This window comes from Streptomyces sp. NPDC046203 (assembly GCF_040646255.1).
Taxonomy (GTDB): Bacteria; Actinomycetota; Actinomycetes; order Streptomycetales; family Streptomycetaceae; genus Streptomyces.
On the sequence record NZ_JBEYZX010000003.1, the window covers coordinates 1 to 57,482 of the forward strand.

Consider the following 57,482-nt stretch of genomic DNA (forward strand, 5'->3'; position numbering starts at 1 on the left):
CCGGCTTCACGAGCAGTCTGCGCCGGACCTCGTGGCTGTAGCCGGCGACCTCCTCGGGAAGCGGGGGCCGTGGTCCGATCAGGGACGCACCACGCTCCGGGGCGCGCTCCAACGCGGCGCTCGGCTACGCGCGTCACGCGGCGGGCAAGCTGGCCGGCGCGGCCGTGTCGCTGCTCGCCGTCCTCGTCACCAGCTTCTTCCTGTTCCGGATCCTGCCGGGCGACCCGGTACGGACGATGACCCGCGGCAAGGCGACGACGCCCGAGCAACTGGCCACTCTTCGGCACCAGTTCGGGCTCGACAAGCCGATGTGGCAGCAGTTCGCCGACTATTGCGGCCAGGCGCTCCACGGCGACCTCGGCACCTCCTTCCAGTTCCACGCCCCGGTCGGCGAGTTGATCGCGCAGAAGGTGCCGGCGACGCTGCTGCTGACCGGCACCGCCGTGGTCCTGTACTCGGCGCTCGGTCTGTGGCTCGGCACCCGCTCCGCGTGGCGGCACGGCAGCCTCGGCGACCGGCTGAACACCGGGGTGGCGCTGACGCTGTGGTCGGTGCCGTCGTTCTGGCTCGGGCTGCTGCTGATCATCGTGTTCTCGGTCGGCATCGGCCCGATCCCGGGGCTGTTCCCGACCGGCGGCATGGAGTCCGGCACCGGCGAGACCGGATTCGGGTACGTGCTCGACGTGGCGCACCACATGGTGCTGCCGGTGCTCACGCTGATCGCGGTCGGGTACGCGCAGACGCTGCTCGTCATGCGGTCCTCGCTGCTCGACGAGATGGGCGGCGACTACCTGACCACGGCGCGGGCCAAGGGGCTGCGCGACGACATGGTGCGCCGCCGGCACGCCGTCCCGAACGCGCTGCTGCCGACGGTGACGATGGTCTTCATCAACCTCGGCCATGTGGCGGCCGGTTCGATCCTGGTGGAGACGGTGTTCTCCTGGCCGGGTCTGGGCGGGCTGTTCTACCAGGCGCTCAGCGTGCCCGATCTGCCGCTGGTGCAGGGCCTGTTCGTGGCCTTCGCCGGAGCGATGATCGTGATGAACCTGATCGCCGATCTGCTCTATCCGCTGCTCGACCCCCGGGTGGGCCGATGACCTCTCCCAATCCTTCTCCTTCTTCTCCTTCTTCCCCTCCTTCCCCTCCTTCTTCCTCTCCTTCCACGTCGCCTTCCCCCTCCCCCGCGGCCTTGGCCGCCACGGCGCCCTCCGCCTCCGCACTGGCCTGGCAGCGGCGCCGCGACAGCCTCGGCCGCTTCTGGAAGCAGTACCGGAGCCGGCGGGCCGGCCTGTGGGGCCTGGCCGGACTCGCCCTGATCGCGGTCGTGGCACTCACCGCGCCGCTCCTGGTCGGCTCCGGGGTGCAGTCCGTGACGAACGCGCCCGGCACCGCCCTGGAACCGCCGAGCGCCGCGTTCTGGCTCGGCACCGACCAGTTCGGCCGCTCGCTGCTCGGCCTGCTGATCTGGGGATCGCGGATCTCGCTGCTCGTGGGGCTGCTCGCGGCGGTGCTGTCGGTCGCGATCGGCACCCTGGTGGGCATCGTCGCCGGGCACTACGGCGGCTGGTTCGCCACCGTCGTCATGCGGATCACCGACTGGTTCCTGGTGATGCCGACCCTCGTCCTGGCCATCGTGCTCGCCACCGTCATGTCCCGCTCCGTGTGGACGGTGATCCTCGCGATCGGCGTGACGACCTGGCCGACCACGGCCCGGCTGGTGCGGGCGCAGACCATCGCGGTCGAGTCCCGCCCGTACATCGAACGGGCCACCGCGCTCGGCGGCGGGGACGCGCACGTCATGACCCGGCACGTGCTGCCGAACGTCCTGCCGCTGGTGCTCGCCCAGACCACGCTCGGCATCTCCTCCGCCATCCTCACCGAGGCGACCCTGGCCTTCCTGGGACTCGGCGATCCGACCGTGGTCTCCTGGGGCGGCATGCTCCAGGACGCGCGCGAGGCGGGCGCGGTCTCCTCCGGGCACTGGTGGTACCTGGCCCCGCCCGGGATCGCGATCGCGCTGGTCGCGCTCGCCTTCACCCTGTGCGGGCGGGCCGTCGAGTCCGTCCTCAACCCGAAGCTGGGGGTGGGACGTTGAGCACGGAAGCGCTCCTCGAGATACGGAATCTGAGCGTGACGTACGGCTCCGGGGCGAGCGCCGTTCCGGCCGTACGCGGAGTGGACCTCACCCTGCCCGCCGGGCAGAAGCTCGGCGTCGCGGGCGAGTCCGGCTGCGGCAAGTCGACGATGGCGCTCGCGCTGCTGCGGCTGCTGCCGCCCTCGGCGCGGCTGACCGGCGAGATCCGGCTGGACGGCGAGGACGTGCTCGCCATGAAGTGGGGCCGGCTGCGGGCGGTGCGCTGGGCGGGGGCGTCGATCGTCTTCCAGGGCGCGATGCACTCGCTGAACGCGGTACGGCGGATCGGCGACCAGATCGCGGAGCCGCTGCTCGTACACGGCCGGGCCACTCCGGCGGCGGCCCGGACCCGGGTGGGCGAGCTGCTCGAACACGTGGGGCTGCCGGCCGCGCGGGCGGCGGCCTACCCGCACGAACTGTCCGGCGGACAGCGGCAGCGGGTGATGATCGCGATGGCGCTGGCCTGCGATCCTCGGCTGATCGTGGCGGACGAGCCGACGACCGCGCTCGACGTGATGATCCAGGCGCAGATCCTCCGGCTGATCGAACGCCTGGTGGCCGAGCAGGACATCGGGCTGCTGATGATCAGCCACGACCTCGCGGTGCTCGCCGACACCTGCGACCGGCTGGCCGTGATGTACGCGGGGCGGGTGGTCGAGGAGGGGCCGGCGAAGGCGGTGTACGAGTCCGCCGCGCACCCCTACGGGCGGGCGCTGTCCTCGGCGTTCCCGAGGATCGGCGACCCCGCGTCGCGGCGGGCCCCGCGCGGGCTGCCGGGCGACCCGCCGGACCCGGCGGCGCTGCCGGGCGGCTGCGCGTTCCATCCGCGCTGCCCGGTGGCGGTGGAGCGGTGTGCCGGGGAGGACCAGGAGCTGCGGGACGCGGGCGCGGGGCGCCGGGCGGCCTGCGTACACGTAGGGAGCGCGGCATGAGCCCGGAGACGTCCCCCGGGACCTCCCCGAAGTCCACGGCCCGGTCCACTGCCGGGGTCACCGCAGAGTCCGCGACGGATTCGGCTTCGGCCGGGTCCGCGCGGGAGCCGGGGCCGGGATCGGGGCCGGGACCGCTGCTGTCCGCCGAAGGGCTGCGGGTGGTGTTCCCGGGGCGGCGCGGCGCGCCGCCGGCACGGGCGGTGGACGGGGTCGATCTGGACGTCGGCGCGGGCGAGATCGTCGCCCTGGTCGGCGAGTCCGGCTGCGGCAAGACGACGCTGGCCCGCTCGCTGCTCGGGCTGGTCCGGCCGACCGGGGGCACGGTGCGCTTCGCGGGCGCGCCACTGGCGTACACGGGCAAGGCGCTCAAGGCGTACCGCAAGCGCGCCCAGCTGGTGCTCCAGGACCCGAGCGGTTCGCTGAACCCCCGGCACACGGTGTACGACGCGGTGGCCGAGGGGCTGCGGATCCACGGGTACGCGGGGGACGAGCGGGCGGCGGTCGCCGAGGCGCTGTCGCGGGCCGGGCTGCGGCCACCGGAGCGGTTCTTCCTGCGGTATCCGCACGAGCTGTCCGGCGGGCAGCGGCAGCGCGTGGTGATCGCGGGCGCGCTGGTCCTCCAGCCCGAACTCATCGTCGCGGACGAGCCGGTGGCCTCGCTGGACGCCTCGGTGCGCGGCGAGATCCTCGCGCTGCTGCTGCGGCTGCGCGACGAACTGGGCCTGTCGGCGCTGGTGGTGACGCACGACCTCGGGCTCGCGTGGAACATCGCGGACCGGGTGGCGGTGATGTATCTGGGCCGGATCGTGGAGACGGGGCCGGTCGAATCCGTACTGACGAATCCGCAACACCCTTACACCAAGGCCCTGTTGTCGGTACTGCCGGAATCGGAGGGCGATCCGGTCGTGCTGTCCGGCGAGCCGCCGGACCCGGCGCGGATCCCGTCGGGATGCCGTTTCCACGTCCGCTGCCAGGTGCTGGCCTCGGGGGCGGCGGACGCGGTGGCGGACCGCTGCCGCACCGAGGACCTGCCGGTCCTCGGCGGCGGCGGACGGGCCGAGGCGGCCTGCCACTGGGTGCGGCAGGGCTGAGCCCGGACAGGGGGCGCGGGGTTCCGGTACCGCGTTCCGGTACCGGGCTCCGACACCGGCACCGGCGTCGCTCAGGCGGCGCCGGAACGGGCCGGGGCGGCCTGCCGGGGCGCGTAGCCGACGATCCGGCGGTCGCCGCCCAGCTCACGAGGGTCCTCGGAGGCGTCCGTCGTCCAGCGACCCAGGCACATCTCGGCGGTGATGCCGGGCCCGAAGCCGGCCACGATACCCCGGGCGCCCTCCGTGAGCCCGCCCTCCTCGAAGAGCCGGCGGACCGCGTCGAGCACGACGGCGCTGGCGATGTTGCCGTACTCCGTGAGGGTGGCCCGGCTGAACCGGAAGTCCTCCGGCGGGACTTCGAGGAAGTGGCTGAGGTCGTCGAGGATGCGCGGGCCGCCCGCGTGGATGATGTAGAAGTCCAGCTTCCCGGCGTCCCAGCCGTGGTCGCCCGCGAGTTCGCGCAGCGCGGGCGCGAGGGGCTCCATCGTCCCGGGCACCCGCTTGTCGAGAAGGAAGTGGAAACCGGTGGCACGCACGCTGTACGCGATCCAGTCCTCGGTGTCGGGCACCAGATAGGCGCTGTTGCGCTCCAGGGTGATGCCGGTGCCGCCGCGGCCGCGGACCACGGCTGCGGCCACCGCGTCGCCGAACAGACCGTTGGAGAGCAGGGATCCGACGCCGAGGTCGGTGGGCTGGTAGCACAGCGAGCAGAACTCGCAGGCGACGATGAGGACATTGGCGTCCGGGTAGGCGGTGCAGAAGTCGTGCGCGCGGTTCACGGCGGCGCCGCCCGCGGCGCAGCCGAGCTGTGCGATCGGGACCTGCCGGGTGTGCCCGGGGAAGCCCATGGTGTTGATCAGCCAGGCGGTGAGCGAAGGCATCATGAAGCCCGTGCAGGACACATAGATGATCATGTCGATGTCGGCGGGGCGCAATCCCGCGTGGGCCAGGGCCTCGTCGACGACGGCGGGGACACGGGCCTTCGCCTCGGCCTCGTAGAGCTCGTTGCGCTGCTGGAAGCCCGGGTGCTTGAGGGTCTCCTCGATGGGTTGCACGATGTGCCGGCGGGTGACTCCGGTGTTGCCGATCAGTCGCAGCGCGAGCCCGAGCTGGGGGTGATCGGCATGGCGTTCGCGGGCGAGGTCGAGGGTCTCCTCCATCGTGATCACGTATTCGGGCACGGACACCGCGGGCTTGCACAGAGTCGCCACGACGCGCGCTCCTTTGTCTCGTTCGCGTTGAACTGTCCTTCAGATTCACCCGGTCACCGGCGGCCCGCAACCGCGAGCGCGGCCCTTCTGCCACCCAGGGTGACGCGCGTTGCGTCCACGGAAAGCGGCGCTTACGCCGAACGGGGGTGCTGTCGGCATGCGGCGCATCGCGGCCGCGCGGGCCCGGGAACACGCTTCCCCGGGCCGGGGACGAGCCGCCTGGGCCGGCTCCCGCACCGAGGGCGGGGGCGGGGGCGGGCATAGCGCTGGAGGACGTGGAGATCGGCGGGGCGACGATCCGGGAGGTGATGCGGTCGGCCCTGCTCACCCGCTACCCGGGGCTGTGTCTCGCGGGCCGCCGCGAGGACGTGGACGAGGACGTGGACGAGAACGAGGACGTGCCGTTCCGGTCCAAGGGCCTGATCCGGGGACCCAGGGAGCTGTGCGTCACCTGGTACGGCGGACCGTACGGGCGGCGCCGCGTCCCCCAGCGGCCCCAGCGATCCCGGCACCCCCGGTCACACGGGCCGTCGCCGATCACCGAGGACTCCGATGACGGCCGGTCCCCGGGGGTTGTCGCGCGGACGGAACGTCACACGGCGTGCGCGCTGTCGTACGTCCCGGTCAGCTCACGGCACCGCTCGACGTCGGCGGCCATCGCCACGAGCAGATCGTCGAGGGTCTCGAACTTCAGCATCCCTCGGACGTACGCGAGGAAGTCCACGGTCACGTGGAGGCCGTACAGGTCCAGGCCCTCGCGGTCGATCGCGTACGCCTCGACGGTCCGCTCGGTGGCGTCGAACTGCGGGTTGGTGCCCACCGAGATCGCCGCCGGCATCCGCTCCCCGTCCGCCGTCAGCCAGCCCGCGTAGACGCCGTCGGCCGGGATCGCGGTGTGCGGCAGCGTCTCGACGTTGGCCGTCGGGAAGCCCAGCTCGCGGCCGCGCTGCGCGCCGCGCACCACGATGCCCTCGACGCGGTGCGGGCGGCCCAGGATCTCGGCGGCGCCCGCCATCTCGCCGGCGGCCACCAGCCGCCGGGTGAGGGTGGAGGAGAACGGCTCGCCGCCGCCGGCCTCGCCGCTCACCCGCAGGTCGATGACCTCGACGTCGTAGTCGTAGGTGGCGCCCAGCTCGGTGAGGTAGGCGACGTTCCCGGCGGCCTTGTGGCCGAAGCGGAAGTTGGGGCCCTCGATGACCCGCCGCGCGTGCAGCTTGTCGACGAGCACCTTCACGATGAACTCGGCCGGGGACAGCTGCGAGAACTCGGCGGTGAAGGGCAGGACGAGGACCGCGTCCACCCCCAGCTCGGCCATCAGCTCGGCGCGCCGGTGGTGCGGGGCGAGCAGCGGCGGGTGGCTGCCGGGCCGGACGACCTCGGAGGGGTGCGGGTCGAAGGTGACGACGACGGAGGGAATGCCCAGCTCACGGGCGCTCTCGACGGCCCGCCCGATGATCAGCTGGTGTCCGCGGTGCACCCCGTCGTAGGAGCCGATGGTGACGACGCTGCGCCCCCAGTCCTGGGGGATGTCCTCCAAGCCTCGCCAGCGCTGCACTGTGACCGCTCCTCGTCCGCGTCTGCCCATGTCGCGCCTGCCCGGCGCAGGTCTAAGACTGCCATGAGCATGCGGCCGCGTCGGCATCGGCATGGTGTTCCGTACGTCTCGGGGCATGGCGGGGCGAGGGCGGTACGGCCCGCGGGGCCGGGTCGTCCGGCCCCTCCTGGCCCCGCCCGGTGTCCGTACGCGCGTCCCGGCCGGCTCCGACGCCGGTGTCCGCGCCGGAATCGGGGCCGCTGCCGGCGGCCGGATCCGAGCCGCCGGCGGGACGGCTGTGCCTCCCCGTACCCGTCCTCGTTCCCGTCCTCGTACCCGTCCTCGCGCCCGTCCTCGCGCCCGCACCCGTATCCGTATCCGTATCCGTACGCGGACCGGTGCCGGGACCTCCGCCGTCTCCCGCGTCCCTGACGGCTCGCAGCTCCACGCGCAAAAAGCGGGACGCCCCGGTGCCGGGAGCTTCGAGGACCGGCGCGAGGGCGGCGCGCGGGGCGGGCAGCGCCAGCAGACCGACGACCAGGGGGTGCAGGACGCAGCGCGCTTCCGGCCCCGCCTCCAGCCGCCGGTCGACGAACGCGGCGACCAGCTCCGCGCCCTCGGGATGCCGCTCGGCGTACCCGGCGACGAGAGCGGCGGCCTGCCGGGCGATCCTGGGCGTGTCCACGGCGGCGAGGGCCCGCAGCACGGCGCCGGGATCGGGGCCCTCCAGCCGGACGCGGAGCGCGTCGAGGACGGGCCCGGGTTCGGGGTGGGTGGCGAGCGCCGCCGCGAGGGCGTCGGCGGGGACGCCGGGGTGGGCGAGCGCGCGCGGCAGATACCGGTCGCGGCAGCCGGGGTCCTGGACGAGCAGGCCGAGCGCGGGACCGTGCAGCGCGCGGTCGCCGGGCCGGGCGAGCAGGGCGAGGGCCGCGTAGCGCAGGGTGGCCCGCTCGGCCTCGCCCGTCGCGTACGGGGCGACCATGCGGCCGTACGTGACGGCTGCCTGGCGCCGTGCGGGGCGGCCGTCGTCGTGCGCCCACCGTTCCACGGCCCGGGCGAGGGCCGTCGGCTCGTCCTCGGCGAGCGCGGCGAGCAGCCCTTCGGCGAGCGGGTGGACGGTGGCGACGAGGGCCTCGCACAGATCGTCGACGGCCAGGCCCCGGTGGGTGTGCAGCAGGGCCTGCGCCGCGTCGCCGACGGTGGCGCCGGGCGCCCCGGCGAGCTCGCGGTCGTCGGCGAACCAGCGGCACAGCAGCGGCTGCACCCCGCGCGGGTCGGCGTTCAGACGCGTGGCCACGACGTCGAGGAACCGAGCCGGGCCGCCCGGTCCGCCCGGGCCGACAAGGCCGGGCGGCGGGTCGGCGACCACGAGACGCCGCAGCAGGTCCAGCCGCTCGCCCTCCGGGACGGCGAGCTCCGCCCAGAACTCCGGGCCGAAGACCGCGTACCCGGCGAAGGTCTCCCGGGCCTCCGGCCGCCGCCCGATGTGGTCCGCGAGGCGGCGCAGCACCGGCAGCCGGGGCCGTGCGTCGGTCAGCGGGGCCAGTACGCCGGAGAGCAGCCTCGACGCCCACCAGACGCCTTCCGCGCCGCCCGCCCCGGGCGTCCACGGTCCCGCTTCCGCGGCGCTGCCCGTGGCGTCGGCGAGGTCGGCGCAGTCCGCGAGGGTGTCGGCGAGCCGGCGGAGCCGGGGCCCGAGCCCGTCGGCGCCGTGGTCGCGGTGGAGCCGGCGCAGCGCCTGGAGGACCGGACCGATGCGGTGGCGGGGTACCGGGAGGGCGGCCGGGTGGTGGACCAGGGTCTCCAGGGCGCGGTCCAGGTCGAGGTGGGCGCCCTGGAGCCAGTCGGCGACCTCCTCGTGGGCGAAGCGGTAGCCGCCGCCCGCCGGGACGAGCAGGGCCTCCGTGAGCACGGCCGAGGCCCAGCCGGTACGCCAGGGGAACAGCTCCTCGAAGGACGCCCGGTCGAGTTCGCCCTGGCCGGGGCCGAGGCAGCGGCGGGCGGCCTCGTGGACGCTGCCGGCGACCCGCGCGGCGAGCCGGCGGACGGCCGCGCCGCGCGGGACCGGGCGCCGGGTGGCGGCGATCCGTACCGCGACTCGCAGACACATCAGGTCGAGGTGCGCGGCGAAGATCTCCTCTCGGCCCGGCCGGCCCGGCAGATCCCCTCGGGCGGCGGTGCGCAGCTCGCCGAGGAGCCTGAGCGCGAGCGGGTGCCGGGCGTCCGCCTCGGCGATGGCCCCGTCGGGGACCCCGTGCCGCCGCCGGGCCTCGGCCGCCTCGGGTTCGGTCAGGTCGCCGAGTGCGACGACGCCCGGCGCGCACGCGTACAGCGGAAGGGTCAGCTCCGCGTGCTCGGGGCGGCACGCGACGATCATGCGGGCGCCGTGCGCGGCCAGCCATTCCTCGGTGGCGGCCACCCAGGGCCCGAGGCGGGGCGCGAGCAGCGGCGGCATCTCCTCGGGCGAGTCGAGGAGGATCAGCAGCGGGCCGCGCGCGGCGGCCCGCTCCGGGGTGACGGCGCCCGGGTCGCCCAGCGCGCCGCCTGCGGCGACGATCCGCCCGGCGCGGCGCAGGACGCGGCCGACGGCGTCGGCCACCGAGGCGTCGCCGGCCAGCAGGTCCGCGCCGCGCAGCCGGACGGTGGGGGCGGGCGCCGGGCCGTGGGCGCGGCGGGCGGCGAGACCGGCGAGGGCGGTGCTGCGGCCGGTGCCGGGGGCGCCGACGACCAGCAGGACGAGCCGGTCGCCGGGGTCGCGGACCCGTTCGCCCCAGGTCCCGGTCTCGCCGGAGCGGCCCGTGGTGGTGGCGGCGAGTTCGAGCACCCCGGCCGTGTTGAGGTCGCGGCCGTAGGCGGGCACGGTGGCGGCGTTGCGGCGCAGCAGGACGGCGAGCGGGCCGAGCGGCGGGATGGGCAGGGCGCACGGCTCGGCGGGCCGGCCGTCCTGCCGGACGGCGCCGAGGATGGCGAGGACCGCGCCGGTGGCGGGATCGAGGACGGGGCCGCCGGTGGTCGGGCCGTTCTCCAGGAGGGCTTCGGCGCCCTCCGTGCCGATGGCGAGCGGGAGGCCGGGTCCGGCTCCGTCGACGGCGCCGAGCACCCGCGCCTCGCGCCAGCCGTAGGCGGCGATCCGTACGTAGGTGCCGGGCTCGATCTCCGTCCGGCGGGCGAGCGGCAGCGGCGGACAGGTCAGGCCCACGGTGCGGACGAGGGCGAGGCCGCAGCCGGGGAACAGGGTGATGTCGGTGAGGCCCGCCCGCCAGGTCTGCCCGCCGAAGGTGCGCAGACAGAGGGTGTCCTGCCCGGCGACGACCTCGTGGCCGGTGAGCAGGGTTCCGTGGTGATCGGCGAGAAATCCCGTGCCGAGCGGCCGCCCGGCCGGATCCTCGATCCTGACCAGTGCGGTCCGAGTCCTGCTCCCCATGATCAGAAGGTAAGCCGGTGATGATCTCCGGATAAAGCGGGAAAGCCGAACGCGCCCCCTCTCACCTCCGCTTTCGCCCCGAGCGCCTGCACGATGGGGTGAATTCCACGGGAAAACACCGATGGGGCGAGCACATACGTGCTCGCCCCATCGAACCGTCCGGCGGAGATCCGCGGACGAGGTGCTCAGCCGAAGACGGCCAGGCTCTTGGCCTTGCCCCGCTGGGACTCGACCAGCGCGAGCAGCCGCCCGTCCGGCCCGTAGACCCCGACCGGGCCCGCCGGGTAGTCCGGCATCTCCAGGCGTACGCCGTTGAGCAGCAGCCCGGCCCGCTTCTCGTCGACGTCCCAGCGCGGGAACGCCGCCGCGGCCGCGTCGGCGACCGGCATGACCGTCAGCTCCTCCTGGAGCTGGTCCAGGGTGCGGGCGCGGTCCAGCTTGTACGGGCCGACGCGGGTGCGGCGCAGCGCGGTCAGATGACCGCCCACGCCGAGCCCGGCGCCGAGATCCCGGGCGAGCGCCCGGATGTACGTACCGGAGGAGCAGACGACGGAGACGACCAGGTCGACGACCGGCGTCCCGTCCTCGGCCGTCGCCTCGCGCACGTCGTACACCTGGAAGGAGGAGACGGTGACCGGCCGGGCCGGGATCTCGAACTCCTCGCCGCCGCGCACGCGCGCGTAGGACCGCTTGCCGTCGATCTTGATGGCCGAGACCTTCGACGGCACCTGCATGATCGCGCCGGTCAGCTCGGCCACCCCCGCGTCGATCCGCTCGCGGGTGACCTTCGAAGCGTCGACCGACGCCGTGATCTCGCCCTCGGCGTCATCGGTGATGGTGGTCTGACCGAGGCGGATGGTGCCCAGGTACTCCTTCTCGGTCAGCGCGAGGTGACCGAGCAGCTTGGTCGCCCGCTCCACGCCGAGGACGAGCACGCCCGTGGCCATGGGGTCGAGCGTGCCCGCGTGGCCGACGCGGCGGGTCTTGGCGATCCCGCGCATCTTGGCCACGACGTCGTGCGAGGTGAACCCCGACGGCTTGTCGACGATGACAAGCCCGTCGGGAGTGCTTCCGTTGCTCATTCGGCGGCTTCGTCCTCGCCCGGCTTCTTGTAGGGGTCGGCCCCGCCGGCGAACTCGGCGCCCGAGGACGACTCGCGCACCTTGGCGTCCGAGGCACGCACCTGGTCCAGGAGGTCCTCGATGTTCTTCGCGGTCTCCGGCAGGGCGTCGGCCACGAAGGTCAGCGTCGGGGTGAACTTGGTGCCCGCGGCCTTGCCGACCGACGAGCGCAGGATGCCCTTGGCGCTCTCCAGGCCGGCGGCGGCGCTCGCGCGCTCCTCCTCGTCGCCGTAGACCGTGTAGAAGACCGTGGCCTCCCGCAGGTCGCCGGTGACGCGGGTGTCCGTGATGGTCACGTGCGTGCCCAGGCGCGGGTCCTTGATGCCGCGCTGCAGCTTCTCGGCGACCACCTCCCGGATGAGGTCCGCCAGTTTCTTCGCCCGCGCGTTGTCGGCCACTGGTCCTTCTCCTTCTTTGCCTTGCTCATTCAGTCTTCATCAGTGTGGAGCCTGCGTCGCACCGAGAGCAGCTCCACCTCGGGCCGGGCCGCCACCAGCCGCTCGCAGCGGTCCAGCACGTCCGACAGGTACCCCGCGTCCCCGGCCACCAGCGCGACCCCGACCTGGGCCCTTCGATGGAGGTCCTGGTCGCCCACCTCGGCAGCGCTCACGGAGAACTTGCGCTGGAGTTCGGCCACGATGGGCCGGACGACGGAGCGTTTCTCCTTCAGCGAGTGGACGTCGCCGAGGAGCAGATCGAAGGACAGTGTCCCCACGTACATGTGGTGCCGGATGTCCCGCCGGTTCGGGTTCGACGGCCCGCCGTGCCATCGCTCGGCGGGAACATCAGAACGGTACACGCAACGGCCGGGGCCGATCGACGGGATTACTCCCACCGACCGGCCCCGGACACGTCGTGCGTGGTTACGCCCGCGGCTTCTCGCGCATCTCGTAAGTGGCGATGACATCGTCGATCTTGATGTCGTTGTAGTTGCCGAGGTTGATACCGCCCTCGAAGCCCTCGCGGATCTCGGTGACGTCGTCCTTGAAGCGACGCAGACCCGAGATGGTGAGGTTCTCCGAGACGACCTTGCCGTCGCGGATGAGGCGCGCCTTGCTGTTGCGCTTGACCTCGCCCGAGCGGACCAGGACACCGGCGATGTTGCCCAGCTTGGACGAGCGGAAGACCTCGCGGATCTCCGCCGTACCGAGCTCGACCTCTTCGTACTCCGGCTTCAGCAGACCCTTCAGGGCCGCCTCGATCTCCTCGATCGCCTGGTAGATGACCGAGTAGTAACGGACCTCGACACCCTCGCGCTCGGCCATCTGCGACGCACGGCCGGCCGCGCGGACGTTGTAGCCGATGACGATCGCGTCGGAGCCCATCGCCAGGTTGATGTCCGACTCCGTGACCTCACCGACGCCGCGGTGGAGGACCCGGATGTCGACCTCTTCGCCGACGTCGAGCTGGAGCAGCGAGGACTCGAGAGCCTCGACCGCACCGGACGCGTCGCCCTTGATGATGAGGTTGAGCTGCTGGATCTCGCCGGCCTTGAGCACCTTGTCGAGGTCCTCGATGGACACCCGGCGGACGCGCTTGGCGAAGGCCGCGTTGCGCTCGCGCGCCGCGCGCTTCTCGGCGATCTGACGGGCCGTACGGTCCTCGTCGACGACCAGGAAGTTGTCGCCGGCACCCGGGACGTTGGTGAGACCCAGGACGAGGACGGGAGTCGACGGAGTCGCCTCCTCGACGTTGTTGCCCTTGTCGTCGAGCATGGCCCGGACACGGCCGTACGCGTCGCCGACGACCATCGTGTCGCCGATGCGCAGCGTTCCGCGCTGGACCAGGACCGTCGAGACCGCACCGCGACCGCGGTCGAGGTGGGACTCGATCGCGATGCCCTGCGCGTCCTGGTCGGGGTTGGCCCGCAGGTCGAGCGAGGCGTCCGCGGTCAGGACCACGGCCTCCAGCAGGGAGTCGATGTGCAGACCCTGCTTGGCGGAGATGTCGACGAACATCGTGTCGCCGCCGTACTCCTCGGCCACCAGACCAAACTCGGTCAGCTGGCCGCGGACCTTGACCGGGTCGGCACCCTCGACGTCGATCTTGTTGACCGCGACGACGATCGGGACACCGGCGGCCTTGGCGTGGTTGAGCGCCTCGACCGTCTGCGGCATGACACCGTCGTTGGCCGCGACCACGAGGATCGCGATGTCGGTCGACTTCGCACCACGGGCACGCATGGCGGTGAACGCCTCGTGACCCGGGGTGTCGATGAAGGTGATGCGGCGCTCTTCGCCGTTGACCTCGGTGGAGACCTGGTAGGCACCGATGTGCTGGGTGATGCCACCGGCCTCGCCCGCGACCACGTTGGTCTTGCGGATCGCGTCGAGGAGTCGGGTCTTACCGTGGTCGACGTGACCCATGACGGTCACGACCGGCGGACGGGAGACCAGGGCCTCTTCGCCGCCCTCGTCCTCGCCGAACTCGATGTCGAAGGACTCGAGCAGCTCGCGGTCCTCCTCCTCGGGGCTGACGATCTGAACGACGTAGTTCATCTCTTCGGCCAGCATGACGAGCGTGTCGTCGGAGACGGACTGCGTCGCCGTGACCATCTCGCCGAGGTTCATCATCACCGCGACGAGCGACGCCGGGTTGGCGCCGATCTTCTCGGCGAAGTCGGTGAGGGACGCACCGCGCGACAGACGAATGACTTCGCCGCCACCGCGGGGAAGCATCACGCCGCCCACGGACGGGGCCTGCATGGCCTCGTACTCCTGGCGCCTCTGACGCTTCGACTTGCGACCACGACGCGCGGGACCGCCGGGACGACCGAAGGCGCCCTGCGTGCCACCACGACCACCGGGGCCACCGGGACGGCCACCGAAGCCGGGACGACCGCCGAAGCCGCCGCCACCGCCGGGACCACCCGGACGACCGCCACCGCCGCCACCCGGACCACCGGGACGGCCGGCGAAGCCGCCGCCACCGCCGCCGGGACCGGCCGGACGACCGGCGAATCCGGGACGACCGCCGCCGCCACCACCGGGACGACCGCCGGGGCCACCCGGGCCACGGCCGCCGGGGCCCGGACGCGGGCCGGCAGCGGGACGCTGCGGCATCATGCCCGGGTTCGGACGGTTACCGCCGGGCGCGCCACCGGGACGCGGCGCCTGCGGGCGCGGCATGGAACCGGGGGTCGGACGGGCGCCGCCCTGACCCTGCGGACGCGGGGTGCCCGGGGCACCGCCCGGACCCTGCGGGCGCGGGGCGCCGGGGGCGCCGCCGGGACGCGGAGCGCCACCCTGCGGACGGGGCGCCTGCGGGCGCGCCATGCCGGTGGAGCCACCGGAGGTGAAGGGGTTGTTGCCCGGACGCGGGCCGGCCGGACGGCCGCCCGGACGGGCACCCTGCTGGCCGGGACGGCCACCCTGCTGGCCACCCTGACCCTGCGGACGCGGGGTCTGCTGGCCCGGACGGGCCGGGCGCGGGCCGGGGGTCGCACCGGAACGCGGACCGGCGGCCGGAGCCGACGGAGGCGCGGTGAACTCCGGGGTGGTCGGAGCCGGGGCGGCGGGCGCCGGCTTGGGCGCGGGAGCCGCGGGCTTCGGACCCGGGGTCGGACGGGGACCCGGCGCCGGAGCCGAAGGCTTCTCGGCGGCGGGCTTGGGGGCTGCCGGACGGGCGGCCTGCGCCGGAGCCGGCGCGGGGGCGCCGGGCTTCGGGGCGGCCGGACGGGCGGCCTGCGCCGGAGAGGGCGCGGGGGCCCCCGGCTTGGGGGCGGGCGCCGCCTTGCGGGGCGCACCAGGCTTGGCAGCGGACTTGCCGGCGGCGCCGGGTCCCTGCAAAGCGTCAGTCAGCTTGCGCACGACCGGCGCCTCGATCGTCGAGGACGCCGAACGGACGAATTCACCGAGTTCCTGGAGCTTGGCCATGACGACCTTGCTCTCTACACCGAACTCCTTGGCGAGTTCGTATACCCGGACCTTAGCCACATCGCTCCTTTTAGGTCCGGTTACCGCCGGACCGTCGCTACTTCATGGGCGTACTCATCGCGTACTCATCGAGTGCTCATCGCAATCTCGACCTACTTCCGACTCGCGAGGTACCTGACCGCACGGGATTCCGTGCCGTTCTGCTTTCACCGCGGTTCTTCACCGCGGCGCCGTCCGCTCGACTTGGAGGCGCAGCGCCTCCGTGTCGAGCGGCCCCTGGACCTTGAAGGCCCTCGGGAACGCCCGGCGGCGGACCGCCAGGTCGAGACAGTGCAAGGCGGGGTGCACGTAGGCACCCCGGCCGGGCAGCGTACCGCGATGATCGGGGACGCACTCGTCCTTATTCATCACGATCCGCAGCAGGTCGCTCTTGGCCGCTCGCTCCCGGCATCCCACACAGGTTCGCTCAGGGCACGCGCGGGCATGCGTCCGGCCAGACACGCTTAAGTCTACCTCCCCGTTCCGACCTCACCCGTTCGGGGCAAAAATCGAACAGTCGTTGGCTAAAAACGATCTCCGCCGAGTGGCGGAGACGCTTCAGCGCTCGTCGCCGGACGGCTCCGTGTCCGGACGGATGTCGATCCGCCAGCCGGTCAGACGGGCGGCCAGGCGGGCGTTCTGCCCCTCCTTGCCGATCGCCAGCGACAGCTGGTAGTCGGGCACGGTCACCCGGGCCGAACGGGCGGCCAGGTCGACGATCTCGACCTTCGACACCCGGGCCGGGGAGAGCGCGTTCGCCACCATCTCGGCCGGGTCGTCCGACCAGTCGACGATGTCGATCTTCTCGCCGAGCAGCTCGGCCATCACGTTGCGGACCCGGCCGCCCATGGGGCCGATGCAGGCGCCCTTGGCGTTCAGACCGGAACGGGTCGAACGGACCGCGATCTTGGTGCGGTGGCCGGCCTCGCGGGCGATCGCCGCGATCTCGACCGAGCCGTCGGCGATCTCCGGCACCTCGAGAGCGAAGAGCTTCTTCACCAGATTGGGGTGCGTACGGGACAGGGTGACGGACGGACCGCGCACACCCTTGGCCACCCGTACGACGTACGTACGAATCCGCAGACCGTGCGTGTACTCCTCGCCCGGCACCTGCTCCTGCACCGGCAGGATGGCCTCGAGCTTGTCGTCCAGCTTGACCAGGACGTTCTTCGGGTCCTTGCCCTGCTGCACCTGGCCCGCGACGATGTCGCCCTCACGGCGGGCGTACTCGCCGAAGGTGACGTCGTTCTCGGCGTCCCGCAGCCGCTGCTGGATGACCTGGCGGGCGGTGCTCGCCGCGATCCGGCCGAAGTCCGACGGGGTGTCCGCGAACTCCTTGGGCTGCTGGCCCTCTTCCAGGTCGGCGGGGTCTTCCTTCGCCCACACCGTCACGTGACCGGTCGCCCGGTTCACCTCCACGCGCGCGTGGCGGCGGGCGGAGGGGGTGTGGTGGTAGGCGATGAGGAGGGCCGACTCGATCGCCTCGACCAGCATCTCGAAGGAGATGTCCTTCTCCTGTGCCAAGCCCTTCAGGAGCTTCACGTCGATGTCCACGGCTACGCCTCCTCTTCCTTCTTGTCCTTGCGGTTGAACTCGATCTCGACACGCGCCTTGTCGATGTCCGCGAACTCCACCCGGCGGGCGGTCGCCTTGCGGCCCTTGACGCCCGGCACCTCGGTGTCGAGGCCGTCGTCGTCCACGGCGAGGATGCGGGTGACCAGGTCGCCGCCCTCCTTCAGCCGCAGCTTGACCAGGCGGCCGGTGGCGCGTACGTAGTGGCGGTGCTCGGTGAGCGGGCGGTCCGCGCCCGGGGAGCTGACTTCGAGGACGTACTCGCCCTCGCCCATCACGTCGGTCTCGTCGAGCTTCTCCGAGATGTCGCGGCTCAGCTCCGCGCAGACGTCCAGTTCGACGCCCTCGTCCGAGTCGACGACGACCCTCAGCAGTCCGCGGCGGCCGGCCCGGGACACCTCGATCTCCTCGAGATCCAGATCCTTCGCGTGCACGAGCGGCTCCAGAAGACCGCGCAGCCGTTCGTTCTGGGTGGTGCTCATCCGGGTGACTCCTCGGCCGCGTGTGCTGTTGTGGGTTCGTCGCGTGTCAGATCAAAGGGTATCCGGTTCCGGAGGGTGTTGCCGTCCACCGGGCCGCTCGCCCGCGGGTACGCTCGCCTGCGGCGATCCAGGCTGACTACACAGACAATCCGACCATCCGGCGGGCGGGACCTTCCCCGGGCGAGCCCGGGCACGCCGCGGTGGCGGCCGGTGAGGAAGTGGGCGTGACGACGGTGAACAGACGCGTGCTCCTGGCCGCGGGAGCGGCGGGCACAGCCGGCGCGGCGGCGACCCTGGCCGGCTGCGCCTCCGACGGCGGACGGGAACCGGGGAAGCCGGGCCCCGCCGAACGCGCGGCGCGCGCGGAGGCGGCCCTGCGGACCCGCTCGGCGGCGACCGGCCGGGCCCTCCTCGCCCGGTACGACGCGGTACTCGCCGCACATCCCGCGCTCACCGGCCGGCTCGCGCCGCTGCGCGCGGCGGTCGCGGCGCACGCGACGGCGCTCGGCGAGGGCACCACCACCCCGGCGCCGCCCCCGCACTCCTCGACTGCCCCGGGCTCCTCGGGCTCGCCCGCGCCGACACCAACGGGCTCCGCCACCGCCACCGCCACGACCGGCGCGCCCGCCGTGCCGGCCGATCCGGACGCGGCGCTGCGGGAGCTGGCCGCCGCCGTCCGGGCGACCGCCGACACCCATACGGCCGCACTCGACACCGCGCCTCCCGAATACGCCCGGCTGCTGGCCTCCGTCGCCGCCGCGGGCGCCGCCCAGACCTTCCTGCTCACCACCGAGACCGAAGGGGACCGCGGATGACCGCCCTCGCCGCCGCCCAGGCCGCGCTCGCCGCCGAACACGCCGCCCTGTACGGGTACGGGGTCGTCGGCGGCCGCCTCGGCGAGGCCCGGCGCACCGAGGCCACCGCCGCCCACACCGCCCACCGCGCCCGCCGCGACGCGCTGCGCCGCACCGTACGGGACCTCGGCGGCGAGCCGGTCGCCGCGGCGCCCGGCTACGAGCTGCCGTTCGCGGTGCCGGACCCGGCCTCGGCCGTCCGGCTCGCCGCCGTCCTGGAGGACCGGGTCGCGGGCGTGTACGCCGATCTCGTCCGCTCCGCCGAGGGCGCGCTGCGCCACGACGCGGCGGCGGCCCTGCGCGAGGCGGCGGTCCGCGCCGCCCGCTGGCGCGGTGGCGGCGTAACCTTTCCTGGGCTCGCCGAACGGGCCTGACGGCCCGGTCTCCGGCGCCCCGCCCGGAGCCACCCGGGGCTCCCCGCAGCTCGCCGGATCCTCCCGTGGCTCCCGGGGTCTCCCCTGGACATCGGCCCCGGACACCGCCTTGGACACCGCCCCGGACATCGAAGGAAGCACGCACCCATGGGTTTCGAACCGCCGCAGCGACTGGTGCGTGCTCTCGGCGAGACGTACGGGCAGGACGCCGCGGCCGGATGGCTCGACCGGCTCCCGGAGCTGGTCCCGGACGCCCTGGCACAGGCCGGGCTGACCGCCGAGCGGGTCGTGGCCCCCGGCGGACGCTCCAGCCTGGTCGTCCTCGTGCCCGGCGCGGCCCTGAAGCTGGCGCCCGCCGCCGCCCGGCCCGATCTGGAGCGGGACGCGCTCGCGCACTGGAACGGCTGGGGCACGGTCAAGCTGCTCGGCGAGGCCGGGGAGGGCGGGCTGCTCCTGGAGCGGCTGCACCCCGAGATGTCGCTGCGCTCGCTGCCAGAGGCGAAGGCCCTCCTGGAGGCCGCCGACACGATCCGCAAGCTGTGGGTGACACCGCCCGCCGGGCACGGTTTCGAGACGGTCGCCGTACGCACGGAGCGGCAGGCCGAGTCCATGGCCTCCTATCGGGCGGACGCGGAGGCGGGCGAACTGGTGACGGCGGCCCTCGCCGCCCGCGCGGAGCTGGTCGCGGAGGGTGCCGACGCGGGTGCGGACGCGGAGGTGGACGCGGGTGCGGCGGTGGACGCTGGGGCGGGCTCGGAGGCGGAGGCGGAGGCCGGCTCCGGCTCCGGCTCCGGTGAGACGTTTCTGCTGCACGGCGCCTTCCGCCAGGGCAAGGTCCTGGCCGGTGACCGTTCCCCCTGGCTCGCGGTCGGCCCCGAGCCGCTGGTCGGCGAGCGCGCCTACGACCTCGCCCGGCTGGTACGCGACCGGGTGGAGGACCTCGTGGGCGCGTCCGCCGGGGCCTCGGCGGCCCGCCGGCGGGTGAACAAGCTGGCCGACTCGCTGGAGGTGGACCGGGAGCGGCTGCGCGGCTGGACCCTGTTCCGCGCGGTGGAATCCGCGACCCGCGCGCGTACGGCCGGACGGCGGACGGACGCCGAGTTGCTGCTGGAGTTCGCGAGCTGGCTGTGAATCCCGCGCCCTGAGGGGAATACCCTTGCTGTAACCCTTCCCCAGGGGGCCGTGATGATCCAGGAGCTGTTGACGGCGGCCGCCGCGGCCGGAGCCGTGATCGTGGTCTACGCGGGAGCGGCGGCGCGCGTGGTGAAGCAGTACGAGCGGGGCGTGGTGTTCCGCTTCGGCCGGCTGGTCGACGAGGTGCGCCAGCCCGGCATCACGATGATCCTTCCGGGCGTCGACCGCATGCACAAAGTGAACATGCAGATCGTGACGATGCCGGTGCCGGCCCAGGAGGGCATCACCCGCGACAACGTGACCGTACGGGTGGACGCGGTGGTCTACTTCAAGGTCGTCGACGCGGCCGAGGCGCTGGTGCGCGTGGAGGACTACAAGTTCGCCGTCTCGCAGATGGCGCAGACCTCGCTGCGGTCGATCATCGGCAAGAGCGACCTGGACGATCTGCTGTCGAACCGGGAGCAGCTCAACCAGGGCCTGGAGCTGATGCTGGACTCCCCCGCGATCGGCTGGGGCGTGCAGATCGACCGGGTCGAGATCAAGGACGTATCGCTGCCGGAGACGATGAAACGGTCGATGGCCCGGCAGGCGGAGGCCGACCGTGAGCGGCGGGCGCGGCTGATCAACGCGGACGCGGAACTCCAGGCGTCGAAGAAGCTGGCGGAGGCCGCGCGGCAGATGGAGGACACCCCGTCCGCGCTCCAGCTGCGGCTGTTGCAGACCGTGATGGCCGTGGCGGCGGAGAAGAACTCGACGCTGGTGCTGCCGATCCCGGTGGAGCTGCTGCGCTTCCTGGAGCGCGGCGGCTCGGAGCCGTCGTCCCCCGGCAAAGCCGCCACGGCCCCGCACGTCTCTCCGGGCCCGCCGCCGGTGCCCCCGATCCTCCCGACCGAGGCGTATCTCGCGGGCCACGCGGCCGCCGCGGAGGCCATCGAGGACCTGACGGGCTCCTCGGTGGAGCCGGCCCCGCGCGACGTGGAGGAGCGCGGCTAGCGTCGCGAGCCGGTGAACCTTTCCGGTCGCAGCCACTGGATCCTGTGAGAGTGCGCTGGTCGGGCTCTCGTTCGAGTGCGAGGGCTGCGGTCGGCGCGGCCGCCGTACAGCGGGCGGCGGGTTCGCCGTACCGGGCGGCGAGGGCCCGGTGGCGTTCTGGGCCATTCGGGCCGCGCACGGCGCGGGACGGTCCGCCGAGAGTTTTTCGGACGGGGTCGCAACCTCGGGGTGTGCCGCACGTCTGGTGGGTTGAAGGGCGCCCTTCAACCCGGCTTCCGGACCGTGTGTCCGTCCGTCCTACTTCTTCGGGAGAATCCCATGTCCAGCCCTGTCCAGTGGAACCGTCGTCCCCGTCCCCGGGTCTTGGGCACCGTCTTCACGGGTGTCGCGCTGCTCCTCGGCGGCGGCTTCACCGTGCAAGCGGTCGCCGACTCCGGCGCACCCGCCTCCCCGGTCGCGCCGAAGGTCGTCACCGTTCCCGACGCGGCTTCGGATGCCGCCGCCTCGCGCCCCGCCCCGGTTCCCGCCCCGGTTCGGGCGCCGGCTCCGGCTGCGGTTCCGTCCACCAAGGCACCCCGCCCCGTCCCGGCCCCGGGCACGCCCTCCGCCCGTGTCGCGCCGAAGGTCCTCTCCGCCGGCGACACGGCCGCGGTGGCCGGGCCCTCGCGTCCCGCCCCCGCCCCGGCCCCGGCCCCGGCCCCGGCCGCCGGCGTCGGTAAGTAGTACCCCCGCGGCACCTCGGAACGGGCGGTCCGGACCCTCCACGGGTCCGGGCCGCCCGGTTCCACGCTCTCCCGATGGATCGAGGCTCATGCAGTACGCCCTACCCCCCGCCGCGGCAGGGGCGCCGCCCTGGTGGTCCCGTCTGCTCGCCCGCCTGTCCCGGGCCGGAAGCGGAGCCGGGGCCACGCCCGTCCGGGAACGCCGGCCGCGGGTGGTCGATCCGCCGCCGGGACCGTACGGAAGCGGCCCGGCGCCCACGCCCACACTCACGGAGCTGTACCGGGCGCGGCGGCTCGACATGGTGCGGCTCGCGCTCTTCCTGGTGGACGACCTGCCCACCGCCGAGGACGTCGTCCAGGACGCCTTCGCCGCCGTGTGCCGCGCCTACGGCACCTCGCTGGCCGGGCTCGCGGATCCGGGGGCGTACCTGCACACCGCCGTGGTCAACGCGGCCCGGTCCGTCCTGCGTCGACGCCGTACCGCCCGCGCCTACGTCCCGCCCCACCAGGGCGCCGGGGCGCCCGTGGACGAGGGGCTGCTGCTCGCCGAGGAGCACCGGCACGTGCTCGACGCGCTCGGGGAGCTGACCCGGCGCCAGCGCGAGGTGCTGGTCCTGCGCTACTGGTCGGAGCTGACCGAGGCGCAGATCGCGCACACGCTCGGGCTCTCGCGCGGCACCGTGAAGTCCACCGCAAGCCGCGCGCTGGACGCCCTGGAGAAGAAGCTGGAGGCGGTCCGATGACGCCGGACACCGAACACCGCCGGTCCGGGTCCGGGTCCGGGACCGAGGAACGGCTGCGGGCCGCCCTGGCCGCGCGAGCCGGCCTCGTCACGTACCGCGATCTGCGCCACGACGCGCCTCCGCGCGGGCGCTCCTGGGGGACGCACCGGATCCGGCGCGTGGCGGTCACGTTCACCGTGCTCGGGGCAGCCGTCGCGGCGGTGGCCGCGGGAGTCCTGGCCCTGTCGCCGGGCACCCCGCCGGCTCCCGCGCCGGTGCTGCCCGCGGGGACGCCGGGCACCGGCGAGCCCCCGGTGCCGACGCGCGGCCCGGTCGTCACGCCGGCTCCGGCCGCCCCGTCCCACGGGAGGTGACCGCCGGCGAACGGGCTCCGCTTCCGCGCCGGGCACCGGGGGCCCGCGCGGACGCCGAAGGGGTGCGGGTTCCTTGATGGAACCCGCACCCCTTCGGCGTACTACCGGCTCTACCGGCTACCGGCTACCGGCTCTACTGGCTACCGGCTACCGCTTACCGCTCGGCTTCGGTCAGGCGGAGAGGCGGGCGATCGCCTCGTCGACCGTCAGCTCCTCGCGCTCGCCCGTACGGCGGTCCTTCAGCTCGACGACGCCCTCGCCCGCGCGGCGGCCGGCGACGAGGATCTTCGGGACGCCGATCAGCTCGGAGTCGGTGAACTTGACGCCCGGGGAGACACCGGCGCGGTCGTCGACCAGGACGCGCAGACCGGCGGCGGCCAGCTTGTCGGAGACCTCCAGGGCCAGCTCGGTCTGGAGCGCCTTGCCGGCGGCGACGACGTGGACGTCGGCCGGGGCGACCTCGGCGGACCAGCACAGGCCCTTCTCGTCGGCGGTCTGCTCGGCGAGCGCGGCGACGGCACGCGAGACGCCGACGCCGTACGAGCCCATGGTGACGCGGACGGGCTTGCCGTTCTGGCCGAGGACGTCGAGCTTGAGCGCGTCGGCGTACTTGCGGCCCAGCTGGAAGATGTGGCCGATCTCGATGGCGCGGTCCAGCTTCAGGCCGGTGCCGCACTTGGGGCAGGGGTCGCCGTCCTGGACGACGACGACGTCCACGTACGCGTCCACCTCGAAGTCACGGCCCGCGACGACGTTCTTCGCGTGCGTGCCCTCCTTGTTGGCGCCGGTGATCCAGTCGGTGCCGGGGGCGATGCGCGGGTCGGCGACGTAGGTGACCTTCTCCAGGCCCTGCGGGCCGACGTAGCCGCGCACCAGGTCGGCGCGCTCGGCGAAGTCGGTCTCGGTGACCATCTCGACCGTGGCCGGGGCGAAGTGCGCCTCGACCTTGCCCATGTCGACCTCGCGGTCGCCGGGGACGCCGATGGCGACGATCTCGCCGTCGACCTTCACCAGCAGGTTCTTCAGGGTGGCGGAGGCCGGGACCCCGAGGGAGGCGGCGAGCGTCTCGATGGTCGGGGTGTCGGGGGTGGGGATCTCCTCGGCGGCCGGGACGGCGGAGCCGTCGACGGACGCGAGCGGGTAGGAGACCGCCTCGGTGTTCGCGGCGAAGTCGCAGTTCGGGCAGTCGGCGAAGGTGTCCTCGCCGGCCTCGGCCGGGGCCAGGAACTCCTCGGACTTCGAACCGCCCATGGCACCGGCGGTGGCGGCGCAGATGCGGTAGTCGAGGCCGAGGCGCTCGAAGATCCGCTGGTACGCCTGGCGGTGCAGCGCGTACGACTGGGCCAGGCCCTCGTCCTCCAGGTCGAAGGAGTACGAGTCCTTCATCAGGAACTCGCGACCGCGCAGGATGCCCGCGCGGGGCCGGGCCTCGTCGCGGAACTTGGTCTGGATCTGGTACAGAATCACCGGCAGGTCCTTGTAGGACGTGCACTGGTCCTTGACCAGGAGGGTGAAGATCTCCTCGTGGGTGGGGCCGAGGAGGTAGTCGCCGCCCTTGCGGTCCTGGAGGCGGAACAGCTCGGCGCCGTACTCCTCCCAGCGGCCGGTGGCCTCGTAGGGCTCACGGGGCAGCAGGGCGGGCAGCGAGACTTCCTGGGCGCCGATGGCGTCCATCTCCTCGCGGACGATCCGCTCCACGTTGGAGAGGACCTTCTTGCCGAGGGGCAGCCAGCTCCAGATGCCGGCGGCGGTGCGGCGGACGTATCCGGCGCGGACGAGCAGCTTGTGGCTGAGGACCTCGGCGTCCGCCGGGTCGTCGCGCAGCGTCTTCGCCATCAACTGGGACATGCGCTGGACCGGTGCGTTGGCCATGGTTCTCGTACTCCTGCCGGAAAAGGGTGATGGCCCCGAGGTTAGCCGGGCGCCCCCGGCTCGGAGAAATCAGTTCCCCTCGGCGCTCCCCCGGCGCAGCGGCAGCGGGGCGCCCATCACGGCGTACGGGCGCGGCGCGCTCGGGAAGTGGACCCTGCGGGCGAGGTCGGCGTAGCCGAGGGAACGGTAGAGCGCGCGGGCCGGACTCTCGGTGTCGATGGCGGAGAGGATGGAACGCGGCAGGTCGGACCCGTCGGTGATGCCGGTGATGAGCCGGCGGCCGACCCCCCGGCCCTGGTGGTCGGGGTGGACGTGGAGCTCGGTGATGACGAAGGAGTCGGTCAGCCAGCCCTCGCTGCCGGTGATGCGCAGATACGGCTCGACGACCGTGGACCACCAGTGGGAGCGGTCGTTGGGCATCCCGTACACGAAGCCGACGAGCCGCCCATCGGGGGTCGTCGCGCCGAGCGCGCGGGCGCCGGGGCAGAGGAGGTGGCGTACGACGATATGACGGCGTACGGCGACCTCCGCGTCGTCGAGGCCGAAGGCGAGGGCCTGCACGGCGAGGGCCTCGTCGACCCGGGCTGCCAGGTCGACCGGCGCGATCACGACCTCGGTGTCATCCATGCGCGGCACCCTATAGGCAGGGGCGAGGCCACGGGACCGGGGTATGGGGTTCGGGGTGGGGGCGGGGTTCGAGGTTCGGGGTGGGGGCCGGTGCGGGGGGCCTGGCTCTGGGACGGGGTCCGGGCCGGGGCCCGGGACGGGATTGCTTCGCCGGGTCAGAACAGCACGCTCATGAACGCGCCGACCTCCTGGAAGCCGACGCTGCGGTACGCGGCCCGGGCGGGGGTGTTGTAGTCGTTGACGTACAGGCTGACCACGGGCGCGACCTCGGCCAGCGCGTAGCCCAGGACGGCGGCCATGCCGGTCTTCGACAGGCCCTTGCCGCGATGTTCGGGAGCCACCCAGACTCCCTGGATCTGGCAGGCCTGGCGGGTGGCGGCACCGATCTCCGCCTTGAACACGACCTTGCCGTCGTCGATCCGCGCGAAGGCCCGCCCGGAACCGACCAGCTCGGCGACCCGCGCCTGGTACAGCAGCCCGCCGTCGCCGGCGAGCGGCGAGACGCCGACCTCCTCGGTGAACATGGCCACGCACGCGGGCATGATCACATCCATCTCGTCCCTGCGGACCCGCCGCACCCCCGGGTCGGGGTCGACGTCCGCCGACGGCTTCTCCGCGGCCATCAGCGGCTGCTGGGCACGAACGTCCCTGGCCGGGCCCCAGTGGGGTTCGAGCAGGCTCCACAGCAGGGCGGTCGGCTCGACGGGACCGACGATCGAGGAACAGCGCCGACCGACCCTGCGGGCCCGGTCGGCGAAGGCACGGACGGCCTCGGGGGTGGCACAGATGGGAACGAGGTTGGCCCCCGCGTAACACAGCGACCGCAGCCGGCCCTCGCTGTACCAGCCCCACATCTCCCCGCCCAGCCGCCACGGGTCGAGCCCGGCGGCCTGGACCCGCGCGGTGACGAAGGCGTTCTCGACGGGCGCGCTCTGCAGAACGGCGAGCGCCGCCCCGAGGTCGGCGGGCTCAAGGACCCGCGTCGATGCTTGCGTCAACACGCCGACCCTCACCTACATCCGTTGATGCTCGAACTGTACCTCGGGGCTTGCCGGGCGATTCCTGTGGCTGGAGGAGCGGCGGAGGGGGGTGGGGTGAGACGGAGGTGGGGTGGCCCACCTGGGGGCGGGGAGATGGGGGCTGGGTCTGTGGGAGGGGCGAGGCGGCGAGGGGCCGGCCCACACAGGGGCGAGGCCGCTGGGGTGGGGCCGCACGTAAGCGAGACGGTAGTGGCTGAGCCCGCAGGAGCGGGAGACGGCTGGTGCGCGGCCCACACGAGTACGGGACGGCAGGTGTGCGGCCCGCACGAGCACGAGACGAGAGGTGGGCAGCCCGCACGGAAGCGAGACGGTGAGGGCTCAGCCCGCACGGAAGTGAGGCGGCAAGGCGCGGGCCCGCACGGGGGCGAGGCCGCTGGCGGGCAGCCCGCACGGGAGCGAAACGGCAGGGGCCCGGCCCGCACGAGCGTAAGGCGGCAAGGGGCGAGCGCATGTGTGATTGAGCAACGTTGGCCTTTTTTGTGGCTCCTTCGCCTCCGGGTGCCTGGTGCGTGTGTCGACGGTCGACCGTGCTCGGCCCACTCGTTCCTCGCGGGCCTGTGCGCGCTCTCCCTTTCGACACCCGCGGCACCCTTCGGCTCACTCGCCCGTAAAGGGCACCCCGCAAGCCTTCGCAACGACAAGGGCGGGCGAACAGTCATGAGTACCCCAGGGGGTGGACCCCCGCCCCTGGGTTGCCGACAAGTGCGGGTCCCACCCTGCCGCCTCGCGCGCGTGCGGGCCGGCCTTGCCCCTGTGAGTGCGGGCCACACCCCTGCCGTTACGTCTTTGTGCGGGTCGCTGCGTACGGCCGAGTGAGCCGAAGGGGTGCGTCGGGGGAACAGTGCCGAACGCGCGCAGGCCCGCGAGGAACGAGTGGGCCGAGCACGATCGGTGCTGTGAGTCCGACTCCAGCACCCCGGAGGAGAACCGAGGCACAAAAAAGGGGCCCCGCCCGTGCCTCCTCGGCACGGACGGGCCCCACAATCAGCAACCCCGGGAATTACCCCGCGACCGAGACCGACGGCTCGCCGCTCGCGATGCCGTCCTTCTCCATCTGCTCGGCGATCTTCATGGCCTCTTCGATCAGCGTCTCGACGATCTTGGACTCGGGGACGGTCTTGATGACCTCGCCCTTCACGAAGATCTGGCCCTTGCCGTTGCCGGAGGCGACGCCCAGGTCGGCCTCGCGGGCCTCGCCGGGGCCGTTGACGACGCAGCCCATGACGGCGACGCGGAGCGGGACCTCCATGCCTTCGAGGCCGGCGGTGACCTCTTCGGCGAGCTTGTAGACGTCGACCTGGGCGCGGCCGCAGGACGGGCAGGAGACGATCTCCAGGCGGCGCGGGCGGAGGTTCAGGGACTCCAGGATCTGGTTGCCGACCTTGATCTCCTCGACCGGCGGCGCGGAGAGGGAGACGCGGATGGTGTCGCCGATGCCCTCGGACAGCAGCGCGCCGAAGGCGACGGCGGACTTGATGGTGCCCTGGAAGGCGGGGCCGGCCTCGGTGACGCCGAGGTGCAGCGGGTAGTCGCACTGGGCGGCGAGCTGGCGGTAGGCGTTGACCATGACGACCGGGTCGTTGTGCTTGACCGAGATCTTGATGTCGCGGAAGCCGTGCTCCTCGAAGAGGGACGCCTCCCAGAGGGCCGACTCGACGAGGGCCTCCGGGGTGGCCTTGCCGTACTTCTGGAGGAGGCGGCGGTCGAGGGAGCCCGCGTTCACGCCGATGCGGATCGGGACGCGCGCGTCGCCCGCCGCCTTGGCGATCTCCTTGACCTTGTCGTCGAACTGCTTGATGTTGCCGGGGTTGACGCGGACGGCGGCGCAGCCGGCGTCGATGGCGGCGAACACGTACTTGGGCTGGAAGTGGATGTCGGCGATGACCGGGATCTGCGACTTCCGCGCGATGGTGGAGAGAGCGTCGGCGTCGTCCTGGGTGGGGCAGGCCACGCGCACGATCTGGCAGCCGGAGGCGGTCAGCTCGGCGATCTGCTGGAGGGTGGCGCCGATGTCGGAGGTGCGGGTGGTGGTCATCGACTGCACGGACACCGGGGCGTCGCCGCCGACCGCCACCGATCCGACCTGGATCTGCCGGCTCTTGCGCCGCTCGGCGAGCTTGGTCGGAACGGTCGGGATACCGAGAGAGATCGCGGTCATCAGCTGTACAACCCCAAGGTGTGGTTCATCCGGCTCAGGTGGTTCGAGGTATTCGAGGTTACCGCCCTTACGGACGGTGGCCGGACACCCCACGGGTTCCGGCCACCGTCGTCACTCGGTCGTCAGGTGAGTTTCACCGGGTTGACGACGTCGGCGACGAGGACGAGCAGGGTGAAGCAGACGAAGACTCCGGCGACGACGTACGCGATGGGCATCAGCTTGGCGACGTCGAAGGGGCCCGGGTCGGGGCGCTTGAAGATCCGTGCGGCGTGGCGGCGGACCGATTCCCACAGGGCGCCGGCGATGTGGCCGCCGTCGAGCGGGAGCAGCGGGAGCATGTTGAACAGGAACAGCGACACGTTGAACATGACCAGCAGGTTCATGAACCAGACGAGGATCGTCTGGGGCGGCGCGTCCACGGTCATCAGTTCGCCGCTGATGCGGGCGGCGCCGACGACGCCGACGGGCGAGTCCTGCTTGCGTTCGCCGTCGCCGAAGGCGGCGTCCCACAGGGCGGGGATCTTGCCGGGCAGGGCGAGGACGGATTCGACGCCGGCCTGGAGCTGCTGGGACATCCGGTCGGCGGACTGGCCGAAAGTCAGCGGGACGACTTCGCGGCCGGATTCGAAGCCGAGGTAGCCGGCGGAGACGTACTGGAGGGGCTGGACGACGTTTCCGTCGGCGTCCTTCTTGAGGACCCGGTTCTCCAGGAGGGTCGCCTTGAGCGTCAGTTCCTTGCCGCCGCGCTCGACGGTGAGGCTGGCGGGGCCGGTGGTGGCGCGGATGCGGTCGGAGAGCGTGTTCCAGTCGGAGACGCGTTCGCCCTGGAAGGCGACGATCCGGTCGCCCTTGAGCAGGCCGGCCGCCTTCGCGGGCGAGGGGCGGTCGCCCGTCTTGCAGGCGTCGCGCTTCTCGCTCTGGTCGATGACGCAGTTGGTGACGCCGGCGACCTTGGTGGTCTGGGTCTCGAAGCCGATGGCCATGGCGCTGCCGAAGAACAGCACGACGGCGAGCACGAGGTTCATGAACGGCCCGGCGAACATGACGATGACGCGCTTCCACGGCTTGCGCGTGTAGAAGAGCCGGTCCTCGTCGCCGGGTTCGAGTTCCTCGAAGGACGCCTCGCGGGCGTCCTCGATCATGGAGCGCCAGGGCGAGGTCGAGCGGGCCTCGATCCGGCCGTCCTTGCCGGGCGGGAACATGCCGATCATGCGGATGTAGCCGCCGGCCGGGATGGCCTTGAAGCCGTACTCCGTCTCGCCCTTCTTCCGCGACCAGATGGTGGGCCCGAAGCCGACCATGTACTGCGGTACGCGGATGCCGAAGAGCTTGGCCGTGGAGAGGTGGCCCAGTTCGTGCCAGGCGATGGAGACGAGCAGGCCCAGCGCGAACAGCACCAGACCCAGCACGTACAGGAATACCGTCATGCGCGCGCCTCCGCGATTGCCTTCGCCGCGAGTTCCCGGGCCCGGGCCCGTGCCCAGGTCTCCGCTTCCAGGACGTCCGGCACGGTGAGGGAAGTTCCCCGGCCGGGGTCGCCGTGTTCGCCGACGACCGCGGTGACGGTGTCCATGATCGCGTGGAACGGCAGGTCGCCGTGGAGGAAGGCGTCCACGCACTCCTCGTTGGCGGCGTTGAAGACGGCGGGCGCGGTGCCGCCGAGCCCGCCGACGTGGCGGGCGAGGTTCACGGAGGGGAAGGCCTCGTTGTCGAGGGGGAAGAACTCCCAGGTGGAGGCGGTCGACCAGTCGAAGGCCGGGGCGGCGTCCGGGATCCGCTCGGGCCAGCCGATGCCGATGGCGATGGGGCCGCGCATGTCCGGCGGGGTGGCCTGGGCGAGCGTGGAGCCGTCGGTGAACTCGACCATGGAGTGCACGTACGACTGGGGGTGGACGACGACCTCGATGCGGTCGAAGGGGATGTCGTAGAGCAGGTGGGCCTCGATGACCTCCAGGCCCTTGTTCACGAGCGTCGCGCTGTTGATCGTGATGACGGGGCCCATCGCCCACGTCGGGTGGGCCAGCGCCTCCTCGCGGGTGACGCCCGCGAGCTGGTCGCGGGTCCGGCCGCGGAAGGGGCCGCCGGAGGCGGTGACGACGAGCTTGCGGACGTCGTGGCGGCTGCCGGCGGCGAGCGCCTGGAAGAGCGCGGCGTGCTCGGAGTCGACCGGGATGATCTGGCCGGGCTTGGCGAGCGCCTTGACCAGCGGGCCGCCGACGATCAGCGACTCCTTGTTGGCGAGCGCCAGGGTGCGGCCGGCCTCCAGGGCGGCGAGCGTGGGCGCGAGTCCGATGGAGCCGGTGATGCCGTTGAGCACGGTGTGGCAGGGCGACGCGGCGACCTGGGTGGCGGCGTCCGGGCCGGCCAGGATCTCGGGCAGCGGCTCGGAGCCGTACCGCGCCTTCAGGGCCGTACGCAGTTCCTCGACGGCCTCCTCCCGGGCGACCGCGACCGTGCCGGCCCGCAGCCGGTGCGCCTGCTCGGCGAGCAGCCCGATCCGGCTGCCGGAGGCGGCGAGGGCGGTGACCCGGAACCGGTCCGGGTTGCGCAGGACCAGGTCGACGGCCTGGGTGCCGACGGAACCGGTCGAGCCGAGCACGACGATGTCCCGGCGTCCTTCGGAGATGTCGAAGGCGGTGTGGGGGTCGGCGAGAGGAGAGGGGCGATCGCTCATGCCCCCCATTGTTGCCGCAAAGCCTGTGCCCTCTTCACAGGGTCCGCCGGATCGCGCCGAAAACGCCGGAGAAGCCCGGGAAGAACGGGAAGAGCGGGAAGAGCGGGAAGAGTGGGGAAGACCGGCTGGACACGGACGTACGTGGACGTACGCGGACGCACGCGGGCGGGGCCGTCGAACGTGCGGCCGGGGCGGCGAGGCCGGCAGGGGCGACCGGACCAGCCGGGGTGGCCGGACCAGCCGGGGCGAGGGCCACGCGCGCGTGGGCCCCGTACATCCACGGGCCTCGTACGCGCGCGTGGCGCGCGAGCGGCTCCTGTGCCGTGGGCGCACCGGCCGGCCGGCCGGCCGCGCCTCAGCCGATGGTGCGGTGGACGTCGGGCCGGGCCGACGGGCCGGGGGTGGTGTCGGCGATCCAGGGGCCGTCGTCGCTGGGGTCGAGGACGCCCTCCTCCAGCCAGGTGTACGCACCGGCCAGGACACCGTCGACGACCTTGCGGTCCAGGTCGTCGGTGTTGGCCCACAACCGTCCGAAGAGTTCGTCGGTACGCAGCCGGGCCTGGCGGCAGAAGACGTCCGCGAGCCGGTGCGCCGGGCGGCCGTGGTCGCCGGTGGTGCGCAGGAGTTCGGCCCGTACGCAGACGGCGCTCATCGCGAAGAGTTCGGCGCCGATGTCGACGATCCGGCCCAGGAAGGCTTGTTTGAGTTCCATCCGGCCCTGCCAGCGCGACATGGCGTAGAAGGTGGCTCGGGCGAGTTTGCGGGACGTGCGTTCGACGTACCGCAGATGGGTCGCGAGGTCGCCGAACTCCGCGTACGCCCCGGGGAGCTGTCCCTGCCCGGCGACGAGCTTCGGCAGCCAGCGGGCGTAGAAGCCGCCGGCCCGTACTCCCGCCCTCGCCTTGTCGGCGAGGGCCTTGTCGGGGTCGATGATGTCGCCGGCGACGGCGAGGTGGGCGTCGACGGCCTCGCGGGCGATCAGCAGGTGCATGATCTCGGTGGAGCCCTCGAAGATCCGGTTGATGCGCAGATCGCGCAGGAGCTGTTCGGCGGGGACGGCGCGTTCGCCGCGGGCGGCGAGCGAATCGGCGGTCTCGTAGCCCCGGCCGCCGCGGATCTGGACCAGTTCGTCGGCGATGCGCCAGGCCATCTCGGAGCCGTACAGCTTGGCGAGCGCCGCCTCGATCCGGATGTCGTTGCGGTCCTCGTCGGCCATTTGGGAGGCGAGGTCGACCACGGCCTCCAGGGCGAACGCGGTCGCCGCGATGAACGAGATCTTGGTGCCGACGGCCTCGTGGCGGGCGACGGGCTTGCCCCACTGCTCGCGTTCCGCCGCCCACTCGCGGGCGATCTTCAGACACCACTTCCCGGCGCCCGCGCAGGACGCGGGCAGCGAGAGCCGGCCGGTGTTGAGCGTGGTCAGCGCGATCTTGAGGCCGGAGCCCTCGGGGCCGATGCGGTGTGCGGCGGGGACGCGGACCCGGTGGAAGCGGGTGACGCCGTTCTCCAGACCGCGCAGGCCCATGAAGGCGTTGCGCTGTTCGACGGTGATGCCGGGCGAGTCCGCCTCGACGACGAACGCGGTGATGCCGCCGCGGTGGCCCTCGGAGGCGGGGACGCGGGCCATGACGACGAGGAGTTCGGCGATCACGCCGTTGGTGGTCCACAGCTTGACGCCGTCGAGGAGGTACGCGTCGTCGCCGTCGGGGACGGCGGTCGTCGCGAGCCGGGCCGGGTCCGAGCCGACGTCGGGCTCGGTGAGCAGGAACGCGGAGATCGCGCCGCGCGCCAGCCGGGGCAGGAAGGTGTCCTTCTGTTCCCGGCTGCCGAACAGTTTCAGCGGCTGCGGTACGCCGATCGACTGATGCGCGGAGAGCAGCGCGCCGAGCGCCGGGCTGAGCGAACCGACGAGGGCGAGGGCCCGGTTGTAGTACAGCTGGGTGAGGCCGAGGCCGCCGTACTTCGGGTCGATCTTCATCCCGAAGGCGCCGAGCGCGCGCAGTCCGTCGATCGTCTCGTCGGGGATCCGCGCCTCGCGTTCGATCCGCAGGCCGTCGACTCCGCCGCTCTCGCAGAAGGCCCGCAGCTTGGCCAGGAACGCCTCGCCGCGCCGGACGTCCTCGTCGGCGGGCAGCGGGTGCGGATGGATGAGGTCGAGGCGGAACCGGCCGAGGAAGAGTTCCTTGGCGAAGCTCGGCTTGTGCCAGTCCTGCTGGCGGGCCGCCTCGGCGACCTGCCGGGCCTCGCGTTCGGTGACCTTGGGCGACCGCTGGGTGGGTGCGGACATGAGGGGCTCACCTCGCCGCTCGTCGGGGCGTGGAGCCTGGTGGCTCCCTGTCCGTCGTACCCGAAATATCCGTTTCCGGAAAGCGGACAGCCGACGCTGGAACGGGCCTCGGGTCCGGACGCGGGTCCGGACGCGGGTCCGGACGCGGGTCCGGACGCGGGTCTGATCGCAGGTCTGGTCGCGGGTCTGGTCGCGGGTCTGGTCGCAGGTACGGAAACGGTCCGCCTGCCGCCGGCGGCGGCGCCGTCGTCGTTCGCCTACCGGGGCGTCCGCAGCCGGAAGATCGCACCGCCCTCGACCGCGCCCGGCGGGGGCGATTCCTGCATCAGCGGGCTCGGGGCGGTCGCGGGGACGAGCACCTCGGCCCAGAACACGTACCCCGCGACCACGTAGTCGTACGGATGGCCGGCGGAGAGCCTGAAGAGGCGGTCCCCCGGCGACCAGGCGCGCCCGATCCTCCGCCCCTCGGCACGCAGGGCGTCCGGGCCGGCGTCCGCCAGGCCGAGGCCGTCGCGGTAGTAGTCGGAGAGCGAGATCCGGGAGACGTCCTGGAAGAGCACGTCGAAGACGCGGGGCGGCCTCTCGTCGTCGCGGGCGAGGAACCCGCGCAGCAGGACCTTGCTGTGCCCGTACTCGACGGCCCAGGGGCTGAAGGTCCCTTCCAGCCGGGCGGGAAGGTGGTCCGTGACGACTATGCGGTAGGGCATGCGACCTGTCCGGGGGTGGGAGGGACGGCGAAGCGCGGGGAGGCGGCGCACCGGGTGCGGGCGTACCCGGTGCGGGCCCACCCGGTGCGGGCGTATCGACACCGTAGCGCCGTCGTTCCCACCGTCCACCGTCCGCCGTCCGCCGGATACGGCCGACGGCCGGAGCCCCCGCACAGTGGGCTCCGGCCGTCGTTCTCTCCCGCCCGTGCGGCGCGCGTGTCGCCGTACGGGAGTTCTTGGGGCGCGCGTCGCGCGGCGTGGACCGTGCGACGCGAGCGGGTGGCTCGCCTCTAGAGGGCGAGGCCCGTCATGACCAGCGAACGCTCGTACGTGTAGTCGTCCATCGCGTAACGGACGCCCTCACGGCCGACGCCGGAGCGCTTGGCGCCGCCGTACGGCATCTGGTCGGCGCGGTAGGAGGGGACGTCGCCGATGATCACACCGCCGACCTCGAGGGTGCGGTGGGCGCGGAAGGCGGCCTGGATGTCGTGCGTGAAGACGCCCGCCTGGAGGCCGAAGTCCGAGTCGTTGACCAGGGCGAACGCCTCGGCCTCGCCGTCGACCTTGGTGACGGTCAGGACCGGGCCGAAGACCTCGCAGCGGGCGAGGGTGACATCGGCCGGGAGGTCGGTGAGGACGGTCGGGGCGTACGTCGCGCCGTCGCGCTTGCCGCCGGTGAGCAGCGTCGCGCCGGCCGCGACGGCCTCGTCCACCCAGGACTCGACACGGCGGGCGGCGGCCTCGTCGACGAGCGGGCCGACATCGGTGGCGTCGTCCGCCGGGTCGCCGGTGACCTGGGCCTCGACGGCGGCGACGAGCTTCGGCAGCAGACGGTCGTGGACGGAGCCGTCCACGATCACGCGCTGCACGGAGATGCAGGACTGGCCGCCCTGGTAGTTGGAGAAGGTCGCCATGCGGGTGGCGGCCCAGTCCAGGTCGGCCTCGGAGGACCAGTCGGGCAGCACGACGGCGGCGGCGTTGCCGCCGAGCTCCAGCGTGCAGTGCTTGTGCGGCACGGACTGCTGGATGGCATAGCCGACCTTGTCCGAGCCGGTGAAGGAGATGACAGGCAGCCGCTCGTCCTGGACGAGGGCGGGCATCCGGTCGTTCGGCACGGTCAGGATCGACCAGGAGCCGGCCGGCAGGTCGGTCTCGGCCAGGATCTCGCCCAGGATCAGGGAGGAGATCGGGGTGGCCGGGGCCGGCTTGAGGACGATCGGCGCGCCGACGGCGATGGCCGGGGCGACCTTGTGCGCGGCGAGGTTCAGCGGGAAGTTGAACGGCGCGATGCCGAGGACGACACCCCGGGGGATACGGCGGACCAGCGCGAGCCGGCCGGCGCCGCTGGCCTCGGTGTCGAGGCGCTGGACCTCGCCGCCGTTCCAGCGGCGGGCCTCCTCGGAGGCGAACCGGAACACGGACACGGCACGGCCGATCTCGCCGCGCGCCCACTTGATCGGCTTGCCGTTCTCGGCGGAGATCAGCTGGGCCAGTTCCTCGGTGCGCTCGGCGAGCCGCTTGGCGACGTGGTCGAGGGCGGCGGAGCGGACGTGCGCCGGGGTGGCGGCGAACTCGTCGACGACGGCGTGCGCGGCGGCGACGGCTTCCTCGACCTGGGCCTCGGTGGGCACGGAGACGGTGCCGACCAGACGTCCGTCGTACGAGTTCGTGACGTCGAAGGTCGTCTCGCCGGTGGCCTCGCGGCCGGCGATCCAGAAGCCGTGGGTGGTCGTCATCGCGTCCCGGCCCTTTCCGTTGGGGGTGATGGGGTCGAGGAGCCCGCGCTCAGGCACGCGCGCACTCGCTCTCGTGACACGTTAGGACGAAGCAGGCTCATGAACGCTTGTCCGGTGTGGAGTGGTGGGTGCGGGGATCCTGGCCGCTTTGGCGGGAAGGAAGGGCGAGGGCCGGGATCGGCGGGACGGTCGGTCGATGGGGGCGGCGGCTCGTGCCGACGCTCGCTCGCCTTCGTACGTCCGTCGTACGCCCCGCGCCGCCCGCACCCGGACCCTCAGCCGCAGCCGCTCACCTCCGTCGTTCCGTCGAGACGATCAGGCACACCCCGGCCACGACGATCAGACCGCCGAGAACGATCGACCAGGTCAGGGCCTCGTCGAGGAGCAGCGCGCCGAGGGTGACGGCGACGATGGGGTTGACGTAGGCGTAGGTCGCGACGAGCGAGAGCGGTGCGGACTGGAGCAGCCAGGCGTACGCGGTGAAGGCGACGAGCGAGCCGAACACGATGAGGTAGGCGAGGCCCACCCAGGACCGGGTGGAGACGGCCGCGAGGTCCAGGCCGTGGTGTTCGCCGCGCAGCAGGCCGACGCCGAGGCCCGCGAGACCGCCGGCCAGCATCTCGTACACGCTGGCGGTGAAGGGGTTCGCGGGCATCGGGATCCGGGACGAAGCGAAGGAGCCGAGCGACCAGAGCAGGGTGCCCATGACGACCAGGGCGATGCCGCCGGCGTGCACCTCGCCGCTGAGACCGGGCAGGGTGAGCACCGCGAGTCCGGCGAGTCCGAGCAGGACGCCCGCGAGCGCTCCGAGGGTCGGCCGCTGCCCGGTGAGCGCTTTGAGCACGACGACCCAGGCGGGCACGATGGCGACGAGCAGCGCGGCGAGGCCGGAGGGCACGGAGGTCTCGGCGAGCACGATGAGCGCGTTGCCGCCGAGGAGCAGCATCAGGCCGACGACGGCCGCCGAGGCCAGTTCTCGCGGGCTCACCTTGAGGGCGGCGGGCCCCTGCCGCCAGGCGATGATCGCCGCGAGGATCAGACCCGCCACGACGAACCGCGCCCCGGCGGACAGGAACGGGGGCAGGGTCTCGACCACGACCCGGATCCCGAGGTACGTGGATCCCCACACCACGTAGACGATGCCGAGCGCCACCCAGACGGCGGCGGGGATCCGGCGGGCGGCCCCCGGTGCGGCAGCCGGTACGGCAGCCGGAACGGACCGCGGTTCGGCCCCCGGAAGGGTTCCCGGGGTGGGTCCCGGGGTGGGTCCCTGAGCCGATGGGGACTCGGCGGGCGGCGAGGAGGAGCGGGGGGAAACGGAGGGCGCGGGGTCGGAGGCAGGGCTTGTCATGCCCCGGAGGTTATGGAGCCAGGAGCCTCCTGACCAGGATTTCTGCCCGGGATCGGGCAGAAATACGCTACTCGCGACCGCCGTCGGTGGCCTTCAGAGCCAGCCACAGCTCCATCCGGACATCCGGATCGTCGAGCGAGCGGCCCAGGATCTCCTCCACGCGCCGCATCCGGTAGCGCAGGGTGTGCCGGTGGACGCCGAGATCGGCGGCGGCGGCGTCCCACTGACCGTGCCGGGACAGCCAGGCGCGCAGCGAGGCGACGAGGTCGCCCCGGCCGGTGGCGTCGTGCGCGTACAGCGCGCGCAGCAGTCCGTCCGCGAACGCGCGGACGGCCTCGTCGGCCAGCAGTGGCAGCACCGAGCCCGCCGCGACCTCCTCGTGTTCGACGAGCGTCCGGCCGCGCCGCCGGGCCACCGAGAGCGCCTGTTCGGCCTGCTTGTAGGCGGCGGCAGCCGTGGCGGCGCCGGCCGGGGCGGACAGTCCGAGGACCAGTCCGGTCTCCTCCGACTCGCGCCCCGCGTACCGTTCGCACGCCGTGACCACCGCTCCCCCGTCGCCCGCCAGGACCACCAGCCGGCCGGCGCCCGCCGGGCCCTCGGGCTCGGTCAGTACGGCCAGGACGGACTCGCCAGCCCGGGCGGCCGCGGATTCCAGGGCATCGCCGAGTTCGGCGAGCGGCGCCTCGCCGCTCGCGCGCACCACCGCCGGCCCCGTCGACACCCCGATCGCCCCGGTCCCGGTCCCTGTCCCGGTCGCTACGCCTGTCCCGATCCCCGCCCCGGTCGGCGTTCCTGCCACCGGGCCCGTCTCGGAGGCCGTCGCCGTCGCCGGTTCGGCGATGAGCAGCCGGTACGGCGCGTCGAGCAGCCCGCCGTACAGATCCCCGGCCGCCGTCGTGGCGTGGCCGGTCTGTCCGTCGAGCAGCATCCGCAGGACGGCCGCGCCCAGCCGGTGTTCGGCAGCCTGGAGGGAACGGGACCGCTCGGTCGTCAACGTCAGCAGGGCGATGGCGGAGTGCACCGCGTACCGCTCGGCCGTGCCCAGCGGGGCGCCCGTGCCGACCGCGAGCGCCCCGCGTACCCGGCGGCCGGTGCCCAGCGACTGGAGTTCGACCCGGTCCGTGCCCTCCTCCTCGTCCTCGCCGCCGCCGACGACGGTGCTGGCGGGCGCGGACCGTTCGCGGAACCGCTCGACGTCGGGGGCGAGCCGGGCCGCCCGGCGCGCGGCCCACTCGGGTGCGACGGCCAGGACGGTGCCGGAGGTGTCGTACAGCGCGACCCAGCCGTCGACATGCGCGGCGAGCCGGGCGACGACGCCGTCCGGGCCCTCGGCGAGCGCCGCCCGGGTCAGCTCGCGCTGCACCTCGAAGCCCGCCGTCACCGACCGGTACTGCTCGGCGGCGATGGCCGCCGAGACGGCCTTGCTGATGGCGAGGAAGGGGGTCGGCCGGGGCACCGCGAGCAGCGGCAGGTGCTCCTCGCGGGCCGCGTCGACCAGCGCCGCCGGAATGTCCTCGTAGGTGACGCCGACCGCGAAGCCGAGACCGACGACACCGGCGGCGAGCAGCCGCCGCACATAGCGCCGCATCGCCTCGGGGTCCTCGGCGTCGAGGGTGAGGGCGGTGGTGAGCAGCAGCTCGCCGCCCTCCATGTACGGGACGGGGTCGGTGAGCTCGCTGACGTGCGCCCAGCGCACGGGGGTGTCGAGGCGGTCCTCACCGGCGCGGACGGTGAGTTTGAGCGCCGGGTGCTGGACGAGCGAGGCGAGGGTGGGCGGCATCGTGAACCGTCGATCGTGGGACCGGGAGGGAGGGGTCGGAGCACGCCGCCGGGAAGGCCGGCGCGTCCCCCTCGATTGTGCCAGCCCGCGCCCGTTTCGTACGCATCGTCGCAGGTCGGCCGTGACGACGGGCGGTCCGGAGAACGGGGAGGGCGGGCGCTTCGGGAAAGGAAGGGGACGGGCGCCACGGAAGACGGGGTGGGCGCTTCGGAAACGGGGGCAGGGGCGGGGTCAGGCTCCGCCGCCCCGCCGGAGGTCGACGAGGAGCGGCGGGGTGTGTTCTCCCCGTACATCCGTGAGCGACAGGACGGCGTGGCCGGGCGGGACCGTGTGCGCGAGATCGGACGCGGACCAGCGCTCGCGCTCGACCTCGCGGACGGTGACCGCCTCGGTGGTGACCGCCTTGCCCGTCACCTTCTTGCGCAGGAAGTGGACGAAGCGGGTCATCGGCTGATCGGCGAAGACGGTGTGGTGGGCGACCTCGGTCTTCTCGAACCGTTCGGTGCCCCAGGTGTCGGCGAAGGCCCGGCCGTCCCAGGTGGGGATGCCGGCGAAGGCCATCCGGCAGCCGACCACCGCGAGCAGCGGCCCGCGCAGCGCCTCCGGCACCTCGGCGAGGGTGCGCAGGGCGAGCACGACACCGGCGTTCTGCGGGCGCAGCCGCTGAAGGGCCCGGACGGTCCCCTGGGTGAGCGCACCGGCCGCGTCGTCGAGCACGAGGCAGGCGAAGTGCCCGCGCCCCGCGCCCTGTCCCTGCCGGTCCCGGTCCCTGACGACGGACTGGAACTGGGCCAGGATCAGCCGGTTGAGCAGCCGTGACGCTTCCTCGTGGGCGCCTTCCGGCAGGCTGATCCGCACCCGGATGGGGTGGCGGACGACGGCGCGCAGCGAGAAGCCTCGCTCGTCACCCGCGCCCTTGCCGGTGCCGCTCCCCGTGCCCGAGCCGGTGCCGCCTCCGCCGCCGAAGAACTCGGCGAAGACGGGCCGGTCGAGGGTCGCGAGCCGGTCGGCGAGCACGGGACCGGGGTCCCCGGCGGTGCCGGCCTGCCGGAGCCGTGACTCCAGCTCGCGGCGCATGGCCGTGGCGCTCCGGTCCTGCGGCAGCAGATCGAGCAGGGTCTGAAGGGTTCCGGGGCCGGCTTCCAGCAGTTCGCGCAGCACCGGCACGGTGGGGAAGCGCCCGTACGCGGCCCGGTAGGGGCCGATGAGCTGGGCGAGCACGGTCGCGGCGCGCCGGGTCTCCAGTCCCTCCAGGTCGCCGACGAGTCCCTCGGCGAGCAGGACGGCGGCCTCGTCGGGGTCGGTGGCCCCGGCGTACAGGTCCAGGTCGTGCGGGGAGGCCGGGTCGCCGAGCCGGATGACGACGTCGTACGCGGCGTCCGGCCCGAGCGGCGCGCCCGCCTCGCCGACGGCGACGACGGCGCAGCCGCCGGTGAGCGCCTGGAGGGTGAGGGACTCGACGACCGGCGCGACGAGGGCGCGGGTCTTGCCGGAGCCGGAGGGGCCGACGGCGAGCAGCGAGGTACCGAGGAGCGCGGGGCCGAGGGCGAGTCCGGCACCCACGTACGGGGCGGGGGCGCGTTCGGCGGGTGCGTACCGGCCGATCCGGACCTGGCCCAGGAACAGATCGTGCTCGGCGGTACGGGCGGGCAGATCGCGGTCGCCGGAGGGGTGCGCGGCGGCCCCGGCCCCCTCGCGGAGCAGCGCGCCGACGAGCGCGGCCCGGCCCACCCCGTCCCGGGCGGTGCCGTTCCAGGCCCGGCGGACCCGTGCGACGTCGACGTCGTTCATCCGCCCGCCGGCCACCTCGGCGACGAGCCGGTCGGCCGCCGGGTACTCGCCCGCCTCCCGGAGCTCGGGCCACTGCGACGGCGGGGCCTTCGGGCCGGTGGGGACGGGGGCGGGCGGGTTCTGCCGGGCGCGGCGGGCCAGCCACAGGCCCTTCCAGTCGCCGACGCGGGCGAAGGGCCAGACGACGAGGGCGGTGATCAGCGCGTACAGGGTGTAGACGACGAACGGCGAGGAGAACACCTCGAATCCGCCGGTGAGGAGGGCGACGGCGGAGAGCACGGCGGCCGCGAGGGGCAGCGGATCCCAGCCGAGGCCGAGTGCCTCGGGCCAGACGAAGGCGAGGGCGACCAGGGCCATGCCGCCCGCGAGAAGCGCACGGACTGGCGAGCTGAACCGGTCGAGGTAGTGGCGGCTGATCTTGCCCCAGGACCCGAAGAAGCCGGCGGCGCACACGATCCCGACGAGAAACACACTGTCGTACAGGTTGCGGGCCGCGTTGCCGTGCCAGTTGCCGTCCACCGGGACCGTCGTGCCCGGGTACCACCAGTCCCTGGGGGTCAGCACCCACAGCAGCTGGATCTTGTACGGAAAGACCTCGTGCCGCCAGGCGGCCCACAGGAGCAGGGCGATCACCAGGGGGATCAGCATGCCGATGACCGTGACGGGGGGCACACGGTCACGCCCGGCCGCCTCCGGCGCCACGTACCGGAACCGCCACACCCCCGGCCCCACCGCCGGTCGCGGGGCGTCCATCCACTCGGCGACGGCCGAGCGGGGCGGGGCCGTGGTCGGGGGCGCGCCGGGCGGGGCGGGTACGGCCTTGGCCTCGCCGCCCGCAGCACCCGCGCCGCCCCCGAAACCCGCACCACCCGGGCCACCCGAGCCACCCGAGCCACCCGCACCGCCCGGGCCCCTCGCCCCGGCCACCCCGCCCCCGACACCCGGCGCGTACCCGGGCACGGGAGGCGCGGCCGCGGCCGGAACGGCGGGCGGGGCGGCCGGGGCCGTCGGCGGGAGGGCCGGGGCGGGGGGCACCCGGTCCGGCGGGGGCGGTGCCGACGGGCGCGGCAGCCCGGCCCCCCGGGTGTCGCTCGTCTCGTACGTGCCGTCGCTCTCCATGAACCCCTGCCCCCTGACCAGCCAGGTCTCCGCAACTGTGCCGGCGTCAAATCTAGTGGGCGCGGGCAGCTCCGGAAGGGTTTCGCCCACCCGTACGGCCGATCCCGCACCGATTCCCCGGCCGGCCCCGGACCCCGCTCCCCCGGCCGCCACCCGCCCCCGTCATGTCCACCACGGACAAGGAACCCCCCGCCACCACTCCCGATCGGCGCATGCCCCGCCCCCTCCCCCACGCCTAGCCTGCGGAGGAAACCCGCAAGTGCGTCCAGAACACCCCCAGGAGCCCCGCATGAACGCTGTCCCGCAGGAGCGGCGCGTCGTCACCGCCATCCCCGGCCCGAAGTCGCAGGAGCTTCAGGCCCGCCGCCTCGACACGGTCGCCGGTGGCGTGGGCTCCACGCTGCCGGTGTTCACCGCGCGGGCCGGTGGCGGCATCATCGAGGACGTCGACGGCAACCGTCTGATCGACTTCGGTTCCGGCATCGCCGTGACCTCCGTCGGCGCCTCCGCCGAGGCCGTCGTGCGCCGCGCCTCCGCGCAGCTCCAGGACTTCACGCACACCTGCTTCATGGTGACGCCGTACGAGAGCTACGTCGCGGTCTGCGAGGCGCTGGCCGAGCTGACGCCGGGTGACCACGCCAAGAAGTCGGCGCTGTTCAACTCGGGTGCCGAGGCCGTCGAGAACGCGGTCAAGATCGCCCGTTCGTACACCAAGCGCCAGGCCGTCGTCGTCTTCGACCACGGCTACCACGGCCGTACCAACCTCACCATGGCGCTGACGGCGAAGAACATGCCGTACAAGCAGGGCTTCGGCCCGTTCGCGCCCGAGGTCTACCGCGTGCCGGTGGCCTACGGCTACCGCTGGCCCACCGGGCCTGAGAACGCCGGCCCCGAGGCCGCCGCCCAGGCCATCGACCAGATCACCAAGCAGATCGGCGCCGACAACGTCGCCGCGATCATCATCGAGCCGGTCCTCGGCGAGGGTGGCTTCATCGAGCCGGCCAAGGGCTTCCTCCCGGCGATCGTGAAGTTCGCCAACGACAACGGCATCGTCTTCGTCGCGGACGAGATCCAGGCCGGCTTCTGCCGGACCGGCCAGTGGTTCGCCTGTGAGGACGAGGGCATCGTCCCGGACCTCATCACCACCGCCAAGGGCATCGCGGGCGGTCTGCCGCTCGCCGCCGTGACCGGCCGCGCCGAGATCATGGACTCCGTGCACGGCGGTGGCCTGGGCGGCACGTACGGCGGCAACCCGGTCGCCTGCGCCGGTGCGCTGGGCGCCATCGAGACCATGAAGGAGCTCGACCTCAACGGCAAGGCCAAGCGCATCGAGGAGGTCATGAAGGGCCGCCTGACCGCGATGCAGGAGAAGTTCCCGCTCATCGGTGACATCCGCGGCCGCGGCGCGATGATCGCCATCGAGCTGGTCAAGGACCCGGCGACCAAGGAGCCGGCCGCCGCCGAGGCCGCCGCGCTGGCCAAGGCCTGCCACGCCGAGGGTCTGCTCGTCCTGACCTGTGGCACCTACGGCAACGTGCTGCGCTTCCTGCCGCCGCTGGTCATCGGCGAGGACCTGCTCAACGAGGGTCTGGACATCATCGAGGGCGCCCTCGCCCGGATCTGACGGCGCGCCTGAACCGGCCGTCCGAAGGACCGCCGGAAGGACCGCCGGAAGGACCGCCCGGAAGGTCGCCCGAGAGGTCGTCCGGAAGGTCGCCCGAAGGGCCGTGTGAAGAAGCTGTGGGGGGCCGATGGCGGAATGAGATTCCGGCTGTCGGTCCCCCTTTTCGTGCCGTACGGTTTTCGCAGATGAGAGAAACACCCCGGGCGGAGCCTCCCCAGCCCCGCCCACACCGTGCCTTCGCGCACACCGCTGGAGCCCTGGGCTCCGGAACTCCTCACCGATCGGATGCCCGCTCGCCCCACACCCCCCGGGGCGCGCGGCAGCCCGGTCAGGTCGACCGCCCCGGAACCACCCCCCCTGTTCCGGGGCGGTCGGCTGTCTTCTGGGCGCTGGTCGTCCTCGCCGCCGCCACCTGGCAGGTCCTGGTCCGCGGCCCCCTCCTCCGGCTCGACGAGCGACTGTCCGGCATGCTCGTGGACACCGTCCCGCGCGGGCTGTCCGGGGCCGCGTCGGACCTCGGCAATCTGGTGGTCGCGCTGCCCGTGCTGGTGTGCGCGATGGCGTACGCGGTCTGGCGCGGGCGCCGCGCCGCCGCCCTGTACGCGGGCCTGGCCATGGCGGCCGTACCGCTCCTGATCGTCCCGCTGAAGGACTGGGCGGCCCGCCCGGGCCCGCTGGAGCCCTGGGCCCACGGCTACTTCCCGTCCGGCCACACGGCCACGGCGATGGTCGCCTACACGAGCGCGGCCCTCCTGGTCTCGCGCCGCCTGCTGCCCCTGGCGATCCTGCTGACCACGGTCACGGCCGCGGGTCTGGTCCTGCGCGGCTACCACTGGCCGCTGGACGTCCTCGCCTCCGTGGCCCTCTGCCTCCCGCTGCTGCGCTGGCCGGTCCTGGCCGCCCGCCACACCGGACCCGGGGCCGGGCGGCGGATGACGGGAGCCGGGTGACCGGAGCCGGGTGGCGGGGGCAGGGAACCCGCCGCCCCGGCCCGCCCCACCCCCGTCACCCCTCAGGCCGTCAGCTCCACCGATACGCGGCGAAGTTGTCCCTGAACGCCCACTGGTTGTAGCGGTCCCAGTTGATCGACCAGGTCATCAGGCCGCGCAGCGCGGGCCAGGTGCCGTGGGTCTGGTAGGAACCGCAGCCGGTCTTCTTCGTGAGGCAGTCGAGGGCCTTCGTCACCTCGGCCGGGGCGGTGTGGCCGTTGCCCGCCTGGGTGGAGGCGGGCAGGCCGATGGCGACCTGGTCGGGGCGCAGCGGCGGGAAGAAGCGGTCGGCGTCGCCGGCCACCGGGAAGCCGGTGAGCAGCATGTCGGTCATGGCGATGTGGAAGTCCGCGCCGCCCATGGAGTGGTACTGGTTGTCGAGGCCCATGACGGAGCCCGAGTTGTAGTCCTGGACGTGCAGCAGGGTGAGGTCGTCGCGCAGCGCGTGGACGACCGGGAGGTAGGCGCCGGCGCGCGGGTCCTGACCGCCCCAGGGGCCGGATCCGTAGTACTGGTAGCCGAGCTGTACGAAGAAGGTCTCCGGGGCCATGGTGAGGACGAAGCCGGGGCCGTACTTGGCCTTGAGGGTCTTCACGGCCTGGATCAGGTTGACGACGACCGGGGTCGTGGGGTTGCGGAAGTCGGTGTCGCCGGTCTGGAGCGACAGCGAGTGGCCCTCGAAGTCGATGTCGAGGCCGTCGAGGCCGTACTCGTCGATGATCTTCGATACGGAGGAGACGAAGGTGTCGCGGGCGGCGGCCGTGGTCAGCTGGACCTGTCCGTTCTGGCCGCCGATGGAGATGAGGACCTTCTTGCCGGCCGCCTGCTTGGCCTTGACGGCGGCCTTGAACTCGGCAGGTGATTCGACGTTCGGGCACTCGGCGACCGGGCAGAGGCTGAAGCGGATGTCGCCGGAGGTCGCCGAGGTGGGTTCGCCGAAGGCCAGGTCGATGACGTCCCAGGAGTCGGGGACGTCGGCCATCCGGGTGTAGCCGGAGCCGTTGGCGAAGCTCGCGTGGAGGTAGCCGACGAGGGCGTGGGCGGGGAGTCCGCCGCCGGGGGTGCCGCCGCCCGAGGAGGTGGTGGTGGCGGTCACCGGGGTGGAGGGAGCGGACTCGCCCGCGCTGTTGAGGGCCGTGACCCGGAAGGTGTAGGCGGTGCCGGGGGCAAGGCCGGTGGCGGTGTACGAGGTGCCGGTGACGGTCGCGACGGCGGTGGCGCCCTGCTGGATCCGGTACGAGGTGGCGCCGGGGACGGCGGGCCAGCCGAGCGTGATCGTGGTGGCGGTCGCGGAGCCGGCGGTGAGACCGGTGGGGGCCGCGGGCGGTTGGACGGGGTCGCCGCCGGGGCCGATGAGGGACAGGTCGTCGGCCTGGTAGGCGCCGGTGCCGTACCAGCCGTGGGTGTAGATCGTCACCGAGGTGGTCGTGGCCCCGGTGGTGAAGGTGGTGGCGAGCCGCTGCCAGTCGGGGGCGGACTGGGTCCAGGTGGAGACGTCGGTCGTGCCGGTGCCGGAGGCGCCGAGGTAGACGTAGCCGCCGCGCACCCAGCCGCTGAGGGTGTACGTGGCGCCGGGGCGCACCGCGACGGTCTGGGAGCAGCGGGCGTTGTCGCTGCCGGCCGGGGTCGCCTGGAGGGCCCGGGTGCCGCTGTGCACGGGGGAGGTGACGGCGGCTCCGCTGCCCGCCGTACAGCTCCAGCCGTCCAGACCGGACTCGAAGCCGCCGTTGCGGGCGATTTCGGTGTCGGCGGCGTGGGCCACGGGGGTGAGCGCCACGAGTCCGCCGGCGGCGAGGAGGCCCGCCAGGGCGAGGGTGAGGGGTCTGCTGCGATCCACGACTGCCTCCGGGGATCCGGGGATGGGGGATTCGAGGTGGTGGAGCGCGCCACAGCATGGTCCAGACCAATCAGGTGGTCAAGACCTCTGAACACCTTGAAGACGAGAAGCGGGGACACACGGGGATACGGGGAGCACAGGGGCACGGGGATACGGGGGGGATACGGAGGTACGGGCACACGAGGCGCGGGGTACGGGGTACGGGGGTACGGGGGTACGGATGCGCGGGCCCGCGATACGAGGCACGGGAACGAGGTACGGGATACGCGATACGGGAGTCAGCGCACCCGGCCCGCGGTCAGGGCCGGCCTCTCACTCCTCGCCCCCACCTCCTCCCGCCCCTTCTTCCGCCGCCCCGCCGCTCCCCCGCCGCAGTACCGCCGCCTCGTGCATCGCGAGTTCCAGCAGCATGGCGTCGTTGAGCGTGCCCGCGGCGTCCGGGGGGATCACCCAGCGCACCCCGCCCGCCATCCGCCCCGGGTAGGGGACGACGATCCAGGTCCCGGCGCCCGCGCAGCGCACCCCCGTGCCCAGCCAGTGGTCGGCGGTGCCCGGTGGGACGAAGAAGCCGATCCGGGCGTCGCCGAAATCGGCGAGGACCGGGCCCGGCCGGCCGGCGAGCCGGGTCAGGATCTCCAGGGTGGGGCGCCCGAGCGCGGCGGGCAGGATCAGCACGTCCCACTGGCGTCCGGCGGGCAGCAGGGCGACCCCGTGCGGGTTGCGCTCCCATTCGAAACGGCAGGCGTCGGGGTCGGGCGCGGCCGATGCCAGCCACTCCACCGCGCTCCGGACCTCCATGGCAGTCATCCGGTGTTCTCCTCTCCGTGTGGGCCCGCCTGGTGCGGGGCCCACACGGAGAGAGGAGACCGTCCCCCGGCTATGACGCGGGTTCAGCCCCTACGAGATGTGACCTGTGTCACATCTCGCAAAAAGCGGTGGATCAGCTGTCGAAGCCCAGGCCCATCCGGTCCAGGGTCTTCAGCCACAGGTTCCGCCGGCCGCCGTTCTCGTCGGCCCGGGCCAGCGACCACTTGGTCAGCCCGATGCCCGCCCATGCGATCGGCTCCGGCGGGAAGGGCAGCGGCTTGGAGCGGACCATGTCGAGCCGGGTGCGCTCGGTCGACTCCCCCGCCAGCAGGTCGAGCATCACGTCCGCGCCGAAGCGGGAGGCGCCGACGCCGAGGCCGGTGTAGCCGGCCGCGTACGCGACCTTGCCGTGGTGCGCGGTGCCGAAGAAGGCCGAGAAGCGCGAGCAGGTGTCGATCGCGCCGCCCCAGGCGTGGCTGAAGCGCAGGCCCTCCAGCTGCGGGAAGCAGGTGAAGAAGTGTCCGGCCAGCTTCAGATACGTCTCGGGGCGGTGGTCCATCTCGGCGGAGACCTTGCCGCCGAAGGGGTAGATCGCGTCGTAACCGCCCCACAGGATGCGGTTGTCGGCGGTGATCCGGAAGTAGTGGAACTGGTTGGCGCTGTCGCCGAGGCCCTGCCGGCGGCGCCAGCCGCCGATCGAGGCCAGCTGCTCGGCGCTCAGCGGCTCGGTCGTCAGCGCGTAGTCGTAGACCGGGACGGTGAACGGCCGCATCCGCTTGACCAGCGACGGGAAGACGTTGGTGCCGAGCGCGACCCGCCGGGCGGCGACCCGCCCGTACGGCGTGCGGACGGCCATCCCGCCCCCCGCGCCACCACTGCCGCTACCGCCACCACTGCCGCTACCGCCGCCACTGCCACTGCCCGCCGGGACGAGGTCGAGCCCCGGGGTGTTCTCGAAGATCCGTACGCCCAGGTCGAGGCAGGCCTGCTTGAGGCCCCAGACCAGCTTCGCCGGGTGCAGCATCGCGACCCCGCGCCGGTCCCACAGACCGCCCTGGAAGGTCGGCGAGTCGACCTCGGCGCGCAGCGCGTCGCGGTCCATCAGCTCCAGGCCGTCGGCGAGACCGAGCCGCTCGGCCTCCTCGTACATCTCGTGCAGTTCGTCGAGCTGGTAGGGCTCGGTGGCGATGTCGATCTCGCCGGTGCGCTCGAAGTCGCAGTCCATGCCGTAGCGGGCGACGGTCGCCTCGATCGCGTCGAGGTTCTCGGTGCCGAGCCGCTCCAGTTCCGCGAGCTCGTGCGGCCAGCGGGCCAGGCCGTTGCCCAGGCCGTGGGTGAGGGAGGCGGCGCAGAAGCCGCCGTTGCGGCCCGAGGCGGCCCAGCCCACCTCGCGGCCTTCGATGAGTACGACATCCCGGGAAGGGTCGCGCTCCTTGGCGCGCAGCGCGGTCCACAGGCCGCTGTAGCCGCCGCCGACGACGAGCAGATCGCAGCGCTCGGTGCCGGTGAGGGCGGGCAGCGCCGCGGGCTTGCCGGGGTCTTCCAGCCAGAAGGGGACGGGCTGGGCGTCGGAGAGAGATTGTGCAGCGAGACGCATGGCGACTGGGGCCATGGTTTCCAACTCCTTCGTGGCCTGACCGGCTGCCGGCCGCCGCCCGCCGCCCGGTGCGGACGGGGAGCGGCGGCCGACCGGTCAGGCGGTTGCTGTTTTCTTGCGCCGGTTCGTGATGATCTGACCGGCCACGACCACCAGCACCGCGATGACGAACATCGCCGTACCGATGACGTTGATCTGAACGGGGGTTCCGCGCTGTGCCGAGCCCCAGACGAACATGGGGAAGGTCACGGTGGAGCCCGCGTTGAAGTTGGTGATGATGAAGTCGTCGAACGACAGGGCGAAGGCGAGCAGCGCGCCGGCCGCGATGCCGGGGGCCGCGATCGGCAGCGTGACCCGCAGGAAGGTCTGCACCGGCCCCGCGTAGAGATCGCCCGCGGCCTCTTCAAGACGCGGGTCCATGGACATCACCCGCGCCTTGACCGCCGTCACGACGAACGACAGACAGAACATGATGTGGGCGATGAGGATCGTCCAGAAGCCCAGCTGGGCGCCCATGTTGAGGAACAGGGTGAGCAGCGAGGCGGCCATGACGACCTCGGGCATCGCCATCGGCAGGAAGATCAGCGAGTTGATCGCGCCGCGCGCCCGGAAGCGGTAGCGGACCAGCGCGAACGAGATCATCGTGCCGAGGACGGTCGCGCCGAGGGTGGCCCAGGCCGCGATCTGGAGGGACAGCGACAGCGAGCCGCACATGTCGGCGACGCCGCAGGGGTCCTTCCAGGCGTCCAGGGAGAACTTCTGCCACGCGTAGTTGAAGCGCCCGTTCGGTTTGTTGAACGAGAACACCATGACCACGACGTTCGGCAGGATCATGTACGCGAGCGTGAGCAGGCCCGCGATGACGACAAGGTTCCGTCGAATCCAACGCATCGTCGGCATCAGACCAGGTCCTCCGTTCCCGCTCGGCGGATGTAGACGGTGACCATGAGCAGCACGATCGCCATGAGGATGAACGACAGGGCGGCGGCCGTCGGGTAGTCCAGGACGCGCAGGAACTGCGACTGGATCACGTTGCCGACCATCTTGGTGTCGGTGGAGCCGAGGAGTTCGGCGTTGACGTAGTCGCCGCTCGCCGGGATGAAGGTGAGCAGCGTGCCGGAGACGACGCCCGGCATGGACAGCGGGAACGTCACCGTGCGGAAGGTGGTCACGGGCGAGGCGTACAGGTCCTGGGCGGCTTCGTGGAGCCGGCCGTCGATGCGCTCCAGCGAGGTGTAGAGCGGCAGGATCATGAACGGCAGGAAGTTGTACGTGAGACCGCAGACCACGGCCATCGGGGTGGCGAGCACCCGGTGGCCCTCGGTCCAGCCGAGCCAGCTGGTGACGTCGAGGACGTGCAGCGCGTCGAGGGCGCCGACGACCGCGCCGCCGTCGGCGAGGATCGTCTTCCAGGCCAGCGTCCGGATGAGGAAGCTGGTGAAGAACGGGGCGATGACGAGGACGAGGACGAGGTTGCGCCAGCGGCCGGCCTTGAAGGCGATCATGTACGCCAGCGGGTAGCCGAGCAGCAGGCACAGCAGCGTCGCGGTGCCCGCGTACAGCAGCGAGCTCAGGAACTGCGGCCAGTACTCCCTGAAGGCCTCCCAGTAGGTCTGGAAGTGCCAGGTGACCTCGAAACCCTTCTCCAGGGAGCCGGTCTGGACCGAGGTCGAGGCCTGGTAGACCATCGGCAGCGCGAAGAAGACGACCAGCCAGATGATGCCGGGCAGCAGCAGCCAGTACGGGACGAGCCGCTTGCGGGTGGAGGGCTTGCGAAGCACCGGAGTCTGCTCCGCCGGCCCCCGCTCCGCCGCCGGCTGTCCTTCCCGGACGAGGGTGGAGGAACTCACGAGGCGTCCTCCACCGTCTCCACGCCCGCGTCGATGTCCTGGTCGGCGTCGAGGCCGAAGGTGTGCGCCGGGTTCCAGTGCAGGACGACCTCGGCGCCGGGCACGAGGCGGCCGTCGCGCTCGATGTTCTGCTCGTACACCTGCAGACCCGCACCGGCCGGGGAGTCCACCACGTACTGGGTGGAGACGCCGATGAAGGAGGAGTCCACGATCCGTCCGGCGACCCGGTTGCGGCCGTCGGCGATGGTGCCCGCGTCGTCGGCGTGCGCCAGGGATATCTTCTCGGGCCGTACGCCCACCAGCAGCTTCCCGCCCGCGCGGACGGCGGTGGTACAGCGGTCTCCGGGCACCTTCAGCTTGCCGCCGCCGGCGGTGACGACGATGGCGGAGCCGGTCTCGGCGACCTCGGCCTCGATGAGGTTGGAGGTGCCGAGGAAGTTGGCGACGAAGGTGGTCCTCGGGTTCTCGTACAGGTCGGCGGGCGCGCCGAGCTGCTCGACCCGGCCGCCGTTCATGACCGCGACCTGGTCGGCCATGGTCATGGCCTCCTCCTGGTCGTGGGTGACGTGCACGAAGGTGATGCCGACGTCGGTCTGGATGCGCTTGAGCTCCAGCTGCATCTGGCGGCGCAGCTTGAGGTCGAGCGCGCCGAGCGGCTCGTCGAGGAGCAGCACCTGGGGGTGGTTGATGAGCGCGCGGGCGACGGCGACGCGCTGCTGCTGGCCACCGGAGAGCTGGTGCGGCTTGTGCCGGGCCTTGTCGCCGAGCTGGACGAGTTCCAGCATCTCGTCGACCTGCTTCTTCACCGACTTGACGCCGCGGCGGCGCAGGCCGAACGCGATGTTCTCCTGGATGTCCATGTGCGGGAAGAGCGCGTAGGACTGGAAGACGGTGTTCACCGGCCGCTTGTACGGGGGGAGGTCGGTGACGTCGCGGTCGCCGAGCGAGATGGTGCCCGTGGTCGGGTCCTCCAGGCCGGCGATCATGCGCAGCGTGGTCGTCTTGCCGCAGCCGGACGCGCCGAGCAGGGCGAAGAACGAGCCCTGCGGCACGGTCAGGTCGAGCGGGTGGACGGCGGTGAAGGAGCCGTAGGTCTTGCTGATGCCGCGAAGACGGACATCGCCGCCGGAGTTCTTGTCAGTCATGGGGTGGGTCCCGGGGGTGTGCGTAAGGACGGGGGAGGGCGGACGCCGGTCAGGCACCGATGAGCTTGGCGAACTTCTCCTCGTACGCCGTTTCCTCGGCCGTGCTGAGCGAACGGAACGAGTGGGACTTCCGGGCCATCTCCTTGTCGGGGACGATCAGGACATTATTGGCGAGGACCGGGTCGATTTTCGCCAGCTCGTCCTTCACGCCGTCGACGGGGCACACGAAGTTGATGTACGCGGCCAGCCGCGCGGCGACGGCCGGCTCGTAGTAGTAGTCCATGAGCTTCTCGGCGTTGGTCTTGTGCCGGGCCTGCGTGGGGATGAGCAGGTTGTCGCTGGAGGTGATGTAGCCCGCCGACGGGATCGCGTACTTGATGTCCGGGTTGTCGGCCTTGAGCTGGATGACGTCACCGGCCCAGGCGACGCAGGCGGCGATGTCGCCCTTGTCCAGGTCGGAGGTGTAGTCGTTGCCGGTGAAGCGGCGGATCTGCTTCTTGTCGACGGCCTTCTGGAGCCGGCCGATCGCGGCGTCGTAGTCGGCGTCGGTGAAGTTCGCCGGGTCCTTGCCCATGTCGAGCAGGGTCATGCCGACGGTGTCGCGCATCTCGGTCAGGAAGCCGACTCGGCCCTTGAGCGCGGGATCGTCGAGCAGCTGGGTGACGGAGTCGACCTTCCGGCCGCCGGTCGCCTTGGAGTTGTAGGCGATGATGGTGGAGATACCGGTCCAGGGGTAGGAGTAGGACCGGCCCGGGTCCCAGTCCGGGGTGCGGAACTGGGCCGAGAGGTTCGCGAACGCGTGGGGCAGGTTGGACGCGTCGAGCTTCTGCGCCCAGCCGAGGCGGATGATGCGGGCGGCCAGCCAGTCGGTGACGTTGATCAGGTCGCGGCCGGTGTCCTGGCCGGCCGCGAGCTGCGGCTTGATCTTGCCGAAGAACTCGACGTTGTCGTTGATGTCCTCGGTGTACTTGACCTTGATGCCGGTCCGTTTGGCGAACGCGGCGAGCGACGGACGGGAGTGGCCGTCCTCGCCGGTGTCCATGTACTCGGTCCAGTTGGAGAAGTTCACCGTCTTCTCCTGGGCCGAGAAGTCCGTGCTGGCCGGCCCCTGGCCCTCGCGCTTGGCGGGCGGGATGCCGCAGCCGGTCAGGGCCGCGAAACCACCGACGGTGAGCGCGCCGACGCCGCCGGCGCGCAGCATCGAGCGACGGCTGAGGGCGCCGCGACCGCTGGTCAGCGTGCGCCGTATCGCCGCGAGCTGTGCGGCCGACAGACTGTCGGACTGGTACTGCTCCATGCGCTGTGCCCTTTCGGGATGGGTCGCCGCCGGGGGCGGCGATCTGCTATCGGTCCCCGAAGATCGTGCGGTGCCAGTCCTTGGCCGCCACCGCGGTGTTGTCGAACATCACGTGCTTGACCTGCGTGTACTCCTCGAAGGAGTACGCCGACATGTCCTTTCCGAAGCCCGAGGACTTGTAGCCGCCATGGGGCATCTCACTGATGATCGGGATGTGGTCGTTGACCCAAACGCAGCCGGCCTTGATCTCACGGGTGGCCCTGTTCGCCCGGTAGACGTCGCGGCTCCAGGCGGAGGCGGCGAGGCCGTACGGGGTGTCGTTGGCGAGCCGGATGCCCTCGTCGTCGCCGTCGAAGGGCAGGGCCACCAGGACCGGTCCGAAGATCTCCGACTGCACGACCTCGCTGTCCTGCGGGGCGCCGGTGATCAGGGTAGGGCGGTAGTATGCGCCCTTCTCGAGCTCTCCACCAGGGGTTGTTCCGCCGGTGACCACGGTCGCGTAGCCGCGGGCGCGGTCCACGAAGGCGGCCACCCGGTCGCGCTGGGCGTGGCTGATCAGCGGGCCGAGATCGGTGGCGGGGTCGGCGGGGTCGCCGAGGCGGACCGTCTCCATCAGCTCCGCGACCCGCTCCACGAAGGCGTCGAACAGCGGCCGCTGGACGTAGGCGCGGGTGGCGGCGGTGCAGTCCTGTCCGCTGTTGATGAGCGAGGCGGCGACGGCGCCGTGCGCGGCGGCCTCCAGGTCGGCGTCGTCGAAGACCACGAACGGGGCCTTGCCGCCGAGTTCGAGGTGGAGCCGCTTGACGGTACGGGTGCCGATCTCGGCGACCCGCTTGCCGACGGCGGTGGAGCCGGTGAACGAGGTCATGGCGACGTCCGGGTGGCCGACCAGGTGCTCGCCCGCGACCCGCCCGGCGCCGGTCACGATGTTGACGACACCGTCGGGGATCCCGGCGTCGGTCACCGCCCGGGCGAACATCAGCGAGGTCAGCGGGGTGAGTTCGGCCGGCTTCAGGACGATGGTGTTGCCGGCCGCGATGGCCGGGAGGATCTTCCACGCGGCCATCTGCAGCGGGTAGTTCCAGGGCGCGATCGAGCCGACCACGCCGATCGGCTCGCGCCGTACGTAGGAGGTGTGGTCGCCGGAGTACTCGCCGGCGGACTGGCCCTGGAGGTGCCGTGCGGCGCCCGCGAAGAAGGCCGTGTTGTCCACCGTGCCGGGGACGTCGAACTCGGTCGTCAGCCTGATCGGCTTGCCGCACTGGAGCGACTCGGCGCGGGCGAAGTCCTCGGCCCGGTCCGCGAGTACGCCGGCGAGCCGGTGCAGCGCGTCGGACCGCTCGCCGGGTGTGGCGCCGGCCCAGCCGGGCAGGGCCTCGCGGGCACTGGCGACGGCGTCGTCCACGTCGTCCGTCGAGGCGAGGCGGTACGTGTACACGCTCTCGCCGGTCGCCGGATCGACGACGCTGTGGTCCTCGTCGGAGGTGCCGGGACGGAGCCGTCCTCCGATGTACTGCGCGCCGTCCGTGAAGTGGTCCGACATCTGGAAGCGGTTGCCCATGGCGCTCTCCGTTGTTCCCGCTCGAATTGAATGCCGATCCTGGCAGAGCGCCCCAGGCCCAACAAGGGATTCCGTTGTTGCCTTTTGGTTACTCGACGGAATCTGTCGACCAAAGTGTCGAGAACGGCGGGCAATTGCCGGACGGAGTGTCAGTGGCGCCTGCGAGAGTGACGTGCATGAAAGCGCTTGAGGAACTGAAGGAGCAGGTCAGCGCCATGGAAGCGGGCGGCGACCGGGTCAAATGGCTGCATTTCTGGGGCCATCGCCCGCGCCCCGACGGCGAGTTGGGGGCGAGTTGTCTCAGCCAATGGTGGCCGTCACCGTTCGTGGTCGACGGCGTGCGCTATGCCACGGCCGAGCATTGGATGATGGCCAAAAAGGCGAGGCTTTTCGGGGATCGCGAAGCGGAGGAGGCGGCGCTGGCCGCCCGTACCCCCGCAGAGGCGAAGAAGGCGGGCCGGCTGGTGCGCGGCTTCGACGGCGCCGTCTGGGAGCGGGAGCGCTTCGGCATCGTCGTGGCGGGCAGCACGCACAAGTTCGGCTCGGACCCGGCGCTGCGCGCGTTCCTGGTGGGCACCGGGAAGCGGGTCCTGGTGGAGGCCAGCCCCATGGACCGGATCTGGGGCATCGGCCTGGCCGCCGACGACCCGCGGGCGAGGGACCCGGAGCGGTGGCGGGGGCTGAATCTGCTGGGCTTCGCGCTGATGGAGGCGCGGGAGCGGCTGGGGTGAGACCCCGGACTCCGGACCCCGGACCCCGGATACGGCGACAAACGAGGACGGACGACGACGGACCGACGCGACGACGGACGCGCGGGGCGGGAAGGCCGCCCCGCGCGTCCGTCTGCCGGTCAGTCGGTCGGTCGGTCGGTCGGTCAGTGCGTCGTCGCGTACCGGGGTACGCCGGTGCTCACTGCTCGACCTGGAGCACGACCTCCGACGAGTCCCCCTGCTCCGAGTCGACCTCCGAGAAGTCGTAGGTCGTGAGCGAGAAGATCATCGCGGCCAGGAACAGGGCGCTGAGCAGGGCGCCGATCGAACCGAGCACGATGCCCGCGATCGCCATGCCGCGGTTGGTCGCCTCGCCGCGCTTGGCCTTCTTGAGGCCGATGATGCCGAAGATCAGGGCCAGGATGCCGAGCACGAGGCCGAGGCCCCAGAAGCAGAAGCCCGCGACCGCGATGATGCCGAGCACCATCGAGGCCGTGCCCTGGCCGTTGGACGGAGCGGGCCCCCAGCCGGGCTGGTTGCCGTACGCCGGGTAGCCGGGCGTCGTCCCGTAGCCGGCGCCCGGGTACGTGGGCGGCGGCGCCGGATAGCCGTATCCGGTGGGCGCGCCCGGCGGTGTCGTGCCTCCGGGCGGGGTCGTCCCGGCCGGAGGCGTGGTGGCGGCGGCCGGGTAGCCGTAGCTCCCGCCCGGTGCCACGGGCGGCGGCGGAAGTTCCACCCCCGAGGCCATGGTCTGCTGGTCGTGCACCGACGGCGGGCCGGACACGTCCGGCGCCGGCGGGCCGGATATGTCCTGCGCGGGCGGGCCGGCGGGCTTGTTCAGTTCGACACCGTCGCGGTTCGGCGGAGCCCACGGGTCCACCGGAGTGTCGTTGTTCTCGGACATGGGCCTCCCCCATCGTGGTCCCGTCATGCTACGTGTCCGGCGCTTACGCCCGGGTCGGGCCTACGATGATCCGATGACCGACCTCTCTTCCTTCATCGCCGGGCTCCCGAAGGCCGAGCTGCACGTGCACCACGTGGGCTCCGCCTCGCCCCGGATCGTGGCCGAGCTCGCGGCCCGCCACGCGGACTCCCGGGTCCCGGCGGATCCGGAGGCGCTGCGCGAGTACTTCACGTTCACGGACTTCGCGCACTTCATCGACGTGTACCTGTCGGTGGTGGACCTGGTCCGCACCCCGGAGGACGTCCGGCTGCTGACGTTCGAGGTGGCCCGGGACATGGCGCGGCAGAACATCCGCTACGCGGAGCTGACCATCACCCCGTACAGCTCGGTGCGGCGCGGGATCGACGAGTTCGCGTTCATGGAGGCGATCGAGGACGCCCGCAAGGCGGCCGAGACCGAACTGGGCGTCCTGCTGCGCTGGTGCTTCGACATCCCGGGCGAGGCGGGTCTGGTGTCGGCGGAGGAGACGGCGCGGCTCGCGCTGGACCGGCGGCCGGAGGGCCTGGTGTCCTTCGGGCTCGGCGGCCCGGAGATCGGTGTGCCGCGCCCGCAGTTCAAGCCGTTCTTCGACCGCGCGCGGGCGGAGGGGCTGCGGTCGGTGCCGCACGCGGGCGAGACGACCGGGCCGGAGACGGTCTGGGACGCGGTGCGGCTGCTGGGCGCGGAGCGGATCGGTCACGGTACGAGCGCGGCCCGGGACCCGGAGCTGCTCGCGTATCTGGCGGATCAGCGGATCGCGCTGGAGGTGTGCCCGACGTCGAACATCGCGACGCGCGCCGTGGACCGGATGGAGAACCACCCGCTGCGGCGGATGGTGGACGCCGGGGTGCTCGTCACCATCAACAGCGACGACCCGCCGATGTTCGGTACGGACCTGAACCACGAGTACGCGGTCGCCGCCCGGCTCCTGGAGCTGGACGAGCGGGGGCTCGGCGCGCTGGCGAAGAACGCGGTGGAGGCGTCGTTCCTGGACGAGGCCGGCAAGGCGCGGCTGGCCGGGGAGATCGACACGTACACGGAGACGTGGCTCGCGGGCCGGTAACCGTACGAAGAAGACCAAGGAACACCGAGGAGCACCGAGGAATACCGAGGAGCACTCGGGAAGCGCGGGCCCGTCCGGATCTCCGGGCGGGCCCGTCGCGTCGCCGGGCGGGCCCGCACAATGAGGGGTATGCAGCCCGTCACTGTCGTAGGTCATCGCGGTGATCCGTACCGCGCCCGTGAGAACACCCTCGCCTCGGTCCGCTCCGCCTTCGCCCGCAGCGCGGACACCGTGGAGGTCGATGTCCGGCTGACCCGGGACGGTGTCCCGGTGCTGCTGCACGACACGACCCTGAAGCGGCTGTGGGGGCACGACCGGCCGCTGGACTC

The 57,482-nt window shown here is 72.7% G+C and carries 47 protein-coding genes and 1 pseudogene (1 of these 48 running past the window's edge); 16 read left to right on the forward strand and 32 right to left on the reverse strand.

Annotated features, from left to right (window positions below; genetic code table 11):
* A pseudogene (locus ABZ990_RS03285) lies at window positions 1-85 on the reverse strand (sugar transferase); the annotation flags it as partial.
* Between ABZ990_RS03285 and ABZ990_RS03290 the strand changes: the two are divergent.
* From ABZ990_RS03290 to ABZ990_RS03305, 4 genes are read left to right on the forward strand one after another with little or no spacing between them, the layout of a single operon-like run.
* Entirely contained in the window at window positions 78-1,097 is a 1,020-nt protein-coding gene (locus ABZ990_RS03290) for an ABC transporter permease (protein ID WP_361225052.1), read from the forward strand. The pseudogene ABZ990_RS03285 and the gene ABZ990_RS03290 overlap by 8 nt on opposite strands.
* Window positions 1,094-2,095, forward strand: coding sequence for an ABC transporter permease (locus ABZ990_RS03295; protein WP_361224483.1), 1,002 nt, complete (start codon window positions 1,094-1,096; stop codon window positions 2,093-2,095). The genes ABZ990_RS03290 and ABZ990_RS03295 overlap by 4 nt, the downstream gene beginning before the upstream one ends.
* On the forward strand, window positions 2,092-3,066 hold the full coding sequence (locus ABZ990_RS03300) for an ABC transporter ATP-binding protein (RefSeq protein WP_361224486.1): 975 nt from the start codon (window positions 2,092-2,094) through the stop codon (window positions 3,064-3,066). Before ABZ990_RS03295 ends, ABZ990_RS03300 begins: the two co-directional genes overlap by 4 nt.
* The gene (locus ABZ990_RS03305; RefSeq protein WP_361224489.1) at window positions 3,063-4,157 is read left to right on the forward strand and encodes an ABC transporter ATP-binding protein; all 1,095 of its coding nucleotides are present in this window, start codon (window positions 3,063-3,065) and stop codon (window positions 4,155-4,157) included. Before ABZ990_RS03300 ends, ABZ990_RS03305 begins: the two co-directional genes overlap by 4 nt.
* Window positions 4,158-4,228: 71 nt before the next feature.
* Here the strand turns inward: ABZ990_RS03305 and ABZ990_RS03310 are convergent, their stop codons facing one another.
* The 10 genes from ABZ990_RS03310 to rimP all read right to left on the reverse strand — a co-directional run bounded on the left by ABZ990_RS03310 (window position 4,229) and on the right by rimP (window position 17,415).
* Entirely contained in the window at window positions 4,229-5,368 is a 1,140-nt protein-coding gene (locus ABZ990_RS03310; protein WP_361224492.1) for a type III polyketide synthase, read from the reverse strand.
* Window positions 5,369-5,960: 592 nt separating this feature from the next.
* Window positions 5,961-6,923, reverse strand: a complete 963-nt coding sequence (locus ABZ990_RS03315; RefSeq protein WP_361224494.1) for a bifunctional riboflavin kinase/FAD synthetase — start codon at window positions 6,921-6,923, stop codon at window positions 5,961-5,963.
* A 52-nt stretch (window positions 6,924-6,975) separates the two neighbouring features.
* Entirely contained in the window at window positions 6,976-10,326 is a 3,351-nt protein-coding gene (locus ABZ990_RS03320) for a trypsin-like peptidase domain-containing protein (RefSeq protein WP_361224497.1), read from the reverse strand.
* A 185-nt stretch (window positions 10,327-10,511) separates the two neighbouring features.
* Window positions 10,512-11,408 carry a tRNA pseudouridine(55) synthase TruB gene (gene truB, locus ABZ990_RS03325; RefSeq protein WP_361224500.1) on the reverse strand — a complete coding sequence of 299 codons (897 nt, stop codon included), beginning with the start codon at window positions 11,406-11,408 and terminating at the stop codon, window positions 10,512-10,514.
* Window positions 11,405-11,845, reverse strand: a complete 441-nt coding sequence (rbfA, locus tag ABZ990_RS03330; protein WP_361224502.1) for a 30S ribosome-binding factor RbfA — start codon at window positions 11,843-11,845, stop codon at window positions 11,405-11,407. The genes truB and rbfA overlap by 4 nt, the downstream gene beginning before the upstream one ends.
* A gap of 29 nt (window positions 11,846-11,874) precedes the next feature.
* Window positions 11,875-12,168, reverse strand: coding sequence for a DUF503 domain-containing protein (locus tag ABZ990_RS03335; RefSeq protein ID WP_361224505.1), 294 nt, complete (start codon window positions 12,166-12,168; stop codon window positions 11,875-11,877).
* 142 nt (window positions 12,169-12,310) lie between these two features.
* A complete protein-coding gene (gene infB, locus ABZ990_RS03340; protein WP_361224508.1) occupies window positions 12,311-15,382 on the reverse strand; it encodes a translation initiation factor IF-2 in 3,072 nt (1,023 codons plus the stop codon).
* A 159-nt stretch (window positions 15,383-15,541) separates the two neighbouring features.
* Window positions 15,542-15,823, reverse strand: coding sequence for a YlxR family protein (locus ABZ990_RS03345; RefSeq protein ID WP_361224511.1), 282 nt, complete (start codon window positions 15,821-15,823; stop codon window positions 15,542-15,544).
* A gap of 96 nt (window positions 15,824-15,919) precedes the next feature.
* On the reverse strand, window positions 15,920-16,915 hold the full coding sequence (nusA, locus tag ABZ990_RS03350; protein ID WP_361224514.1) for a transcription termination factor NusA: 996 nt from the start codon (window positions 16,913-16,915) through the stop codon (window positions 15,920-15,922).
* A gap of 2 nt (window positions 16,916-16,917) precedes the next feature.
* The gene (rimP, locus tag ABZ990_RS03355; protein ID WP_361224517.1) at window positions 16,918-17,415 is read right to left on the reverse strand and encodes a ribosome maturation factor RimP; all 498 of its coding nucleotides are present in this window, start codon (window positions 17,413-17,415) and stop codon (window positions 16,918-16,920) included.
* A gap of 224 nt (window positions 17,416-17,639) precedes the next feature.
* On the opposite strand from rimP, the gene ABZ990_RS03360 reads away from it, so the two are divergent.
* The 7 genes from ABZ990_RS03360 (at window position 17,640) to ABZ990_RS03390 (ending at window position 22,588) form a co-directional block, all read left to right on the forward strand.
* The gene (locus ABZ990_RS03360) at window positions 17,640-18,230 is read left to right on the forward strand and encodes a hypothetical protein (protein WP_361224520.1); all 591 of its coding nucleotides are present in this window, start codon (window positions 17,640-17,642) and stop codon (window positions 18,228-18,230) included.
* Entirely contained in the window at window positions 18,227-18,643 is a 417-nt protein-coding gene (locus ABZ990_RS03365; protein ID WP_361224523.1) for a ferritin-like domain-containing protein, read from the forward strand. Before ABZ990_RS03360 ends, ABZ990_RS03365 begins: the two co-directional genes overlap by 4 nt.
* 147 nt (window positions 18,644-18,790) lie before the next feature.
* The gene (locus ABZ990_RS03370) at window positions 18,791-19,774 is read left to right on the forward strand and encodes an aminoglycoside phosphotransferase family protein (protein WP_361224526.1); all 984 of its coding nucleotides are present in this window, start codon (window positions 18,791-18,793) and stop codon (window positions 19,772-19,774) included.
* Between the two features lie 54 nt (window positions 19,775-19,828).
* Entirely contained in the window at window positions 19,829-20,770 is a 942-nt protein-coding gene (locus tag ABZ990_RS03375; RefSeq protein WP_361224529.1) for a slipin family protein, read from the forward strand.
* Window positions 20,771-21,088: 318 nt separating this feature from the next.
* Window positions 21,089-21,493, forward strand: a complete 405-nt coding sequence (locus tag ABZ990_RS03380) for a hypothetical protein (protein WP_361224532.1) — start codon at window positions 21,089-21,091, stop codon at window positions 21,491-21,493.
* Between the two features lie 88 nt (window positions 21,494-21,581).
* A complete protein-coding gene (locus ABZ990_RS03385; RefSeq protein ID WP_361224535.1) occupies window positions 21,582-22,235 on the forward strand; it encodes a sigma-70 family RNA polymerase sigma factor in 654 nt (217 codons plus the stop codon).
* The gene (locus ABZ990_RS03390) at window positions 22,232-22,588 is read left to right on the forward strand and encodes a hypothetical protein (protein ID WP_361224538.1); all 357 of its coding nucleotides are present in this window, start codon (window positions 22,232-22,234) and stop codon (window positions 22,586-22,588) included. Before ABZ990_RS03385 ends, ABZ990_RS03390 begins: the two co-directional genes overlap by 4 nt.
* 171 nt (window positions 22,589-22,759) lie before the next feature.
* Here the strand turns inward: ABZ990_RS03390 and ABZ990_RS03395 are convergent, their stop codons facing one another.
* The 12 genes from ABZ990_RS03395 to ABZ990_RS03450 all read right to left on the reverse strand — a co-directional run bounded on the left by ABZ990_RS03395 (window position 22,760) and on the right by ABZ990_RS03450 (window position 41,259).
* Window positions 22,760-24,460: a proline--tRNA ligase gene (locus tag ABZ990_RS03395; RefSeq protein WP_361224541.1), complete on the reverse strand. Its 1,701-nt coding sequence runs from the start codon at window positions 24,458-24,460 to the stop codon at window positions 22,760-22,762.
* Window positions 24,461-24,529: 69 nt separating this feature from the next.
* A complete protein-coding gene (locus ABZ990_RS03400) occupies window positions 24,530-25,087 on the reverse strand; it encodes a GNAT family N-acetyltransferase (RefSeq protein WP_361224544.1) in 558 nt (185 codons plus the stop codon).
* 155 nt (window positions 25,088-25,242) lie between these two features.
* Window positions 25,243-26,088 (reverse strand): GNAT family N-acetyltransferase, encoded by an 846-nt coding sequence (locus ABZ990_RS03405; RefSeq protein WP_361224547.1) that lies wholly within the window; start codon window positions 26,086-26,088, stop codon window positions 25,243-25,245.
* Window positions 26,089-27,127: 1,039 nt separating this feature from the next.
* A complete protein-coding gene (gene ispG / locus ABZ990_RS03410) occupies window positions 27,128-28,285 on the reverse strand; it encodes a flavodoxin-dependent (E)-4-hydroxy-3-methylbut-2-enyl-diphosphate synthase (RefSeq protein ID WP_361224550.1) in 1,158 nt (385 codons plus the stop codon).
* Window positions 28,286-28,407: 122 nt separating this feature from the next.
* On the reverse strand, window positions 28,408-29,712 hold the full coding sequence (locus tag ABZ990_RS03415) for a site-2 protease family protein (protein ID WP_361224553.1): 1,305 nt from the start codon (window positions 29,710-29,712) through the stop codon (window positions 28,408-28,410).
* On the reverse strand, window positions 29,709-30,959 hold the full coding sequence (dxr, locus tag ABZ990_RS03420; protein ID WP_361224556.1) for a 1-deoxy-D-xylulose-5-phosphate reductoisomerase: 1,251 nt from the start codon (window positions 30,957-30,959) through the stop codon (window positions 29,709-29,711). The genes ABZ990_RS03415 and dxr overlap by 4 nt, the downstream gene beginning before the upstream one ends.
* Before the next feature lie 355 nt (window positions 30,960-31,314).
* The gene (locus ABZ990_RS03425) at window positions 31,315-33,246 is read right to left on the reverse strand and encodes an acyl-CoA dehydrogenase family protein (protein WP_361224559.1); all 1,932 of its coding nucleotides are present in this window, start codon (window positions 33,244-33,246) and stop codon (window positions 31,315-31,317) included.
* Between the two features lie 257 nt (window positions 33,247-33,503).
* A complete protein-coding gene (locus tag ABZ990_RS03430; RefSeq protein WP_361224562.1) occupies window positions 33,504-33,953 on the reverse strand; it encodes a hypothetical protein in 450 nt (149 codons plus the stop codon).
* 290 nt (window positions 33,954-34,243) lie between these two features.
* Entirely contained in the window at window positions 34,244-35,689 is a 1,446-nt protein-coding gene (locus ABZ990_RS03435; RefSeq protein WP_361225055.1) for an aldehyde dehydrogenase family protein, read from the reverse strand.
* A 289-nt stretch (window positions 35,690-35,978) separates the two neighbouring features.
* Window positions 35,979-37,040 carry an EamA family transporter gene (locus ABZ990_RS03440; protein ID WP_361224565.1) on the reverse strand — a complete coding sequence of 354 codons (1,062 nt, stop codon included), beginning with the start codon at window positions 37,038-37,040 and terminating at the stop codon, window positions 35,979-35,981.
* A gap of 67 nt (window positions 37,041-37,107) precedes the next feature.
* Window positions 37,108-38,820, reverse strand: a complete 1,713-nt coding sequence (locus tag ABZ990_RS03445) for a PucR family transcriptional regulator (protein ID WP_361224567.1) — start codon at window positions 38,818-38,820, stop codon at window positions 37,108-37,110.
* 231 nt (window positions 38,821-39,051) lie between these two features.
* The gene (locus tag ABZ990_RS03450; protein WP_361224570.1) at window positions 39,052-41,259 is read right to left on the reverse strand and encodes an ATP/GTP-binding protein; all 2,208 of its coding nucleotides are present in this window, start codon (window positions 41,257-41,259) and stop codon (window positions 39,052-39,054) included.
* A 760-nt stretch (window positions 41,260-42,019) separates the two neighbouring features.
* On the opposite strand from ABZ990_RS03450, the gene gabT reads away from it, so the two are divergent.
* On the forward strand, window positions 42,020-43,354 hold the full coding sequence (gene gabT, locus ABZ990_RS03455; RefSeq protein ID WP_361224573.1) for a 4-aminobutyrate--2-oxoglutarate transaminase: 1,335 nt from the start codon (window positions 42,020-42,022) through the stop codon (window positions 43,352-43,354).
* Between the two features lie 185 nt (window positions 43,355-43,539).
* Window positions 43,540-44,304, forward strand: coding sequence for a phosphatase PAP2 family protein (locus tag ABZ990_RS03460; protein WP_361224576.1), 765 nt, complete (start codon window positions 43,540-43,542; stop codon window positions 44,302-44,304).
* 70 nt (window positions 44,305-44,374) lie between these two features.
* On the opposite strand, the gene ABZ990_RS03465 is transcribed toward ABZ990_RS03460, so the two are convergent.
* The 8 genes from ABZ990_RS03465 to ABZ990_RS03500 form a co-directional block, all read right to left on the reverse strand.
* Entirely contained in the window at window positions 44,375-46,180 is a 1,806-nt protein-coding gene (locus tag ABZ990_RS03465) for a glycoside hydrolase family 18 protein (protein WP_361224579.1), read from the reverse strand.
* Window positions 46,181-46,492: 312 nt separating this feature from the next.
* Complete coding sequence (locus tag ABZ990_RS03470) at window positions 46,493-46,987, reverse strand: hypothetical protein (RefSeq protein WP_361224582.1); 495 nt, start codon at window positions 46,985-46,987, stop codon at window positions 46,493-46,495.
* A 133-nt stretch (window positions 46,988-47,120) separates the two neighbouring features.
* Entirely contained in the window at window positions 47,121-48,599 is a 1,479-nt protein-coding gene (locus ABZ990_RS03475; RefSeq protein ID WP_361224585.1) for an FAD-dependent oxidoreductase, read from the reverse strand.
* Window positions 48,600-48,680: 81 nt separating this feature from the next.
* The gene (locus ABZ990_RS03480; protein ID WP_361224588.1) at window positions 48,681-49,484 is read right to left on the reverse strand and encodes an ABC transporter permease; all 804 of its coding nucleotides are present in this window, start codon (window positions 49,482-49,484) and stop codon (window positions 48,681-48,683) included.
* Window positions 49,484-50,365, reverse strand: a complete 882-nt coding sequence (locus ABZ990_RS03485) for an ABC transporter permease (RefSeq protein WP_361225057.1) — start codon at window positions 50,363-50,365, stop codon at window positions 49,484-49,486. The genes ABZ990_RS03480 and ABZ990_RS03485 overlap by 1 nt, the downstream gene beginning before the upstream one ends.
* Window positions 50,366-50,430: 65 nt before the next feature.
* Window positions 50,431-51,579 (reverse strand): ABC transporter ATP-binding protein, encoded by a 1,149-nt coding sequence (locus ABZ990_RS03490; protein WP_361224591.1) that lies wholly within the window; start codon window positions 51,577-51,579, stop codon window positions 50,431-50,433.
* A gap of 49 nt (window positions 51,580-51,628) precedes the next feature.
* Window positions 51,629-52,876 carry a spermidine/putrescine ABC transporter substrate-binding protein gene (locus tag ABZ990_RS03495; protein ID WP_361224594.1) on the reverse strand — a complete coding sequence of 416 codons (1,248 nt, stop codon included), beginning with the start codon at window positions 52,874-52,876 and terminating at the stop codon, window positions 51,629-51,631.
* Window positions 52,877-52,922: 46 nt separating this feature from the next.
* Window positions 52,923-54,437, reverse strand: coding sequence for a gamma-aminobutyraldehyde dehydrogenase (locus tag ABZ990_RS03500; RefSeq protein WP_361224597.1), 1,515 nt, complete (start codon window positions 54,435-54,437; stop codon window positions 52,923-52,925).
* A 176-nt stretch (window positions 54,438-54,613) separates the two neighbouring features.
* Here ABZ990_RS03500 and ABZ990_RS03505 point away from each other — a divergent pair, with 176 nt between their 5' ends.
* Window positions 54,614-55,168: an NADAR family protein gene (locus ABZ990_RS03505; protein WP_361224600.1), complete on the forward strand. Its 555-nt coding sequence runs from the start codon at window positions 54,614-54,616 to the stop codon at window positions 55,166-55,168.
* Window positions 55,169-55,346: 178 nt separating this feature from the next.
* Here the strand turns inward: ABZ990_RS03505 and ABZ990_RS03510 are convergent, their stop codons facing one another.
* A complete protein-coding gene (locus ABZ990_RS03510; protein ID WP_361224602.1) occupies window positions 55,347-56,051 on the reverse strand; it encodes a DUF4190 domain-containing protein in 705 nt (234 codons plus the stop codon).
* Between the two features lie 73 nt (window positions 56,052-56,124).
* Between ABZ990_RS03510 and ABZ990_RS03515 the strand changes: the two genes are divergently transcribed.
* Window positions 56,125-57,153, forward strand: a complete 1,029-nt coding sequence (locus ABZ990_RS03515; protein WP_361224605.1) for an adenosine deaminase — start codon at window positions 56,125-56,127, stop codon at window positions 57,151-57,153.
* A gap of 129 nt (window positions 57,154-57,282) precedes the next feature.
* Window positions 57,283-57,482: the 5' end (the start) of a glycerophosphodiester phosphodiesterase gene (locus tag ABZ990_RS03520; protein WP_361224608.1), read on the forward strand. The gene runs 490 nt beyond the window's last position; only the first 200 of its 690 coding nucleotides appear in the window; it begins with the start codon at window positions 57,283-57,285; its stop codon lies beyond the right edge, outside the window.

What these genes read in the sequence shown, in the direction of transcription:
- ABZ990_RS03510 (WP_361224602.1), bottom strand. Translation starts at nt 56,051, where the DNA reads ATGTCCGAGAACAACGACACTCCGGTGGACCCGTGGGCTCCGCCGAAC.
- ABZ990_RS03390 (WP_361224538.1), top strand. Translation starts at nt 22,232, where the DNA reads ATGACGCCGGACACCGAACACCGCCGGTCCGGGTCCGGGTCCGGGACC.
- ABZ990_RS03380 (WP_361224532.1), top strand. Translation starts at nt 21,089, where the DNA reads ATGTCCAGCCCTGTCCAGTGGAACCGTCGTCCCCGTCCCCGGGTCTTG.
- ABZ990_RS03305 (WP_361224489.1), top strand. Translation starts at nt 3,063, where the DNA reads ATGAGCCCGGAGACGTCCCCCGGGACCTCCCCGAAGTCCACGGCCCGG.
- truB (WP_361224500.1), bottom strand. Translation starts at nt 11,408, where the DNA reads ATGAGCAACGGAAGCACTCCCGACGGGCTTGTCATCGTCGACAAGCCG.
- ABZ990_RS03425 (WP_361224559.1), bottom strand. Translation starts at nt 33,246, where the DNA reads ATGTCCGCACCCACCCAGCGGTCGCCCAAGGTCACCGAACGCGAGGCC.
- gabT (WP_361224573.1), top strand. Translation starts at nt 42,020, where the DNA reads ATGAACGCTGTCCCGCAGGAGCGGCGCGTCGTCACCGCCATCCCCGGC.
- ABZ990_RS03505 (WP_361224600.1), top strand. Translation starts at nt 54,614, where the DNA reads ATGAAAGCGCTTGAGGAACTGAAGGAGCAGGTCAGCGCCATGGAAGCG.
- ABZ990_RS03500 (WP_361224597.1), bottom strand. Translation starts at nt 54,437, where the DNA reads ATGGGCAACCGCTTCCAGATGTCGGACCACTTCACGGACGGCGCGCAG.
- ABZ990_RS03370 (WP_361224526.1), top strand. Translation starts at nt 18,791, where the DNA reads ATGGGTTTCGAACCGCCGCAGCGACTGGTGCGTGCTCTCGGCGAGACG.
- ABZ990_RS03475 (WP_361224585.1), bottom strand. Translation starts at nt 48,599, where the DNA reads ATGGCCCCAGTCGCCATGCGTCTCGCTGCACAATCTCTCTCCGACGCC.
- ABZ990_RS03515 (WP_361224605.1), top strand. Translation starts at nt 56,125, where the DNA reads ATGACCGACCTCTCTTCCTTCATCGCCGGGCTCCCGAAGGCCGAGCTG.
- ABZ990_RS03385 (WP_361224535.1), top strand. Translation starts at nt 21,582, where the DNA reads ATGCAGTACGCCCTACCCCCCGCCGCGGCAGGGGCGCCGCCCTGGTGG.
- ABZ990_RS03440 (WP_361224565.1), bottom strand. Translation starts at nt 37,040, where the DNA reads ATGACAAGCCCTGCCTCCGACCCCGCGCCCTCCGTTTCCCCCCGCTCC.
- ABZ990_RS03460 (WP_361224576.1), top strand. Translation starts at nt 43,540, where the DNA reads ATGAGAGAAACACCCCGGGCGGAGCCTCCCCAGCCCCGCCCACACCGT.
- ABZ990_RS03415 (WP_361224553.1), bottom strand. Translation starts at nt 29,712, where the DNA reads ATGACGGTATTCCTGTACGTGCTGGGTCTGGTGCTGTTCGCGCTGGGC.
- ABZ990_RS03470 (WP_361224582.1), bottom strand. Translation starts at nt 46,987, where the DNA reads ATGACTGCCATGGAGGTCCGGAGCGCGGTGGAGTGGCTGGCATCGGCC.
- ABZ990_RS03335 (WP_361224505.1), bottom strand. Translation starts at nt 12,168, where the DNA reads ATGTACGTGGGGACACTGTCCTTCGATCTGCTCCTCGGCGACGTCCAC.
- ABZ990_RS03375 (WP_361224529.1), top strand. Translation starts at nt 19,829, where the DNA reads ATGATCCAGGAGCTGTTGACGGCGGCCGCCGCGGCCGGAGCCGTGATC.
- ABZ990_RS03445 (WP_361224567.1), bottom strand. Translation starts at nt 38,820, where the DNA reads ATGCCGCCCACCCTCGCCTCGCTCGTCCAGCACCCGGCGCTCAAACTC.
- ABZ990_RS03365 (WP_361224523.1), top strand. Translation starts at nt 18,227, where the DNA reads ATGACCGCCCTCGCCGCCGCCCAGGCCGCGCTCGCCGCCGAACACGCC.
- ABZ990_RS03320 (WP_361224497.1), bottom strand. Translation starts at nt 10,326, where the DNA reads ATGGGGAGCAGGACTCGGACCGCACTGGTCAGGATCGAGGATCCGGCC.
- ABZ990_RS03435 (WP_361225055.1), bottom strand. Translation starts at nt 35,689, where the DNA reads ATGACGACCACCCACGGCTTCTGGATCGCCGGCCGCGAGGCCACCGGC.
- ABZ990_RS03400 (WP_361224544.1), bottom strand. Translation starts at nt 25,087, where the DNA reads ATGGATGACACCGAGGTCGTGATCGCGCCGGTCGACCTGGCAGCCCGG.
- ABZ990_RS03430 (WP_361224562.1), bottom strand. Translation starts at nt 33,953, where the DNA reads ATGCCCTACCGCATAGTCGTCACGGACCACCTTCCCGCCCGGCTGGAA.
- ispG (WP_361224550.1), bottom strand. Translation starts at nt 28,285, where the DNA reads ATGACCGCGATCTCTCTCGGTATCCCGACCGTTCCGACCAAGCTCGCC.
- ABZ990_RS03480 (WP_361224588.1), bottom strand. Translation starts at nt 49,484, where the DNA reads ATGCCGACGATGCGTTGGATTCGACGGAACCTTGTCGTCATCGCGGGC.
- rimP (WP_361224517.1), bottom strand. Translation starts at nt 17,415, where the DNA reads ATGAGCACCACCCAGAACGAACGGCTGCGCGGTCTTCTGGAGCCGCTC.
- ABZ990_RS03450 (WP_361224570.1), bottom strand. Translation starts at nt 41,259, where the DNA reads ATGCTGATCCCCCTGGTGATCGCCCTGCTCCTGTGGGCCGCCTGGCGG.
- ABZ990_RS03295 (WP_361224483.1), top strand. Translation starts at nt 1,094, where the DNA reads ATGACCTCTCCCAATCCTTCTCCTTCTTCTCCTTCTTCCCCTCCTTCC.
- ABZ990_RS03495 (WP_361224594.1), bottom strand. Translation starts at nt 52,876, where the DNA reads ATGGAGCAGTACCAGTCCGACAGTCTGTCGGCCGCACAGCTCGCGGCG.
- ABZ990_RS03490 (WP_361224591.1), bottom strand. Translation starts at nt 51,579, where the DNA reads ATGACTGACAAGAACTCCGGCGGCGATGTCCGTCTTCGCGGCATCAGC.
- ABZ990_RS03395 (WP_361224541.1), bottom strand. Translation starts at nt 24,460, where the DNA reads ATGGCCAACGCACCGGTCCAGCGCATGTCCCAGTTGATGGCGAAGACG.
- dxr (WP_361224556.1), bottom strand. Translation starts at nt 30,959, where the DNA reads ATGAGCGATCGCCCCTCTCCTCTCGCCGACCCCCACACCGCCTTCGAC.